Origin of the sequence: Pseudomonas sp. (genome assembly GCF_035554175.1) — a bacterium.
GTDB lineage: Bacteria > Pseudomonadota > Gammaproteobacteria > Pseudomonadales > Pseudomonadaceae > Aquipseudomonas.
In genome coordinates this window covers 113833-158769 of record NZ_DATMIV010000048.1, presented here as the reverse complement: position 1 = coordinate 158769, position 44937 = coordinate 113833, and the positions used below count along the sequence as shown (strand labels likewise).

Genomic DNA, 44937 nt, shown 5'->3' with positions numbered 1-44937 from the left:
AATTCCTTATCGGCGCTTTGGGTAGAAGGGGCGGGAGGAGAAGTCTCCCACGGTCTGTACTGGTCAGAGTCAGAATCGAGTCTGTAGTCCCGCCCACCCCTTCAAGTCTAAACATACAAGCGAGCCTGCTCGCGAAGGCGGTGGAGCAACCACCGCCTGTTTTCTGCTAACGACTTTTACGGAACACAAAAGCCAACCCGACAATGATCAGCAGCATCCCCAGCACACTCAACGCCGCCAGCCGATTACCAAAAATCAGGTAATCCATCACCGCCGTCACCGCCGGCACCAGATAGAACAGACTGGTGACATTCACCAGATTGCCCCCCGCGATCAGTCGATACAGCAACAGCGTCGCCAGCACTGACACCACCAAGCCCATCCATAACACCGGGACAATGAAGCCTGCGCTGTGCTCGAAGTGAAACGGCTGGAACGGTACGAAAACCGCACACAACAACAGCCCGGCCAGATACTGCACTGGCAGCGTGCCGAGTGGATTGTCGGTGATGCGTTTTTGCATGATCGAGCCTAGCGTCATGCTCGCCAGCGCCAGTAATCCGAACAGCATGCCGGCCCAGGACATCCCGGCCAGACCGATGCCCTGATAAACCACCATGATCAGCCCGGCCAGCCCCAGCGCCAGGCCGAACAGGCGGCTGGTCGAACGCTGGCGCTCCATCAGCACCACCGTGAGGATCGGTTGTACCCCCATCAGAGTCGCTATCACCCCCGGCGTGACTTTGCAGTCGAGCGCCAGCAGATAAAAGATCTGATAGGCCCCGAGCAACACCAACCCCGTGGTGATCGCAAACAGCATCGGCTTGCGGCCCTTGGGCCGCTTCAACTTGAGCAACGGCGCCAGCAGCAACAGCCCGCACAGGGCGATGGCGAAGCGAATCAATAGAAAGGCAAAGGGCGAAGCGTGGGCCAGGCCCCATTTGGAGAAAATCGCCCCGCTGCTCCACAGCAGAACGAACAGGCTCGTGGACGCCACCGCGAGCGCAGATTGTTTCGATAGGACAAACATGAATACCACCTGTAGTCAGGCAAGAAGCCAACTCAGCCGAAGCTGAAATTCAGTAGGTTTTTCCGGCGGGCGCAGGGGTCAGCAGAAACTGCCGATCAGCCCCGAACACCAACGCCCGGCGGCGATACAACTGCGCACACCGGCGTGCTACTGACAGGTGGAGGGTAATGACTGGTCTGCACAGGCTGCTGATTCCCGCACGGCACGACGCCAGCGTTGACCGCTGAATCGACTACCGCGTTGATGAGGGATGCAGGCATGGACGCAGATCTTTATTGGAGAAATGAAAGCGCGAGCCAGGCGGCTCGGGCGAGCTGACTATAACCAGCGCGGGACACAGATTGCAATGACTTGGGCAAAGGGCCGGTAGCGACAGTGCGGCGCCGGGTGATTAGGGTAAATGGCGGTGGCAATGGATTGTCAGGAGACATGGAATGCAAGAGAGCATATGCCAAGGGAACGGACGTATTTGCGGTATCAGGTTTATCGGTCGGAGGCTAGGAAGCGGGCCGCTTCGCACATTGCCGGCTTACAGGGCCAACTCAAGGCAACCGACGCTTCGATTATGGATTTATCTCTGATTCGGTTCGAACCGATAAACAGGCATGCGCTGAATGCTTTTGAAATATGGGAGGAACCCTGCTTTTTCTGGCATGAAGTCATCGCGTGGAAATCACGTGAACCACGCGCATTGGACATCTCTATCTGGTTCGACGGGCAGCTCTGCGGCCTGTGTTTTGCCAACCCGAACAATAGTCGACGAAGATTACGAGTTGTGAGATTAGAAGGGCGCCCTGGCGGAACACATCCTTTGAAAAACAGGATAGGACTGATAGCGATGATAATAATTGAACAATATGCGCAATTAATCGGCTGCGATGTTATCGAGATACAGGAGCCGTTGAGCGGTGCGATACCCGTTTATCAGAAGCTGGGGTTCAGCTTCGACATCGATGGCCGCCTTGTCAAAACCTTGGAGAATCCAGTACTGTGAAAACCAATCAATTATTGTTCAAAACGGGAGGCGACATGAAAAAAGCGAAACAAAGACCTCCCGAAGCATGGGTCAGATCGCTGAAAACCAAAAGATTGGCTGATCATGAATTGACCGCTAGTCAACGGCGTCTGTTACAACTTCTGATCACCGGCATCGAAGATGAGCCCTCAGTGCTTGCCGCTGGCCGATTGTGAAAAAACCGCTCCTGAGGAGCGGTTTTTTTATTTCTGACCCAACGTCAACCAAACAACCAATACCCCAGCAACGTCAGCACCAGCACCGCCAGTACCGGCCGCATGACGCGGTACGCCTTGGGATGACGGCGTTTCCATTGTTTGACCACGCCGCTGAAACGGTCGCTGAAGTTCTTGCTCCAGGCATAAGCCTGGTTGATACCGCCGACGCGTTCGTCGTCGAGGTTCTGCGGTGCGGTGGCGCGGCCGAGCCAGCCGCTGATGAAGCGGTTGATGCGGGTCATGAAACGGTTGCTCAACGGGCGCTCGATATCGCAGAACAGGATCACCCGAGTCTGTTCGGTCTCGTTCTTGACCCAGTGCACGTAGGTCTCATCGAACATCACATCCTCGCCGTCGCGCCAGGCATAGACCTGCCCGTCGACGAAGATCCGGCAATCGTCGGAATTGGGTGTCGACAGTCCCAGGTGATAACGCAATGAGCCGGCGAACGGATCACGGTGCGGGTTGAGGTGGCTACCTCCCGGCAGCAGCGCAAACATCGCGCCCTTGACGTTTGGTATGGCACTGACCAGCGCCACGGTTTTCGGGCACAGGGCTTCGGCCGATGGCAGCGGTTTGTCGTACCACTTGAGATAGAAACGCTTCCAGCCTTTCTTGAAGAACGAGCCGAAACCGGCGTCGTTGTTCTTCTCGGCGGCGCGAATATAGCCCTCGTCAAACAGATGCATGGCTTCGTCGCGGATGGTTTCCCAGTTGTCGCGCAGCACGTCCAGTTCCGGAAACTTGCTGCGGTCCAGATAGGGTCTGGAAGGCACCCCGGAAAACAGATACATCAAGGCGTTGTAAGGCGCGAACAGTGCCGAGTGGTTGACGAACTGGCGCAATACCGGCAAACGCGCCTTGCCGCGCAAATGCACATAGAGCGTGCTGCCCAGAAACAGCAACAGCACAAACGCCTTGGCGGCAAATGAAACGGTCATCAACGACTCCTTGAATAAAGACAACGCTGCGCAATGCCCTTTTCCCGGCATGGCAGCCGGCCATGATAAACACTCCCGGCTCCGGGAAAAACCCGCCTGACACAAGATTCAATGTTAAGCATTGCGCAACAAAGCCTTTATTAACATGCAGCACCTGAACACCGGCTGATCTGAATCAACAGGATTACTGCTGATTCTCCTGCTCGGTAAACAGGTCACTGAACAACATGCTCGACAAATAACGCTCCCCCGAATCCGGCAACACCACGACAATGGTTTTACCTTGCATCTCCGGGGTTTCCGCCAGACGCACCGCCACGGCCATGGCAGCGCCGCAAGAAATGCCGCACAAAATCCCCTCTTCCTGCATCAGACGCAAGGCCATGGCCTTGGACTCTTCGTCCGTGACCTGTTCGACGCGATCAACCATCGACAGATCAAGGTTCTTGGGCACGAACCCGGCACCAATGCCTTGAATCTTGTGCGGGCTGGGTTTGATCTCGTCACCGGCCAAAGCCTGGGTAATCACCGGCGAAGATGCGGGCTCGACCGCCACCGAAAGGATCGGTTTGCCGGCCGTGTTCTTGATATACCGCGAAACACCGGTGATGGTGCCGCCGGTGCCGACGCCAGCCACCAGTACATCCACGGCGCCGTCGGTGTCATTCCAGATTTCCGGACCGGTGGTCTTTTCGTGAATAGCCGGGTTGGCCGGGTTATCGAACTGCGCCGGCATGAAGTATTTGCCAGTATCGCTGGCCACGATTTCCGCGGCTTTCTCGATGGCGCCTTTCATGCCCTTGGCCGGCTCGGTCAGGACCAGTTCCGCGCCCAGGGCTTTAAGGACTTTACGACGCTCGATGCTCATCGACGCCGGCATGGTCAGCATCAATTTGTAACCCCTGGCGGCGGCAACGAAGGCCAGACCGATACCGGTGTTACCGGAGGTCGGCTCGACAATGGTCATGCCCGGCTTGAGTTTGCCGCTGCTTTCGGCGTCCCAGATCATATTGGCACCGATCCGGCATTTGACCGAATAACCCGGGTTGCGCCCCTCGATCTTGGCCAGAATGGTGACCCCGCGCGGCGCGATGCGGTTGATCTGGACCAGCGGCGTATTACCGATGGAATGGGCGTTGTCAGCGTAGATACGGCTCATGGCTGGATCCTTGTGCAGCGTTGAATTCAGCCTTTCAAGGTAAGCCTGTTGCCGATCACAGTCCAGTCGGGTCGAACGTCTGCGAACGCGCGGAGTCAATCGCTTTGAATCTCATGCAACCCTCGTCAAGGAACCCTCTGCAAGGAACATCGTCATGAAACGTCGTTACAGCTGGCCGCTCTGGACCCTGGCGGGTGTCGTGGTACTGCTGGTTGCCCTGCACTTCGCCCTGCCCTATCTGGTGCGCGACTACCTCAATGACAAGCTCGCGGACATGGGCGATTACCGGGGCCAGATTACCGATGTCGACCTGGCGCTGTGGCGCGGGGCGTACAAAATCAACGGTCTGAAAATCGTCAAGGTCGACGGCAAGGTGCCGGTTCCATTCGTCGATGCGCCGCTGATCGATCTGTCGGTGAGCTGGCATTCGCTGTGGTACGACCATGCCGTGGTCGCGCAGGTGCAATTCCTCAACCCGGAGATCAACTTTGTCGACGGCGGCGCCAACAAGCAGAACTCGCAGACCGGCCAGGGCACCGACTGGCGCGAGCAACTGGGCAAGTTGCTGCCGATCACCCTCGATGAAGTGCAGATCAACGACGGCCGCATCACCTTTCGCAACTTCAATTCCAAGCCGCCGGTGAACATGAATGCCAGCAACGTCAACGCCAGCATCTACAACCTGACCAATGTGGTCGACAAGGAAGGCAAGCGCGACGCGCGCTTCGAAGGCAAGGCCCTGTTGCTCGGCCACGCGCCGCTGGAAACCACCGCCACCTTCGATCCGCTGAGCAATTTCGAAAACTTCGAATTCCGCCTGCGCGCGCGCGACATCGAACTCAAACGCATGAACGACTTCGCCGCCGCCTACGGCAAATTCGACTTCAACGCCGGGCATGGCGATGTGGTCATCGAAGCCAAGGCAGACAACGCCCGTCTCACCGGCTATATCAAACCCCTGCTGCGCGATGTCGACGTGTTCAACTGGCAGCAAGACGTCGAAAACAAGAACAAGGGCCTGTTCCGCTCAATCTGGGAAGCGCTGGTCGGCGGCACCGAGACAGTGCTGAAAAACCAGAACAAAAACCAGTTCGCCACCCGCGTCGAACTCAGCGGCAATGTGCACCAGCAGAATGTCAACGCGTTCGAAGCGTTTTTGCAGATTTTGCGCAATGGATTCATTCAGGCATTCAACGCCCGGTATGAGCGGCCGAAGCCGGATGAGGGTTGAGTCAACATGTGACGGCTCATTCAGAGACTGAATAAGCCGTCTGCGTTCACAGTCCACCGGCGTGCGCGTTATAGTCGGGCATCCGATTATTTGCCCCCGCCCCGCCCGTAAGGCCGGCGTTACCGTTCGAGGATTTGCAGATGAAGTTCGAAGGCACCCAGGCCTACGTCGCCACCGATGACCTGAAGCTGGCAGTCAACGCCGCCATCACCCTGGAGCGGCCACTGCTGGTCAAGGGCGAGCCTGGCACCGGCAAGACCATGCTCGCCGAGCAACTGGCCGAGTCGTTTGGTGCCAAGCTGATCACCTGGCACATCAAGTCCACCACCAAGGCCCATCAGGGTCTTTACGAGTACGACGCGGTCAGCCGTTTGCGCGACTCGCAGTTGGGCAATGAAAAAGTCCACGACGTGCGCAATTACCTGAAGAAAGGCAAGCTCTGGGAGGCGTTCGAATCCGAGGAGCGGGTGATTCTGCTGATCGACGAAATCGACAAGGCCGACATCGAGTTCCCCAACGATCTGCTGCAAGAACTCGACAAGATGGAGTTCTACGTTTACGAGATCGACGAGACCATCAAGGCCAAGAAGCGCCCGATCATCATCATTACCTCCAACAACGAAAAAGAACTGCCGGACGCCTTCCTGCGCCGCTGCTTCTTCCACTACATCGCCTTCCCCGACCGCACCACCCTGCAAAAAATCGTCGATGTGCATTACCCGGACATCAAGAAGGATCTGGTCAGCGAAGCGCTGGACGTGTTCTTCGATGTGCGCAAAGTGCCAGGCCTGAAGAAGAAGCCGTCGACGTCGGAACTGGTCGACTGGCTGAAGTTGTTGATGGCCGACAACATCGGTGAGGCGGTGCTGCGCGAGCGCGATCCGACCAAAGCCATCCCGCCACTGGCAGGCGCACTGGTGAAGAACGAGCAGGACGTGCAACTGCTTGAGCGCTTGGCGTTCATGAGCCGTCGCGGCACCCGTTAAGAGGCTGCTGCCATGTTGCTCAACCTGTTCAATGAAATGCGCGCAGCCAAGGTGCCGGTGTCGGTGCGCGAGCTGCTCGACTTGATCAACGCGCTGAAACAGCGCGTGACCTTTGCCGACATGGACGAGTTCTATTACTTGTCGCGGGCGATTCTGGTGAAGGACGAGCGCCATTTCGACAAGTTCGATAGGGCCTTCGCCGCCTACTTCAACGGTCTGGAAAAGCTCGACGATCACTTGCAGGCGCTGATTCCCGAGGACTGGCTGCGCAAGGAATTCGAGCGCTCGCTGACCGACGAAGAACGCGCGCAGATCCAGTCCCTCGGCGGTCTGGACAAGCTGATCGAGGAGTTCAAGAAGCGCCTGGAAGAACAGAAGGAACGTCACGCCGGCGGCAACAAATGGATCGGCACCGGTGGCACCAGCCCGTTCGGCTCTGGCGGTTTCAACCCGGAAGGCATTCGCGTCGGCGACGCCGGCAAGCGTCAGGGCAAAGCGGTCAAGGTCTGGGATCAGCGCGAGTACAAGAATCTCGACGACTCGGTGGAATTGGGCACGCGCAACATCAAGGTTGCCCTGCGCCGATTACGCAAATTCGCCCGCCAGGGGGCGGCAGAAGAACTCGATATCGATGGCACGATCGACCACACCGCCAAGGATGCCGGCCTGCTCAATATCCAGATGCGCCCGGAACGCCGCAACACGGTGAAGCTGCTGCTGTTGTTCGACATCGGCGGTTCGATGGACGCCCACGTGAAGATCTGTGAGGAATTGTTCTCGGCCTGCAAGACCGAGTTCAAGCATCTGGAGTACTTCTACTTCCACAACTTCATTTATGAATCGGTGTGGAAGAACAACATGCGCCGCACCTCCGAGCGCACCTCGACCCAGGATCTGCTGCACAAGTACGGTGCCGACTACAAAGTGATCTTCATCGGCGACGCCGCCATGGCACCGTATGAAATCACCCAGGCCGGTGGCAGCGTCGAGCACTGGAACGAAGAGCCGGGTTACGTGTGGATGCAGCGCTTCATGGAGAAATACAAGAAGCTCATCTGGATCAACCCTTATCCAAAAGACACCTGGGGCTATACCTCATCGACCAACATCGTGCGCGATCTCATCGAGGATCAGATGTATCCGCTGACGCTGCGCGGGCTTGAGGAAGGGATGCGGTTTCTTTCCAAATAATCAAAAAGATCGCAGCCTTCGGCAGCTCCTACAGGGAAACGCGAATTCCTCTGTAGGAGCTGCCGAAGGCTGCGATCTTTTGACCTTCAAACGAAGCGCTGCAAATACTCGACATGCTCGCGATGCGCGACGTCCTGCACCACCGGCCTTAACGTCACCTGCGCCCCCGGCAAGCACTGCGCCAGTCGCGCCAGCGCCAGCGGCGTCAACGCGCCCAGGCGTGGATAGCCGCCAATGGTCTGCCGGTCATTGAGTAACACGATCGGCTGCCCGTCCGGCGGCACCTGCACCGCGCCCAAGGGAATCCCCTCGGAAATCATCGGTGCGCCCTGATACTGCAACGCCGTGCCCAGCAGGCGAATGCCCATGCGATCGGCGCGACTGTCCAGCGTCCACACGCTATTGAACACATCAAACAGACTCTGCCCGCTGAACTGGCCGATCTGTGCGCCCAGAACCAGATCCAGAGGTGCATTCGCTCGGAAATCCGCACGCATCGCCACAGGCACTTCACGTATAGCCAGCCCTTCCCCGCTGTAACCGAGCGCCGCGCCTTTGCCGAGCGGCAAGCCCATCCCGTCAAGACCGCCGAGTTCTTCGCGCACCACGGTGGCACTGCTGCCCAACACCCTCGGCGCAGCAAAGCCACCGGGAGCGGCCAGATAAGCACGGGCGCCAAGCAAAGGCTGAGTGAACCGCAACGTCTGCCCTTTGGCCATCTCGAAACTGCGCCACGGCGCCAGCGGCTGACCGTCAACCTGCGCGCCGAGATCCGCTCCGGCCAGCGCCAACCGGCAATCTGCTTCGGCCACCACGGCAAACCCGCCGAGGGTGATTTCAACCACCGCTGCGTCCAGCCGATTGCCAAGCAGCCAGTTGGCCCAGCTCATCGAACACCAATCCGCCGCGCCGCCCTGGGTCACGCCCAGATGTCGCACGCCGAACCGCCCGGCGTCCTGCAACAGGCACAGCGGTGTGCTGGCTTCGATCGTCAATCGACTCATGCCAGCGCCTCCAGTGGTGTGTCGTCGCCGCCCAGACGAATGAATTCGCCGTGCTCTACCGCTTCGAAGCGCACCGTGTCGCCGGGCTGCATCAGGCTGTAGCCATCGCGATGGCGATCGAACAGCTTCGCCGGGGTGCGCCCGATCAGGTTCCAGCCACCGGGCGATACCACCGGATACGCAGCCGTCTGCCGCTCGGCGATGCCGACGCTGCCGGCAGCGACTTTCTTGCGCGGCGTATTCAAGCGTGGCGCGGCGAGGACTTCTTCGACCAGCCCCATAAAGGCAAAACCCGGTGCAAAACCCAGGGCGAAGACCTGATATTCCCGCGCACTGTGCCGCCGAATCACCTCCGCCACCGCCAGCCCGCTGCGTTCGGCCAGCAGGCTCAGTTCCGGGCCGACACTCAGGTCGTACCAGACCGGCAACACGTGGCATTGCCCACCGCCGCGCGCGTTGGGCGCCAGGTCGATCAGCGCTTCGGCGATCAATTCGCGCGCCTGAGTCGGGGTCAAAACCGTCAGATCGTAATGCACCATCAGCGTTGTATAGGACGGCACCAGATCGTTAAGCCGAGCGCCGAACGCTGTGCGCAAGCGCTCGCTGGCGGCAAGCATCCACGGCATGTTGGCTTCGGCGATGTCATCGAACAGGCGCAGCATCAGGCAATCCACCGCCACCACTTCCACCCGTGGAGTCATGACGCACTCGACCGCTGCAAAGCCTGGCGAATGCGCTGCACGGCAGCCACCGAACTGGCATTGTCGCCGTGTACGCACAGGGTATTGGCGCGCAGAACCAAGGCACTGCCATCGCTGGCAGTCAGGTCACCCCCACGGGCAATGGTCAGCGCTTGCTCGATGATTGTTTCGGGGTCGTGATGCACCGCGCCCGGCAACTGCCGCGAGACCAGCCGGCCGGCGCTGTCGTAGGCGCGATCGGCAAAAGCTTCGAACCACAGCGTTACGCCGTATTCATCACCGATTTGTTGCGCCGCAGCGTTGTCTCGGGTCGCCATCAACATCAGCGGCAGACTGCGGTCATAAGCAGCTACGGCCCGCACCACCGCACGCAGTTGCACCGGGTTGGCCATCATGTCGTTGTACATGGCGCCGTGGGGTTTGACGTAGCTGACCCGCCCACCCTGCGCCTTGCAGATGCCGTCGAGGGCGCCGATCTGGTAATGCAGGATGTCCTGCAGTTCCTGCGCCGAATACGTCATGGAGCGTCGGCCGAATCCAACCAGATCCTGATACGCCGGATGCGCGCCAATCTGCACGCCGTGCTCGATGGCCAGCGCCACGGTTTTGCGCATGATGCTCGGGTCACCGGCATGGAAACCGCAGGCGACGTTGGCGCAATCGATGAAGGGCATGACCTCGGCGTCCAGACCCATGGTCCAGCTGCCGAAGCTCTCGCCAATGTCGCAATTCAATAGCAGGCGGCTCACGGTGAACACTCCTGTAGCTGCTGGTCTTTTTATGTAGGACATTGCCCGCAAGGTTATCAGTTACTGCGCTTCGAGTTGCTTGCCACGCGTCTCCGGCAGGCTTAGCGCCGCCAGAATCACTACCCCGTAGGACACCGCCGCGAAGGCACCGATACCCATGCTCAACGGTACTTTCTGGCTGAGCAGGCCGATCAACAGCGGGAACAACGCCGCCAGCGCGCGGCCGATGTTGTAGCAGAAACCCTGACCCGAGCCGCGAATCCGCGTGGGGAACAGCTCAGTCAGAAACGCGCCCATGCCGCTGAAAATCCCCGAGGCGAAGAAGCCCAGCGGAAAGCCCAGCCACAGCATCACGCCGTTGCTGACCGGCATCTGCGTGTAGAGCAGAACGATGGTGAACGAGCCGACCGCGAACAAAATGAAATTCTTCTTGCGTCCCAGCAGGTCGGTCAAATAAGCGCTGATCACATAACCGACGTAGGAACCGACGATCACCATCGCCAGATAACCACCGGTGCCGAGCACGCTCAAACCACGCTCGTTCTTGAGGAAGGTCGGCAGCCATGAAGTGATCGCGTAGTAACCGCCCAGCGCGCCGGTGGTCAGCAAGGAAGCGCGAAACGTGGTGAAGAGCATGCCGGGGGCAAAGATCTCGTAGAACCTGGCCGGGTTCTCCGGGGTTTGCGCGGCTTTGGCCTGGCGATAGATCTCTGGATCTTTCACCAGACGGCGGACGAAAATCACGAACACCGCAGGTACGATGCCAAGGATGAACAGCGCACGCCAGGCGTCTTCCGGTGGCAGCACCGAGAACAGCAGCGCGTACAGAATGGCCGTCAGCCCCCAGCCGAGCGCCCAACCGGATTGCACCATGCCCACCGCTTTGCCACGATCCTTGGCGCGGATCACTTCGCCGATCAGCACGGCACCAGCGGTCCATTCACCGCCGAAGCCGAAGCCCATCAACGTGCGCGCGATCAACAATTGTTCGTAGTTTTGCGCAAAGCCGCAGAGAAAGGTGAAGAAGGCGAACCACAGCACCGTCAGTTGCAGGGTGCGCACGCGACCGATGCGGTCGGAGAGAATGCCGGCGACCCAGCCGCCAATCGCCGAAGCAATCAAGGTGCTGGTGTGAATCAGCCCCGCTTCACCCGTGGTGATGCCCCACATCGCAATCAGCGTTGGTACGACGAAGCTGAGCATCTGCGTGTCCATGCCGTCCAGACCGTAGCCGATCTTGCAGCTCCAGAACGTGCGGCGCTCCTGCTGATTGATGTTGCGATACCAGTCGAACGGCCCCGGACGCGCCGCTGATCTGGATAAAGGAAGGGTGTCGGGAGCACTCATGGCAAATCTCCGCAGGGCTTTTATTGGTCTTGTTCGAAGTTCCGACGACGCCTATCGTGGGAACCGGATGGGCCGATTTTTCGCCGCCCCGCCCTGCGCCGTCCAACGAATAAAAACCCGCCTTAGGCATAAGAAAAATTTGTCAGCCGAGCCTTGCCCATGAATCTGAAGTTTCTCGAGACCTTTGTCTGGGTTGCGCGCCTGAAGAGTTTTCGCCTGACCGCCGACAAGCTGTTCACTACCCAGGCGTCGATTTCCAGCCGCATCGCGGTGCTGGAGGGCGAACTGGGAGTGAAGCTGTTTCTGCGCGATTCACGCGGCGTCAGCCTGACCCCGGAAGGCCTGAAAGTGCTCGATTATGCCGAGCAGATGCTCGACACCATGGCGGCGCTGAAACAGTCCATCGAAACCCGTTCGAGCAAGGTCGGTCGGGTGCGCATCGGCGTGATGGACACGGTGATCCACACCTGGCTCAGCCCCTTGGTGGCGCAGATGACCGATCTGTACCCACACGTCGAAATCGAGTTGGTGGCCGATACCGCGCTGAATCTCTGCGATCAGCTGCAAAAAGGCTTTCTCGACGTGGTGTTGCAAACTGATCTGATACGTCACGAAAGCGTGCGCAGCCTGGCGCTGGCCAGCCATCCGCTGGGCTGGATCGTGGCCAGCAATTCGATCTACAACCGCGACTACGCCGACCTTGCCGAACTGGCGCAGGAGCGGATCATCACCTACTCGAAAAACTCCCGGCCGCATCAGGACGTCGTGGCGTTGATGCAGGCCAACGGCATCATGGCGCCGCGCCTGAATTGCGTGAACTCGGTGTCGGCTATTACGCGGTTGTTGCGCGACGGCTTTGGGATCGGCGCGCTGCCACCGGTGCTGGTAGCCGAGGAACTGGCACGTGGAGAATTGACCTTGCTCGACATCCAACAGCGACCGGCGAATCTGCCGGTGGTGGTGTCCTGGCGCGTCGGAGTTGAGTGGGTCGAGGAGATGGTGACGCTGTGTCGGCAGGTGCTGGCGGGGTATGCGCGCAAAGTGGGTGGAACCTACATCGTGTTGTGTAACTGAAAAGCAAAAGATCGCAGCCTTCGGCAGCTCCTACAGGTGTTCACATTCCCCTGAGCCGCCGAAGGCTGCGATCTTTTGCTCTGGGGCCTTTAGAGGCCGCGCACGTCGCGATCCTCGATCGGCCGGCTCTGGCGCAGACGCCGCCCGCCAAGCACCACCCAGTCGATCAGGCGGAACAGGCACTCAATTCCGAACGACAGCAGCAACGCTCCGCTCATGCCCCAGATCATCGCTTCCGGCGTCAGCAGAATCTGATAGCTGTAACCGTTCCAGGTTTCCTTGCGGATATCCGGATCGGCGGCCAGCACCACCTGCAGGAAACGCACGTACCACGGGCCTTGCATCGCCTGGAATTGTTTATCCAGCGCAACCTGACGGGTGAGCAGCGTGTTCAGGCTGTCGGCATCGCTGCGAAATATCGGGTCTTCGCTGGCGCGGTAATGCGCGACCAACGCCTGCATATCGCCTTTGAAAAACTGATCGGCGGTGCCCTGAAAGCCACGCAGGCCCGTTTGCGCTTCGATCAGATGCGCCTCGACACGCTGGGCGTAATCGTTGATGAACCCCGGCACCTGGACACCGATCAACAGGCCCGCGGCAAACAACACCAGCCGTATATAACTGAGCAACATGGGTGCAAATCCTTATTCGGTCTTGCCCTGACTGACGCATTCACCGCGTCGCCACAGGCTCCATTGGCCCGGTTCGTAGCGGGTCCAGGTTTCGTTTTCGGTCAAAGGCTCGGTGGCGATCACGGTGACCACGTCGTTGGGCGTGGTTTCGGCCTGAAAGTCGACAATCACGTCGACATCCTTGAGCCGCGCCGGGCCGAACGGTGCGCGCCGGGTGATCTGTGCCAGTTTGGTCGAGCAATAACAGAACAGCCAGTCGCCGTCGCTGAGCAGGCAATTGAACACGCCTTTGCTGCGGTATTCGGCGCAGGCGGCGACCAGATCCGGCAGCAGCACTTCGATATCGACCGGCTCCGGAAACGCGGCCCGCACACGGTTGAGCAAATCGCAGAACGCCGCTTCGCTGTCGGTATCGCCGACCGGGCGGTAGAAACTCTTGATCGGGGTGAAGTCGGCGAGCTGGCCGTTGTGCGCGAAGCACCAGTTGCGCCCCCACAGTTCGCGGACGAACGGGTGGGTATTGGACAGGCAGACCTTGCCGACATTGGCCTGGCGGATATGGCCGATGACTACTTCGCTTTTGATCGGATAGCGCTGCACCAGATTGGCGACTTCCGATTCGCTGCTCGCCGCCGGGTCCTGAAACAGACGCAGGCCACGGCCTTCATAGAAGGCGATGCCCCAGCCGTCGCGGTGTGGGCCGGTGCGACCGCCGCGCTGCATCAGGCCGGTGAAGCTGAACACGATATCGGTCGGCACGTTGGCACTCATGCCCAGTAATTCACACATGTGCGGATTCTCGGGTTACAGACGCGGCTCTACCCGCATGCGCTGCGGATTGCTCGGGACTGGCGGGCGACCGTAGCGGTCATCACCAGCGCCGCCGAACGGCTGATCGTCATCGCGCTCATCGGCACGGGCGGCGGCTTTGGCGGCTTCGGCGCGTTCACGCCGTGCTGCCGAAGCACGTTCGATCGGCATGCGGATCAATACGAAAACCAGATACACGCCGAAAGCGATCAGGCCGTACATGAACAGATCGGAAACCGCGCGCCACGCGTTGTTGCCGACCTTGAACAGCATGTCCAGCGCAGTGATGGCGATGGCCGGCGCGACCTTGGCTTTGACCGGATCGACGATGGTCGGGCTGAACAGCAACACGGCCATCAGCACACGCAGCGGCTCGCGCAGCCAGCGCCACATCCAGGCAGTCAGGCGCATCCATACCAACAGGCAGCCTACGGCGGCGAAGGCGTAAAGGCCCCAGGCGATCAGATAGTCGTTCTCGGTCATGGTGTCCATGGCAAGGCAGGCAAAGAGGCGCTTATAGTAACGACTTTTCGCCCGTCCGGCTTGTCCCAATACCTGACGGCCACTGTTATCCCTGTGGGAGCGAGCCTGCTCGCGAATACGGACTGTCAGTTGAAACACCGTTGCCTGACACACCGCTTTCGCGAGCAGGCTCGCTCCCACAGGATCTGCAGCGTCAACACGACTCGCGAAACCTTTATTCCGAACATTGTCCGAGAGCTTTCCATGCCTGAATCCGCCCATGTCATCACTGCCCCGATTGCCCACCGGGCGCCCGGCGCCGACCCGTATGCCTGGCTGCAGGAGCGCGATACCGACGCGGTGCTCGACTACCTCAAGGCCGAAAACGCTTATCAGCAAGCGCAAACCGCCGATCAGGCCGAGCTGCGCGATAGGCTGTTCGAAGAGATCAAGGGGCGAATTCTGGAAACCGACCTGTCCCTGCCCTCGCCCTGGGGCCCGTATCTGTATTACACGCGCACCACCGCTGGCGACGAATACGCCCGGCACTACCGCTGCCCGCGTCCGGCGGACGACAGCCTGACCCTCGATGAAAGCCGTGAACAACTGCTGCTTGACCCGAACGCGCTGGCCAATGGCGGTTTCTTCTCCCTGGGCGCGTTCAGCATCAGCCCTGATCACCAGCGTCTGGCTTATAGCGTCGATGCCTCAGGCGATGAGATCTACACGCTGTTCGTCAAGGAACTGTCCAACGATAAAGTCAGCGAACTGGAATTCGAGGACTGCGATGGCAGCATGACCTGGGCCAACGACAGCCTGACCCTGTTCTTCGGCGTACTCGACGACACCCATCGCCCGCACAAGCTTTTCCGCTATCGCCTCGATGGCACTGCCGCCGAAGAAGTCTTCCACGAGGCGGACGGGCGTTTCTTCCTGCATTGCTACCGTGCCAGCTCCGAGCAACAGCTGCTGCTGTCGCTGGGCAGCAAGACCACCAGCGAAGTCTGGGCGCTGGACGCCAATCAACCGCACCTGCCGTTCACCTGTCTGGCGCGTCGGGTTGAAGATCACGAATATGACGTCGACCATGGTTTGCTCGATGGCGCCTGGACCTGGTTTATCCGCACCAACCGCGACGGCATCAACTTCGCTCTGTATCAGGCCCCGGACACCGGCGTACCGCCGAGCGAGGCCCAGTGGCAGAACCTGATCCCGCACAGCGATGAAGTGATGCTCGATGGCGTCAGCCTTAACGCCGAGGCGATGACCTTGAGCCTGCGCGAAGGTGGCCTGCCGATCATTGAGGTTCATCCGCAGGGCCTGGCGCCGTATCGCGTGCAATTGCCCGACGCGGCCTACAGCCTCCATGTGCAAAACAGCCTGGAATTCGAGAGCGACCGCATTCGCCTGCGCTACGAAGCGTTGAATCGCCCGGCCCAGGTCCGCCAGTTGATCTTCGCCAGCGGCGAACAGACCGTGCTCAAGGAAACCCCGGTACTCGGCCCGTTCGATGCCGATGCCTATGTCAGCCAGCGCCTGTGGGCCACCGCTCCGGACGGCACGCAGGTGCCGATCAGTCTGGTGATGAAACGCGAGATGGTTGGCAAACCGGTGCCGCTGTATCTGTACGGTTACGGCGCCTACGGTTCCAGCCTCGATCCGTGGTTTTCCCATGCACGCCTGAGTCTGCTCGATCGCGGCATGGCCTTTGCCATCGCCCATGTGCGCGGTGGCGGTGAGCTGGGGGAAGCCTGGTATCGCGCCGGCAAGCAGGAACACAAGCACAACACCTTCAGTGACTTCATCGCCTGCGCCGAATTCCTGATTCTCAACGGCATCACCACCGCGGAAAAACTGGCGATCAGTGGCGGCAGCGCCGGGGGTCTGCTGATCGGCGCGGTGCTCAATCAGCGCCCGGACCTGTTCGGCGTGGCGATTGCCGAGGTGCCGTTCGTCGACGTGCTCAACACCATGCTCGACCCGGAACTGCCGCTGACCGTCACCGAATACGACGAATGGGGCAACCCGGAAGAACCGGACGTCTATGATCGGATCAAGGCTTACGCACCGTACGAAAACGTTACCGCGCAGGCGTATCCGCCGCTGCTGGTGATCGCCGGCTACAACGACAGCCGCGTGCAATATTGGGAGGCGGCCAAGTGGGTGGCAAAATTGCGCGCAACCAAGACTGACGACAACCTGCTGCTGCTCAAGACCGAACTGGGCGCCGGACATGGCGGCATGAGCGGGCGCTATCAGGGATTACGTGACGTAGCGCTCGAATATGCGTTTGTGTTCAAGGTTTTGGGGATTGCCTGAGGAACTCTGTGGGTGGCTTGGGTCTTAACAGCAGACCCAAGACCCTGTAGGAGCTGCCGAACGCTGCGATCTTTTGATCTTGCCGTTAAAAATCAAAAGATCGCAGCCTTCGGCAGCTCCTGCACGGGGTCCGTGTGAAGCCTGAAATCCGAGAAAACAAAAAGACCGCATCGACATGTCAGAACCAACCTTCCTGAACAACGAAATCCGCGACTGGCTGATGGACTGTGGCCTGTTCGATCAATTGCAGCTGGCCGATTTCGCGGCCGCTTCCGGTTACTTCAGCATCAGCACCGTGGCTGAAGGCGAAGCGATCTTTCGCGAGGGCGATGCCGGCAGTTTCATGTGCATCATCCACACCGGCCAGGTCGCGGTGCAGAAAACCGGCGTCGATGGCCAGGTCATCACCATGGCCACCCTGCGTAGCGGTCGCGCGTTCGGTGAAATGGCCGTGCTCGACGGTGAGCGCCGTTCAGCCACCTGCATCGCGGCGAGCAATTGTCAGTTGCTGAATCTGGGCAAGGACTCGCTGGAAAAGATGCTCAACGACGCGCCGAAGATCGCCGCAAAGATCATCCGCGCCCTCGCCGTCTCGTTGTCCAAACGTCTGCGCATGGCCGACGGCCAACTCGCTGCGCAACAGGTTTAACCGCCCGGGGATTTGCCCTTGGTGCCGTTCGGCTCGATGCCCGGCACCGGTTGATCCTTGCTCGGCGGACTGGGCATTTCGATCGGCACCAGCGGCGGACTGCCACTGCCGGCACCCGACTTGGGCAGGGTGATCGGTGTGATCTGCGGATAAGGTGTCGGCGTCGCGGTACCCGGCGAGCCGGGTTGCGGCGTCGGGCTGACCGGAATGCTCTGCTGGGCCTGCGCCGCAGTTATCGCGAGCGCGGCCAGGGTAATGACCGTTAGAATGGTGCGCTTCATCAAGGGCTCCGTTTGGCCTTTAGTCTGTGCTCAGGCTACTCCCAACGCGCCTGCTTGCCTTCCCCCCTGTAGAGATTTCCATGAAACGTTTCGTTCTGCTCGACACCACCCCGATCCCCGAAAACGGCGGTGCCCTGTGCCTGTTCGAGTATGGCGAGGACTTCGTCATCAAGATCCAGGGCGGCGATGGCGGGCAACTGATGAATACGCGCATGCACGGCTCTGAAGACGCACTGGCGGAAATTCCCTGCCGCAAAGTCGCCGGGCGGCCGGATTCGCGCGTGTTGATTGGTGGCTTGGGCATGGGCTTCACCCTCGCTTCTGCGCTCAAGCATCTGGGCAAGTCCGCCGAAGTAGTGGTGGCTGAGCTGGTGCCCGGCGTGGTCGAGTGGAATCGCGGCCCGCTCGGGGAAAAGTCCGGTCGGCCGTTGCTCGATCCGCGCACGGTGATCCGCATGGAAGACGTGGCCAAGGTTCTGCAAAGCGAACCGAACGGTTTCGACGCCATCATGCTCGACGTCGACAACGGCCCCGAAGGCCTGACCCAGAAAGCCAACAGCTGGCTGTACTCCGCCGCCGGTCTGAATGCCTGTGCCAAAGCCCTGCGCCCCAAGGGTGTGCTCGCCGTGTGGTCGGCCAGCGCCGACCGGCAGTTTTCCGACAAATTGAAGAAGGCCGGTTTCAAGGCCGAAGAGGTTCAGGTGTTCGCCCACGGCAACAAGGGCACCCGCCATACGATCTGGATTGCCGAGAAGCTCAAGGGCTGAGCTAAACTCTGCGCATAACCGTCATCAGTCTTTCTGCAAAGGTGAACCCATGAGTTCGTCCACCCCCACCAACACGTCGAAGCTGGATCGTATCCTCGCCGACAATCAGCGCGACAAGGAAATGGGCTACCGCGACAAGGCTCTGAAGATGTATCCGCATGTCTGCGGCCGCTGCGCCCGTGAGTTTTCCGGCAAGCGCCTGAGCGAACTGACCGTGCACCACCGTGACCACAACCACGACAACAACCCGCAGGACGGCTCGAACTGGGAGCTGTTGTGCCTGTATTGCCACGACAACGAACACTCCCGCTACACCGACCAGCAATATTTCGGCGACGGCTCGCTGAGCACGCCGAAGATCGCCAAGGCCACGCATAACCCGTTTGCCGCCCTCGCTGGCCTGATGAAAAAAGAAGATTAAACGCAAAAGATCGCAGCCTTCGGCAGCTCCTACACGGTGTACGCCATTCAACTGTACGAGCCGCCGAAGACTGCGATCTTTTGATCTTATCCCCGTATAATCGCGCTCTTTTTCCCGAAGGCACCCCGCTCGTGGCAGATAAACGGTACAGCTGCATTGGTTTGTATAACCCCAAATCACCGGAGAACGTCGGTTCGGTGATGCGCGCCGCAGGCTGTTATGGCGTGGCGTCGGTGTTCTACACCGGCAAGCGTTATGAACGCGCCGCCGATTTCGTCACCGACACCAAACGCGTGCACTACGACATCCCGTTGATCGGCATCGACGACCTGAAAAAAATCCTCCCGCTCAACTGCGTGCCGGTGGCCGTGGAATTGGTCGAAGGCGCCCGCCCGCTGCCGGAATACACCCACCCCGACCGCGCGCTGTACATCTTCGGCCCGGAGGACGGCTCGCTGGATAAAGAAATCCGCGACTGGTGCGAAGACGTCGTCTACATCCCGACCACCGGCTGCATGAACCTCGCCGCCACGGTCAACGTCGTGCTCTATGACCGCATGGCCAAGGGTCTGAATACTCGTTCCGGGCCGAAATTCCGCTGAAGCGTTGCACATTCGATGGAACAAGCTGAGAGCCGCGGCAGTCAGCTTAACTATCAATCGCATCCTGCCTGGAGATAGATCATGAGCGAGCTCAAACACGTAGAACGCATCGAATCCACCCCCTTTCAATCGCCTTCGCACCAGAACGTACATGGTTGGGAACGCTTCGGCTCGCTGACCGGCGGTGTCCTGATGGTAGGCAAAGGCTTGCGCCGTGGCGGCGTGTTCGGCCTGATTCAAGTGGCGCTCGGCGGCATGGCAGTGGCACGCGGCATCACCGGTCATTGCTCGGCGAAAAGCCTGCTGGAAAAACGCCGTCAGGACATGAACAACGTGCGGGCCAAGATCGAACGTGCCGGGGAAGAACTGAGCAGGCTGAAAACCAATGCCGAAGTGGCCACCGAAACGGCGACCGTCACCGGCAATGATTCGCTGAGCTCACCGAAAGCCGGCGTCTGAGGCTTTAAAGCAAAAGATCGCAGCCTGCGGCAGCTCCTACACGGAATCATGTTTTCCATTGTAGGAGCTGCCGAAGGCTGCGATCTTTTGATCTTTACGGGTTCAACAACCCACCACCTCATCAGCCCGCGCGAAAAATCAGGTGATCTTCCCAGTCATCCTCCGGCACGCTGCCCTCGGCGAGCATCCGCCCTGACTGGGAAATCCGCTCATGGTGTACTGCGTCGCGGTCGCCACACACCAGGTGATGCCAGAGCGGCAAGTCCTTACCCTCGCTGACCAGACGATAGCCGCAAGTCGGCGGCAGCCATTTGAATGCTTCCGCCTGGCCCGGGGTGAGCTGGATGCAATCCGGGACAAACTGGATGCGGTTCGGGTAGTCGCTGCACTGGCAGGTCTTCAGATCCAGCAGTTTGCAGGCGATGCGCGTGTAATAGACGCTGTTGTCTTCTTCATCCTCGAGCTTTTGCAGGCAGCACAGCCCGCAGCCGTCGCACAGCGATTCCCATTCCTCGTGATCGAGTTGATCGAGGGTTTTGCGTTTCCAGAACGGTTCGACTTTGGCGGCCATGGCTCAAGCATCAACATCACGATGGTGAAAAGGCCGCCAGTCTAGTGCCAGCGGGCGTGAGGGCCAAGCGCTGGCGACTGTCGGTAAATCCGCTTGTCAGCCTCAGCACCGCCCAGCAGGGTTTTGCCCCGCGCCGCCAGTTAAGCAAACGGGTGGCCGAGGGCGATTTCACCCTCTAAAAAGCAAAAGATCGCGGCCTTCGGCAGCTCCTACAGGGAAATGCATTCCAAATGCAGGAGCTGCCGAAGGCTGCGATCTGTTGATGACACCTCAATATCCGCGATTGAAATCGACTTCCCCGCGCAACGCTTCGCCTGCCTCATACGCTTTCAGGTTTTCGACAAACAAATCCACCATCAGCGCCGGCGAGGTCGGCGCCGAGCTGTGCCCGGTCAGCAGCAAGCCCCACGCGGTCCAGAATGGATGGCGTTGCGGCAGCGGCTCCTGACGGCAGACGTCGATCACCGCGCCGGCCAGGTGCCCTTCCTTCAAGGCTTCGACCAGATCGGCGTCGACCACCGCAACACCGCGTCCGGCGTTGATGAACAAACCGGTCGGTTTGAATTGCTTGAACAACGCCGCATCGTAGATATCGTGAGTGTATTCGGTGTTCGGCAGCAGATTGACTACGTAGTCCACCTCGCCCACCAATCGTGGCAGATCGGCCAGCGCACCGACTTCGACAAACGGCGCCTGCTCACGGGCGCTGCTGGCGATGCCGTACAACTCGACGCCGAACGGCAGCAGGAACTGCGCAACACTCTGGCCGATATCACCAGTGCCGACGATCAGCACCTTGCGCCCGACCAGACTCTGGCCGCTGCGGTTGTCCCACTTGCGCTCGACCTGGCTGACCAGCCGCGCCAGCACTTCGCGTTCGTGGCCGAGGATGTAGGTCAGCACGTATTCAGCCATGACCTGGCCGAAAATCCCCACCGCGCGGGTCAGGCGATAATCGCGGCGCAAGCCGTCGGCGAGCAGCGGTGTGATGCCGGCCCAGGTCGATTGCAGCCATTGTGGTTGATGGCCTTGGCGCAACAGGGTCGCCAGCAGATCCGGCTGGCCCAGCCACACCGGACAATCGGCGGCCTGACGCGCCAGTTCAGCGGAGTCGCCGCTGGTCAGGACTTCAAGTTGCGGGGCTGCCTGACGCAGCAGCCGGGCGTATATCGCGTGGTCGTGTTCGGCAATCAGAACGCGCATCTTCAAACCTTTCGCAAACCGTGCAGACGGCCGCCGGGTTCGGGCCGGCCATCGCGGTAAAAACAGTTCCAGGGTTAACCGGGGCCCAGGACAGGGCCTGGTGGATCAGACCGGGTCGTTGCGTCGCAGCAACTCTTCGGGCAGGTGCTCGATGTACTCGTCCTCGGCCGGCGGCATTTGCAGGTGATAGCCCTGCTTGTCGAGGTTTTCCAGGACCACGGTGATGTCTTCGCTGGCCAGTTTGCGCTCAGGCGAAAGTACCAGATCGAAGGAATGTTTCGGCTTGCCGAACGCCAGCATCAGCGCTTGCGGCACACGCTCGAGCGCATCGCTTTTGAGCACATACAGATACATGCCACTGCGCTTGGAGCTCTGGTAGATGGAGCAAATACGTTTCAAGGCTGTTCTCCGGCGGTGGCCAGGCTGTCGAGCAGCTTCTGACCGAGCAATTCGCGGCGCCAGCCACGCAACGAATCGGGCAATTGGTAAGGCCCCTCGGGGTAGCCGCTTTTGACCAGGGCTTCGAGGGTTTTCTTGCGCAGCATCAGTTCCGGCGCGATGCCCAGGCGTTCAGCCTCGGCCTGACCCAGCGCGCGCAGTTGTTTGATCAACGCCGCGGCTTCGATCGGCAACGGCTCCGGCACCGCCGGCGGCCATTGATCAGGCCCCACACTGCCAGAGCGCTTGATCAGATCAAGCAGAAACTGACCGTCCTGACGCACGGTACGCGGGTGCATGTCTTCGATCTTGCCCAGCGCCGCAAGGTTATCCGGCTGCGTGCGGGCCAGGGGCCACAGCGAGTGCTCACGGACAATGCGGTTGCGCGGCAGGTCGCGGGCGCGGGCTTCGCGCTCACGCCAGGCGCACAGCTCACGCAGCACGGCCAGCTGTGCGCGGGACAGCTTCCACGCCAGTTTCGCCTCGCGATAGACCTCGTAAGGATCGGTTTCGCGGCGCAAGTTGGCGACCAGTTCGGCGCCATCTTCCACTACCCAGGCGAACTTGTCGTCGGACAGCTTCGGCCGCAACTCGACGAACACTTCGGCCAGATGCACGGCGTCTTCAGCGGCATAGCTGATCTGGGTTTCGGACAGCGGGCGTTGCAACCAGTCGGAACGGGTTTCGCCCTTGGGCAGGTCAATGCCAAGCACTTCCTGCACCAGCCGCGAATAGCCCATCGAGAAACCGAGATTGAGGTAAGCAGCGGCCAGTTGCGTGTCGAACAGCGGCGCCGGCAGGCTGCCGGTCAGGCGCAGCAGCACTTCAAGATCTTCGCTGCAGGCGTGCAGGACTTTCAGCACCGCCGGGTTTTCCAGCAATGCGGCCAAAGGTTGCCAGGCATTGATGGTCAGCGGATCGATCAGGTAGGCGCGTTTGCCGTCGCCGATCTGCAACAGGCCGGCAATCGGGTAGAAGGTGTCGACCCGCATGAATTCGGTGTCGAGGGCAACGAACGGCAGTTGCTGCCACTCGGCGCAAAACTGCGCGAGGCTTTCGTTGTCGCGAATCCAGTGAATATCGATAGCCACACGGCTCTCCCTTGAAGAATGGCGCGCAGTATATATCGCCACCGGCGATTTACGCGCCTGTGAAGGGCAAGAGCTGTAAGGAAATGTCTTGCCTGCCAGAAAGAATAGTCTGACAGAGGAAACAGAAAGGCCCGCGCGCCAGCGATCCGGGCAGGAAACACCTCACTGCTTGGCCAACACGCCATCGATCACCGCGCCGCGGCAGCCGGCAAACATGTCCAGCGCAGGTTGATACACCTTGCTGCGCACTTCCAGCAGGCCGAGCATCGAGTGAAACAGGTTGTCCTGACTCAGCGGCTTGTCACGACTCATTTGCAGGCAGTGGGTATCTACCGAGTAGGCCTTCTGATAGCTGTCGGAGAACCACGCCAGCATCGCTACATGCTTCTGTTGCTCGGGGGCCAGCATGTAAGGCGTGCCGTGCAGAAACAGGTTGTACTCGCCCAGCGACTCACCGTGATCGGACAGATAGAGCATGGCGGTATCGACTTTGTCCTGATTGTTGCGCAGCACATCGATCAGGCTCGACAGCACATGATCGGTATATACCAGCGTGTTGTCGTAGCCGTTGACGATGCTTTCCCGGCTGCAATTGTTCAGCGCGTTACTTTCACAGACCGGGGTGAAATGTTCGTACTCCTTCGGATAACGTTTGAAGTAATCCGGGCCATGACTGCCCATCTGGTGCAGAACCAGCACGGTGTCCTTGTCCAGGTGATCGATGAAATCTTGCAGACCCTGCAGCAGGATCTCATCGCGGCATTCGCTGTTGGCGCATAACGCCGGGTCCTGCAACTTGCTGACATCCTGCACCGTGACCCGATCGCAAGTGCCTTTGCAGCCGGACTGGTTGTCGCGCCAGATCACATCGATGCCGGCGCGTTGGAGCACATCGAGCAAGCCTTCTTCATTCTTTGCCTTGCTGGCGTTGTAATCCTTGCGGCCCATGTTCGAGAACATGCACGGCACCGAGACCGCCGTTTCCGTGCCGCAGGAATGCACATCGGTGAAGGCGATCAAGCCTGCTTCCTTGTCCAGTTGCGGCGTGGTGTCTCGGTCATAACCGAGGATGCCGAAGTTTTGCGCCCGCGCACTTTCCCCCACCACCAGCACGGTCAGGGATTTGCGCGGCTGCAACTTCAAGTCGGGATTGCGCTGGGCGTCTTCGCCGATTTTGACGAACGGTTGCTGCGCCGAGACCACTTGCTCCTGCAAGTAACCCAGGGATGCACCGATGTAATTGCTCGGCACCAGCATCAGGCGAATTTCGTGGTGATTGCGAAACAGTGAAGACAAGCCTTGATAGTTGGCCAGTGCCACACCGCCTATAACCGCCGCAGAGGCGACACTGACAATAACTTTGCTGAACAGCTCACGGTGCCAGCGCCGATAATTGACTTTAACTTTCCATAACAACAAGCACGGCAAGATGCCCAGCAAGACAATATAGGCAAACAACTTCAAGGAGAGCAGATCACGTACTTCCGTCACGTTGGTTTCAGCAAAGTTGCGAAACATGCCGGCATCGATCATCACACCATATTGGCTCATGAAATAAGCCACACCGGCGCTGATCAGAAACATCAGGCTCAATAGCGGTTTAAGCAGTGGCCGGAACGCGAATAACGTCAGGACGATGTTGAATGCAGCCAGGATCATTACGCCGAACGCCACGCGCATGGCGATGCCCTTGCCATCGGCGGCAGTGATTTCGAACAGGTGTTGCCAGAGCACCAGGTTGAAACCGATCAACAAAAAGGCGCTGGCACACAACGTCACCCATTCCGGGCGCACGGCTTTTAACTTCAACATGATGAGTGGCTGTTCCTGAAATAAGCGCCTCTTCAGTTGTGAAAAATTCATTCACCGAGGCATGACAAACTCTAGGCAGCGACGGATCAATTTTTCGTGAAAAAGATGCTAATGATTAGTTGCCTCGGAGTACAAACGTGAAAGTTTGCGAGTATTTGAGAATGGTTCAGGTTTTGTTCAGTTCAAGACCCTTCACATTCCCACTGTGGGAGCGAGCCTGCTCGCGAAATCGGAGTGTCAACAAATGATTGTTTGCCTGAAAGAACGCATTCGCGAGCAGGCTCGCTCCCACATGGGGAGAGGGGGTGTAATCGAGTTTTTAGATTTGGCCCGTGATTTTCTGATTTGCCGATGCGCGCGACGCGACGCCTAATCATCAGCCTCCGCAATTGAAGGCCTGTTGATGAATCACCCCCGCCCCACCGCTTGGTTAATACTCGCGATCATCCTTGCCGCCCTTAATCTGCGCCCATCAATGGCCGCCGTGGGACCGTTGCTGTCAGCGATCCGTGGCGACATCCCGTTGAGCTTCAGCGCTGCGTCCCTGCTGACGATGTTGCCGGTCATGGCCATGGGGTTGGCGATGTTTTTCGGCCTCAGCATCAGCCAACGCCTGGGCGAACAGCGCACGGTTCTGCTGTCGTTGCTGATCATCGGAGTGGCGACGCTGTCACGGTTGTTTATCGACTCGGCCCTCGAGCTGATCCTCAGCGCTGTAGTGGCCGGCATCGGCATCGCCATGATTCAGGCATTGATGCCCGCGCTGATCAAGTCGCGCTTTTCCGACAAGGTGGCTTTGTGCATGGGCGTCTACGTAACGTCGATCATGGGCGGCGCCGCCATTACCGCGTCGTTGGCGCCCCGGGTGATGGTCCAAGCCGGCAGCTGGCGCGTGGGGCTGGCGATGTGGGCGGGCCTGGCGCTGCTCGCATGGCTGGTCTGGTGTTTACAGCCTGCGCAAGCCACCTCAACTGAGACCAAGAGAGAGTCTTTCATCATGCGCCGTCGCGCCTGGTTGCTGGCGACTTTCTTTGGCCTCGGCACAGCGTCCTACACCTGCGTCCTCGCCTGGCTCGCGCCCTGGTATGTGGAAAAAGGCTGGAGCGAACAAAACGCCGGGCTGCTGTTAGGTTTTCTTACAGCGATGGAGGTTATTTCCGGCCTGGCAGCGCCGGCCATCGCCAATCGCTGCCGTGATCGACGCGCAATATTGGCGGCTCTGCTGTTACTGATCATCGCTGGTTTCTGCGGGCTGATTCTCGCCCCGGCGTATCTGGCACTGCTTTGGCCGTGTCTGTTGGGGCTGGGGATTGGCGGTCTGTTTCCGATGAGCCTGATCGTCGCACTCGATCACTGCGACGACCCGCAGCGCGCCGGTGGCCTGGCTGCATTTGTGCAGGGGATCGGTTATCTGATCGCAAGTCTCTCACCGCTGTTGGCAGGGATGATTCGCGATCGACTTGGCAGTTTTGAAGGCGCGTGGTGGGCGCTTACTGCAGCGATGGTGACCATGCTGCTGATAGTCGTGCACTTCAGCCCTCGCGACTACACGCGTCACTTGCCCTGCCCGGGCTAGAGGCCTCTGGCCATCTTTTGCTTACGAGATTGGCAACGTCGTGTTGCTAAAAGTTTCTGTCCCACATGTGTCCGTGAAACGTCCTACGAGGGTTTCTCCTGGCACCATCGTTCCGTTAGGATCGTACGCACACGTTTGCGCGAATTCGGCGCAGGGGCACAGCGAGACGGAACTCATGCTGAACAGTAATTTGCTTCGCAAGCTCGACATGCAGGATCTGATGGTATTCGTCGCAGTGTATGAGCAGAGCAGCGTCACCGATGTTTCGGAAACATTGTTCGTCAGCCAGTCCACAGTCAGTTACTGCCTGAAGAAACTGCGCACCAGTTTCGAAGACGAGCTGTTCATCAACACGCGCACCGGCATGCGCCCGACGTACAAGGCCTGCAGCATGTACGGCCATGTGCAGAAGATCCTTGAAAGCATCAACCTCTGCCACGCCGGCGCCCCGGCCTTCGACCCGAGCCTGCAAGCGGTCACCTTCAACATTTGCGCCCCGGAATATTTCGAGCAATTGATCCTGCCGCGTCTGTTGAAGCGCTTCGATTTCGACGACTTGCCCGTAGCGGTAAACATGCACAAGTTCGAAACCGACGTACCCGCCGATGAATTGCGCGACGGCAGCCTCGATCTGGTGATCAGTTTCGGCCCACACTTTCACCGCCAGCACGCAGACCTGAAGTCGCGGATGTTACTGGAGGACGACCTGGTCTGCGTCTTCGACAAACGCGCCACGCCACTGGAACCGCGTCTGAGTCTGCAAGCGTTTACAGAGCGTCGGCATGTGTTTCCGACGCCGTGGACTTCGAGCACGAACATGGTCGATGGCTGGCTGGCGCGACAGGCGCAGAAACGTCAGATCGTTGCGCGATCGAACAGCTACAGCGCCGCATTGAAAATGATCACCGGCACCGACTTCATTCTTACACTGCCCCGGCGCATCCAGCGTCTGTTGACCAATGATGCGGTGTTCAAACACTGCGAGGCGCCCAACGGTTTGCCCGGCTTTACTCTCGACATGCAGTGGAGCCAGAAGGCCGATCAGGATAGCGCCAACGTCTGGCTGCGCGAGCAGGTGATTCAGGTGTGCAGTGAGCTGGAGAACGCCTGAAACTCAGACGCCAATCGCTACTTTGCTGTAGGACTCGCGATCGATGTCGAGCAATTCCACGCACAGTTGCACTTCAAGCCCGGCCGGCCATTCGCAGAGCTCCTGCAATACTGCCAGCAGGTTTTGCGACAGCTGTTTCTTGACCTCCGCCGAGCGCCCGCTGAGCAAAGCCAGCTTCACATGAACGAACGCGCGCTCGCCCAGGGCCGTGCCGACCTTGAAGGTCTCGACTTTGATCGCACGGCTCTTGATATCGAATTCCGCGCCGAACTGACCGGAACCGACCAGGATGTTGTTGAGCCGGATCAGGGCGATGTCGGCATTCAACTGCGTCAGGTTGGCGGTGTATTCCATGTGCAGGTGTGGCATGGCGGATCTCCAGTCGGGGGGTGCGGGGGCGTACGTATACCACAGTCGGCTGAACGGACTTTCGGTAGGAGCTGTCGAGTGAAACGAGGCTGCGATCTTTTGATCCGGCATTTGAAGATCAAAATCAGAAGATCGCGGCGTGCCGCTGCTTCTACAAGGGATCGTGGTGCTCCGTTGGCCGTTCGCTCATGAACGCTTCCAGCCGCGAGCGCAGCCAGCGCTCGGCCGGGTCGCTGTCGACGTGGCTGAGCCAGACCATCGACAGGTCCAGGGTCGGCGTTTTGAACGGAAACGGCTCCTTGAACAGCAACCCGGAGGCAGCCATCGCCGCTGCGGCGTAATCCGGCAGGCTGGCAATCAGGTCGGTACCCGCCAGCAGTGCAGGCAGCGCGCTGTACTGCGGTACCGACAACACCACCTGGCGGGTGCGGCCCAGTTCCGCCAGCCACTCATCGGCGAAGCCGCTGACATTGGCCGTGTGCGACACCAGCACATGCGGGCGAGCGCAATACTCATCCAGGGTCAGGAGCGTATCGCTGGCATCGGCGCGCAGTATGCTTGGCTGGATGTGCCGCAACAGCTTGCGTTTGGCATTGGCCGGCAAGCCACGCGTCTGGCTGATACCGACAGTGATATCGCCGGCAGCCAACAGGTCGGGAATACGCCAGTAATCGACATGCTGCACGACGAACACCACGTTCGGTGCTTCCTGACGCAGCGCGCGCAACAGCGGCGGCAGCAGGCCGAATTCAACGTCATCGGACAGGCCGATGCGGAAGGTCATGGTGCTCGTGGCCGGGTCGAAGTCGCGGGTCAGGCTCAGCGCCACCGACAGCGAATCCAGTGCCGGTTTGAGATGGCGAAAAATATCCTCGGCGCGTGCCGTCGGCTCCATGCGATGGCCGACGCGGATGAACAGCGGATCGTTGAGCATTGTGCGCAAACGGTTGAGCGCCGAGCTGATGGTCGGCTGGCCGAGAAACAGCTTCTCCGCTGCCCGGGTCACGTTGCGTTCGAGCATCAGCGTCTCGAACACCACCATCAGGTTGATGTCGGCCTTGCGTAGTTCATTGCGGTTCATCCTTTGCCCCCTGCTCCCCGGAATAGCGGCAGTGTAGAAAGCCGTCGGACGCGGCGTCCATAAACGTTTGCGCGACTGCTCTCGCGGAAACATTCGCGAACGATTGGAAACAAATCCTCGATAGCCAAAAAAAACCTCTGCGCTAGGCTTGCGTCGATGCGCCACACAGGCTGGCGTGCACATTTATCGCAGGGAGCGAACCGTATGTATTTCGAAATCTACCGACAAACCCGAGGCACCCCGAGCACCGGCAAAGGCCAATGGCGCTGGCGTCTGCGCGCGCGCAACCACGAAACCGTCGCCAGTGGCGAATCGTATGTGAACAAGGCGGATTGTCTGCACGTGATCAACCTGATCAAAGCCGTACAGGGTGAGACGCCGGTCAAGGAAATCTGAGCGGGAGCAGGTTCAGTCCCCTTTCCCGATGGGAGAGGGGCGCCGCTGCACGCTGATTCACGATGGCGACATACATCTATCGCCCTACCGCTACGCCATTGCCGGGCACCGTCGGGCGCGTTCGTGGTCGCAAGTGAAACGGCATGCCCAAAGTGCGCCTGAATCAACCTGCAATGGAGAACCCTCGTGGATTTGTTGTTTCTTGGCACGTCTGCCGGCGTGCCGACCCGCCAGCGCAATGTCAGTGCCACGGCTTTGATCGGGTCTGCCGGCAAAGGCTGGTATCTGATCGATTGTGGTGAAGGCACCCAGCATCAGGTGCTACGTACTCCGCTGTCGCTGAGCGAGTTGCGTGCGATCTTCATCACCCACGTCCACGCTGATCACTGCCTCGGCCTGCCAGGATTGCTGGCAAGCACCGGGATGTCCGGACGCACCCGACCGCTGGATATCATCCTGCCGACAGCGCTGCATTCATGGCTGCAACTGAGCCTGTCGGTGACCCAGTCGCATCTGCCTTTCGAGATCAATCTGCACGCCGTGGAGACGCTCACCGACTGGCGCAACTTCAACGTTCGGGTAGAAACCGTCGAGCTGTCACACCGGGTGCCGTGTCACGGTTATGTGTTCACCGAATCCGACCCGCAGCCGCGTCTGGACATACAACGCCTGGAAGCCGAGCGCATCGAGCGTGGCCCGCTCTGGGGTCAGTTGGCCCATGGTCAGGACGTGCAGCACAACGGAAGGTTACTCCCCGCAGAGGATTACTTGCTCGGCTCACGACCTGATCGACGCATCATTGTCTGCGGCGATAACGACCAGCCGGCATTGCTGGCTGAAGTCGCGCATGAGGCGGATGTACTCGTGCACGAAGCGACATTCGTGCAAGCGGCCATCGACCGCACACGCGCCAGTTATGGCCACAGCAGCGCCGCTGCGGTGGCCGGTCTTGCAGAATCTGCTGGCGTGCGCAATCTCGTGCTGACCCATTTCAGCGCGCGCTACCAGGCCAACCCGGCACTCAGCCCGTCGATTGAAGATGTGCGCAGCGAGGCGGCAGCGCTCTTTCACGGCCAATTGATTCTGGCGCGGGATCTGCAGCGTTACCATCTCGACCGCTCCGGTCATTTGCAGCCTGTGACGATCGAGCGCAAACCGCAGGAGGTAGCACCGTAATGCGGTACCGCGTCCGCCCTGCTGCCGGACGGACGTCGGTGAGCAGCGTTACTTCTTGGCTTCCTTGTCCGGATCCGCGGAGCGTTCGAGAAACGCTTCGGTCAACTGCGGCAAGTGCTTGAGCAGCCAGTCAGCCATGGCGACTTCCTGCGGCAGAATCTTTTCGCAGGCTTTCTGTGTCTGCGTATCACCCGCCGTTTTCGCCGCTGCGATCAGTACGGTATAGCTGGCGATTTCCATGTTCTCGAAAACGTAGCCAGCCATGGCGCCCTTGATCACTTCATCGCTCATCAGGGATCCGCCGACAGCCTGACCGAACGCCATCAACTTGCCGCCCAGATCCTTGAGGGTCGACGAGTCTCCGCCCAAGCGTTGCAGGCATTCGTCTATCAGCTTCTGCTGACCGAGCGTTTCTTCGATGTGCTGATCGATGCGCGCCTTGAGTTCTGGGTAATGCTCCAGACGCTTGGACTGCGCCTTGAGCATCTGCTCGGCCTGTTGCTCCATGGCATGAGCGTCACGGAGCCAGTCGAGCAGGTTTTCCTGTGGAGTAGCCATTGTCGAATCCTCTTCTTGATGATTTCACAGTGATCAACCGGGTCGCGCCGCCGAATGACCGGCGCGCCCGCTCCTGCATCACAGCCCTGGGGTGGTCTGTGCGCCGGCGCCCAGATCCGCACCGGTGACCGGCTCGCTGTTGGGGTCGGACATGGTGCGCATTTTCATGTTTTCCAGCAGCGCTTCGTCGGCGCTGTCCAGCTGCACAGTGGCCAGACCATCGCCGCCGTCGACGGCTGGGGTCGGATCTTCGACGAACTCCCAATCGTCGCCCTGATTCCACGGGCCGCGCATGCTCTCGGTGCCCTGGGACATGTTGAAGTAAACGTTGGTGAACTCAGGCATGCCGGGCAATTTGCCTTGCGGGAAGTTCGGCTGAATCGAGTGCAGGGCTTTTTCGAAGGACAACTGGTGCGCGATCTCGCGGGTCATCAGAAAGCCCAGCGCCTCTTTCACCCCGGGATCGTCGGTCACGTTCATCAAGCGCTCATAGACGATCTTGGCCCGCGCTTCGGCAGCGATGTTGGAACGCATGTCGGCGGTGGGCTCGCCGATGGTATCGACGTACGCCGCCGTCCATGGCACACCGGCCGAGTTGGTCAGCGGCGAACCGGCGCCGTACAGCAGGCTGGTGATATGCGAGTCATTACCGGCGCCATTGATCGAGCGATACAACTCGCCCTCCTGCTCGACACCTTCGGCCATCCGACCTTTTGCGCCCTTGTTGAGCATGACGATGATCGAGCCAATGATCTCAAGGTGACTGAGCTCTTCAGTGGCAATGTCCATCAGCAGGTCTTTGCGTCCCGGGTCCTCTTCGGCCAGAGCCTGGGTGAAATAGCGCGAGGCCGCCGCCAGTTCACCTTGTGCGCCGCCAAATTGCTCGAGCAACAGATTGGCCAGGCCAGGATTGGGCTCGGCGACACGAACGGTGTATTGAAGTCGCTTGTTATGTAAGAACATGACAAATCTCCTCAGTCGGATAAGCGTGGCAAGTCTGGGTTAAAAGCCTGCCTACCCTCTTGTGAAGCATTGTCGTCGTGCAAATTTCAAAAATTTTCAAGCAACAGGACAAATGGTTCGAACTGCCTCCACACCAAAGGCGCTTTAGTGCATGTGACTTTTCAAACAACGTTGTCGGCGGACGAATCGCCGTGTACGCATACTCGATGCAGGTGTGTCCGTTAACGCAGCAAATGCACCATCAACCCGATCAGGGCACATCCGGACAATACCTGGATCACTCCGCGCTTGAAGCGGAACAGCGCAATGGCTGCCGCAATGGCAATCACCGCCGAGGGCCAGTCAAGCTCACCCGCAAAACCCTGCGGCCAGAGCACGTGATAACCGAAAAAACACGCCAGGTTGAGAATTACGCCGACCACGGCGGCGGTGATGGCGGTCAGCGGCGCGGTGAACTTGAGTTCATCATGCGTCGACTCCACCAGCGGGCCGCCAGCGAGAATGAACAGAAACGAAGGCAGAAAGGTGAACCATGTCACCAGCGCGGCGGCGACCGCTCCGGCGAGAAACATCTGATCGGCGCCGAACACTTGCGAGACGTAAGCCCCGACAAAACCGACAAACGCCACCACCATGATCAACGGCCCGGGCGTGGTTTCGCCCAGCGCCAGCCCGTCGATCATCTGCGTCGGCGTGAGCCAGCCGTAGTGACCGACCGCGCCTTGGTAGACATAGGGCAACACCGCGTAGGCGCCGCCGAAAGTGAGCAGCGCTGCCTTGGTGAAGAACCAGCTCATCTGGGTCAGCGTGCCCTGCCAGCCAAACAGCGCAGTCAACAAACCCATCGGCAATGCCCACAGCGCGGCGCCGATGACCGCGAGCATGGCCAGTTTCATCCAGCTGAAGCGGGCATGCGCCGGTGATGGCGTGTCGTCGTCGATCAACGCCGGGCCGAAAGACCTTTTCGCTGCGCTATGCCCGCCAGCCCTGAATTTCTCAGGCGCCAGGCGTCCACCGAAATAGCCAATCACCGCCGCACCCAACACGATCAGTGGAAACGGCACATTGAATGCAAAAATCGCGGTAAACGACGCTGCAGCAATCGCCCACAGCCAATTGTTCTTCAACGCCCGCGAGCCGATGCGATGGGCCGCCTGCACGACGATCGCCGTCACAGCAGGTTTGATCCCGTAAAACAGCCCGGCGACCACTGGCACTTCACCGAAGGCGATGTACAGCCACGACAGGAAAATCAGAATGAACAGCGAAGGCAGCACAAACAACGCACCAGCGACCACCCCACCCCAGCTCCGGTGCATCAGCCAGCCAATATAGGTCGCCAACTGCTGCGCCTCAGGCCCGGGCAGCAGCATGCAGTAGTTCAGCGCATGCAGAAAACGCCGCTCGGAAATCCAGCGGCGCCGCTCGACCAGTTCCTGATGCATGATCGAAATCTGCCCGGCCGGCCCGCCGAAGCTGATAAAGCCCAGCTTCAACCAGAACCAGAACGCCTCGCGCAAACTGACGGCTTGCGGCTTCACGTCGTCATGACCCACCAACGGCTGAACTTCACTCATTGAGCTGATCCCTTTATGCAGTCGGCAGGTTGTACCCGAAATGCCTTAAGAACAAAACGCCAGAAACGAAAAAGCCCCCGTAATCATCAATGATTACGGGGGCTTAGTCTTGTTCAATAATGGCGGTGGGATAGGGATCGACCGCCTTATGGAGTCTTTGCACGCCGCTTTAGCCCACCAAAAAAGGCGCTTTCGCCCTTTGCCGTTGGCGTCCAGCGGGCCCAAGCGGCCTTACATATAGTCTGACTTTGCTCTAATCAGGCACTGCAGCTTTCGGCCAATAGTGGCCAGGTCAACACGAAAGCATTTGGGCAGCTACAGCGCTCTCTGAATTCCCGATTTCTCTTATCGGAGGTTGTAAACCAACCACAAGGCTGGGAGGCTAGCGCGACGCTTACCATAAGGACATGCCGAAATGAGCTCAGGAAAAATCCTCGTCACAGGCGCAGCCGGAAAGATCGGCAAGGCTTTTTGGGAAGAGCGCGACGATAAATCCGATTTGCGTTTAGCCGATTTAGACGTAACACAACTTCCGGACTCGGCGCAGCGTTTCGCTCTCGACGTCAGGGATCAAGCCAGTTGCCTTCGAGCTTGCGAGGGTATACATACCGTCATCCATCTTGCTGCTGACCCTAACCCAGACGCGGATTTCATGGCCTCACTGCTTCCAGTGAACATCGTGGGCACTTACAACATGCTTTCCGCCGCAAAGGCAAAAGGCTGCAAGCGCTTCATATTTGCGAGCAGCGCCCAAGTGATCGAAGGATATCCAACGGATGTTCAGATACAGGAATGCATGGCACCCAAACCAGGCAATCTCTACGGAGTCAGCAAGGCGTTTGGAGAAGCCTTGGTTTCGATGTATGCAAACGATGGACAGATGACGACCATCGCAGTCCGTATTGCCAACGTAGCCAAATTTCAACAAGGGGAAACCCACAGTCCCAGAGACGTCGCTGCCTTCATCAGTTTTAGAGATGTTGTCGCACTTCTCAATAATTGCGTTGACGCCGAGCTGCAGGGTTTTCACGTTATCCATGGGGTCTCAGATAATCGATATAAGCGTCTCTCTATTGATCAGAGCAGAAAAGTTGTTGGGTATGCTCCCGTTGATGACGGGTTTGAGATTTTGGAAGGAGGAGCTCACTTTGATTAACGGCAAATTACCTCCTGATCCGTTAGAAGTGATCCACTGTTCCGGCGGAAATGAGGCGTTTTTGCTCGGAGCCGTTTCGATATTTTTCGAATGACCGCTTTGGCCGAAAGCTGTCGTACGCGAATGGCTGCTATCGACCCTAAGCGGACCTTCGGCAGCACATCTGGCAATATGCCTTTCTGACAAGCCTGTCCTGAATCCATGGCAAAACTGAATTGGCGAGTGCTGTTACCCCATGAACAAAGGTCTAAGTGATTACAACCTTGATTACGTACTTACGGTCATTGAAAAGGCCCCAAACACGGAATTGAGTGTGATGTGTGAGCACCTACAGATCGACAGTCGCGATTTTTTGAATCAGTTGGCGATCTCAGTTGCAAGATTGTTTATTACAGGCACCCGCGATTTTCATTACTGTGATGAGGTGATGAATACTGTCATCAGCGATATCATCAACTTGTCCATGCACGCGGACATGCCCCAGCCGGCATTCTCTATCTATCAGGCATTTGACGCAGGCGAGTATTGGCACACCGGTGATGACCGGGATGTATTTCCTTGGGAGAAGTGGTCGCGACCTGAGCTCGAGCGGATTTTGTGTGAGATCGACCACGGCGCAAACGAGCTTTCGAAGTAGGTGCGACTTGAGCCTCCAAAGGGCTGCATTTGGCCGATTTCTGCCTGTCACGACTCACCGACATCGCCCCAAAGCTGCCGGTCAGTGAAAATGAAAAAGGCGCAAAATTAACCTCGAAGCTTTTTTACCTTCAGCCTCGTAGATTTTGCGCAATGAATCTTGATCGTGGAGTTTGTGTAGATTGAAGTGATTATAGAAGGCTTGCCCCAACCGCTGATGCTTGAAGCTTCCTTGGCTCCACAGCCGGATGAACTCGTTATAGGCTGTGCGCTCGATCTGCAGCGACAAATTAGCTTCCATCTTGGGTAGTCATCAATGAAGGTTCTCAAGCTTACGAACCGACCACGAATCCCTCAACCCCCTCCGTCGCGCACTGGAGGCGTTTTCGGCCAATAGCATTCATTCATGGACGACTCGATAGACCCGGAGCTGCCTCTCGGAGAGCTAAAACTGAGATTGTCACTCGTCAAACAGAGTCCAACCATGGCAAATGCCGTCAAAGTCTTTTGCCGTAAAAAATAATACAAGTTCCTCTGGGTCAAATTTTGTGTACAGCCAGTGCCCAGGAACAGGACCTCTCGTTATCACGTATTCCAAGCGGTACTTTTGAACAACTGCAGAACTGAGAGAAGCTGAATTCAACTCAAATCTGTCACCTTGATTGAGCGCCCATAGCTTCCCAACAAGGCTATCATCAAGTACCACCTCTTCAGCTGTCTCCATCAGATGCCGTGTATGCAGTTTTTTTTGAAGCCTAACGCTTCTGGCCATGGATCAACCTACCTATAAACAGTACGAAGGGCGGCATAATAATACTGGAACGCGGAGATGACCGCTTTGTGGCTACTTCAGCCGATTCCGACAGGCAGCTACTGGCCGAAAGCAGCCGCTGGCTGGCCTCGATTAAGGAATGGATGGACTAATCGCCGCGCCCGCCGAACTGCTTGCTTAGCGCCGCTTTCTTCGTCTCCCTGTAGCAAGATTGAGCAACGGCAGATTGACGTCTTGCCTTAATATTTTCCCACATACGAAAAAGCCCCCGTAATCATCAATGATTACGGGGGCTTAGTCTTGTTCAATAATGGCGGAGAGATAGGGATTCGAACCCTAGGTACCGGTGAAGGTACAACGGATTTCGAATCCGTCCCATTCGGCCACTCTGGCATCTCTCCAACGGCGCGCATCATAACAACACTTTCGTGGGTTGCGAACCCCCCAAACGAAATTTTTTCCGTGCTATCAGATGCTTGCGTCGATTAAAGCGGCACGCCCAGACGAGCGGCGACTTCTTCGTAGGCTTCGATGACGTCACCGAGGCCCTGGCGGAAGCGGTCCTTGTCCATCTTCTTCTTGGTGTCCTTGTCCCACAGACGGCAGCCGTCCGGGCTGAACTCGTCGCCGAGGACGATGGAGCCGTCGCTGAATACGCCGAATTCAAGCTTGAAGTCGACCAGCAGCAGGCCGGCGTCGTCAAACAGTTTGCTCAGGACTTCGTTGACCTTGAGCGACAGCTCTTTCATCCGCGCCAGTTGCTCGGCGGTGCCCCAGCCGAATGCCACGACGTGGGATTCATTGATGAACGGGTCGCCCTTGGCGTCGTCCTTGAGGAACAGTTCGAAGGTGTACGGGTTGAGCTTCATCCCCTCCTCGACACCCAGACGCTTGACCAGGCTGCCGGCAGCGTAGTTACGCACGACACATTCGACCGGGATCATGTCGAGTTTCTTCACCAGGCATTCGTTGTCGCCCAGCAGTCGGTCGAACTGGGTCGGCACGCCGGCCGCTTCGAGTTTCTGCATGATGAAGGCGTTGAACTTGTTGTTCACCATGCCTTTGCGATCAAGCTGTTCGATGCGCTTGCCGTCGAACGCCGAGGTGTCGTTGCGAAACAGCAGGATCAAGCGGTCAGCGTCGTCGGTCTTGTAAACCGATTTGGCTTTGCCGCGGTAGAGTTCTTCACGTTTTTCCATGATGGGCTCCGCTTGCTAAGTAGGTGGGCTAGGCGATATGGCGCCAGTCGAGCCCTGAATCTTGATCGGCCAGTTGCAGCCAGTCCGGGTCGCACCCGAGGGTGTCGACAAAACATTGCCGGGCCAGCTGCGGCAGGTTGTTCTTGCTGCTCAGATGGGCCAGGACCAGGTGTTGCAAGCCCTGCCAGCCCAACTCGGCCACCAGGAATGCCGCCTGATGGTTGTTCAAATGTCCGCGTTCGCCGCCCACCCGCTGCTTGAGAAAGTACGGGTAGTGACCACGGGCGAGCATGTCGCGGCAGTGGTTGGACTCGATCATCAAGGCATCGAGATCCCGGTAACCATCCAGCACCCGCTCGCAGAACGATCCCAGATCGGTGAGCAGGCCGAAGCGCCGCTGTTCCTGATCGCTGAAGACGTACTGGGTCGGTTCCTGCGCGTCATGGGCCACGGCAATGACCCCGACGTTCAGTGCACCGATCTGCAGTTGCTCGCCGCCGGCCAGAAAGCCAGCTGCTTCAATCGGTTTGCGCATCCCGCGCAGTGTGCCGCGACTGAGGTAGACCGGCAGATTGTAGCGCCGAGACAGCAAACCCACGCCATGCACGTGGTCGGCATGCTCGTGGGTCACGAGTATCGCGCTCAGTTGCGCCGGATGAATACCCAGGCGCAACAGGCGCTTTTCGGTCTCCCGCAGGGAAAAACCACAATCCACCAGCACGTATGTATCAGCACTGGCGACCAGCGTGCCGTTCCCTTGGCTACCGCTGCCGAGAACGGCAAAACGCATATCGGGTCAGCCCAGGTTGTCCTGAATCACGCTCAACACTTTACGCGCGACATCGGCCGGCGCGACGGTGTTGATGTTCTTTTCGACGGTGACCTGGATGTTCTCGCCCACCTTGCTCAGGCGAACCTGATAACGTTCGGCTCGGGCTTCGACTTCTTCCTTGCTCGGCGCACTGCCGAACAGACCGCTGAAGAAGCCAGGCTTGTCGTCTTTCTTCTCGGCTTTTTCGGCCAGGTTGATGTAGTACAGGCCCAGGCTGCGGTTGATGTCTTCAACGCGCCATTCGCCCTGCTCCAGCGCACGGCCGACGCTCGACCAGGCGCGGTCCAGATCGGTACCGACGTTCAACACCGGGTTGCCACTGCCGTCCTCGCTGAGGCTGACGCGGCTCGGCGCGTCGAAATCACGCGACGCCAGCATCGACACCGAACCGCCCTTCTCGGACGTACGGCTCATGCTTGCGAGCATGTCGTCAACCAGCGCAGCGTCCAGGCCAGTGTTGACCGAACGGTTGGTGAAGGCCACGTCGGCAGTGCTGCCGGCAGGACGCTCGGCACTGACCACGTAGATTTCACTGGTGTTGCGCTGCACACCAGGCTCGATGCGCACGCGCACGCGGGTTTCGCTGTCGCTGGCGATACCGGCCGCACTCAGGCGCTTGGCCATCGAAGCGGACAGCTCGTCGGAGTGCTGCCAGGTGGTGGTGAATTCACCGGTCTGCGGACGCTGTTCATCCAGACGGAAACCGTTGTCCTGGAAGAACTGCAGTGCCACTGGCCAGACTTCGGCCGGTGGGTGCTGGGCCACGACCCAACGCGAATCACCGCTCTTTTGCAGCGAGTAATCAGTGGCATCGGCTACAGTCGACAACGGCTGAGGACGCGGAACTACGTATTCGCCCGTGGCGGTGTCGTCAGCCACATTGCGCGGGATCGGCAACAGTGGATCGAGACGTTTGGAGGTGTTCACATCCGGTGGCAATTGCATCGGCGCAGTCTGTTGCGCCTGCAGGTAATCGCTTCCACGGTCGCGGAAATAACCTTCCGGCCCCCAGACCCATCCGCAGCCACTGGTGCTGGAGATAATCAAGGCAAGTGCGGAAAGTCCGGCCATTCGCTTCATGCGTTGTACTTCCTCAATTAAACCAGGACGCTGCACTGGCGCAGGGCCGTACGCAGCGTTTCATGACAAGGGGTGCTCAGCCACGTCAGTGGCAGGCGGATGCCTTCGTGCATCAGGCCCATTTCGACCAGAGCCCACTTCACCGGAATCGGGTTGGCTTCGATGAACAGGTCTTTGTGCAGCGGCATCAGTTTTTCGTTGATTGCCCGTGCGGTGTCGGCGTCGCCCTTGAGCGCGGCCTCGCACAGGTCGGCCATTTCGCGCGGAGCGACGTTGGCCGTGACCGAAATGTTGCCTTTGCCACCCAGCAGGATCAGCTCGACAGCGGTCGGATCATCGCCGGACAGCACGATGAAATCCTTGCTCACGCCATCGATAATCGCTTTGGCTCGCTGCAGATCGCCGGTGGCTTCCTTGATGCCGATGATGTTCGGCACGCTGGACAGGCGAATCACCGTCTCGGCCTGCATGTCGCAGGAGGTGCGGCCGGGAACGTTGTAGAGAATCTGCGGAATGTCGACCGCTTCAGCAATGTGCTTGAAGTGCTGGTACAGACCTTCCTGCGTCGGCTTGTTGTAATAAGGAACCACCAGCAGGCAGGCATCGGCGCCGGCAGCCTTGGCGTTGCGGGTCAGCTCGACGGCTTCGCGGGTCGAGTTGGCGCCGGTACCGGCGATGACGGGAATGCGCCCGGCGACCTGTTTGACAACGGCTTTGATGACGGCAATGTGCTCTTCTACATCAAGGGTGGCCGACTCGCCGGTGGTACCGACGGCGACGATGGCATGGGTGCCGTTCTTGAGGTGGAAGTCCACGAGTTTGCTGAGGCTGTCCCAGTCAAGACGCCCTTGTGCATCCATGGGAGTGACCAGTGCCACCATACTGCCCGCAATCATGAAACCGCTCCTGCCGGAAAAAGAGAGCGGTAATGGTACTGGCGCCAAGATGCTTGCACAAGCGAAGTACTGCGCCGCCGCCATTCCCCTTGGCGCCGCTTTTCGCTACCCTTCAGACTTTGATCGGTACAGATCGCTTGTACGCCGGGTTCCAGCCTCCCTTTTCGGCCTCCCAGGCCCCGTTCCTGCGTCGCATGACGCGCTCCCGCACCGTGGAGCGAGCCGCGAGCGCCGGCCGGGTCTCTTCATACGGATCGCCAAACAGGCACGCCCCCGGCCGCCAACGCCCGTCAACCTACCGACCGCTCATCGCTTTAGGAATGCTGCATGTCCACCCCCACAGTTCGCGAACAATTCCTTGTCATCAGTGCCCTCGGCGCCAACCCCATGGAGCTGACCAACGTCCTGTGCCGCGCCAGCCATGAAAACCGCTGCGCCGTCGTCACCTCCCGCCTGACCCGCCACGGCGAGTGCAGCGCTCTGGTGCTGGAAGTTTCCGGTAGCTGGGACGCCCTGGCCCGCCTCGAAGGCAGCCTGCCGCTGCTGGCCAAGCGTCACGCATTCACCGTCAACGTGGTGCGCAGCGCCGCCCTGGAAAACCGCCCGCAGGCCCTGCCTTACGTGGCCTACGTCAGCTCGGCCTATCGTCCGGACATCATCAATGAGCTGTGTCAGTTCTTCATGGATCACAACGTCGAGCTGGAAAACCTCACCTGCGACACCTATCAGGCGCCACAGACCGGCGGCACCATGCTCAACGCCACGTTCACCGTGACGCTGCCGGCCGGCACCCAGATCAGCTGGCTGCGCGATCAGTTCCTCGACTTCGCCGATGCGATGAACCTGGATGCCCTGATCGAGCCTTGGCGCCCACAAAACCCAATGTAAGGAAGCTTTCATGGCCGTTGTCATCGACCAACCGGTAGCGGATTTCACCGCGCCTGCGACCAGCGGGCAGACCGTCAGCCTGTCCGAACTCAAGGGCAAGCAAGTGGTGATCTATTTCTACCCGAAGGACAGCACCCCGGGCTGCACCACTCAAGGCCAGGGCTTTCGTGATCAATATGCGGCTTTCAAGGCTGCCAACACCGAAGTCTTCGGCATTTCCCGCGATAGTTTGAAGTCGCACGAGAACTTCAAAGGCAAACAGGAATTCCCCTTCGAGCTGATCAGCGACAAGGACGAGGCGGTTTGCCAGTTATTCGACGTGATCAAGCTGAAGAAGCTGTATGGCAAGGAATACCTGGGCGTGGATCGCAGCACGTTTCTGATTGATAAGGACGGCGTGCTGCGTCAGGAATGGCGCGGCGTGAAGGTGCCGGGTCATGTTGATGCCGTGCTGGCGGCGGCTGAGGCTCTGAATAAAGCCTAAGATCAAAAGATCGCAGCCTTCGGCAGCTCCTACACTTGGAATGCATTTCCCCTGTAGGAGCTGCCGAAGGCTGCGATCTTTGCTTTTAAAGCAACGGCGCCACCACCGGTTCCTTGCGTGGCCACGCGTCCAGCACAGCTTTGAACAGCGTCGCCAGCGGGATCGCAAAGAACACGCCCCAGAATCCCCACAACCCGCCAAACAACAACACCGCGCAGATGATGGCCACCGGATGCAGATTCACCGCTTCCGAGAACAACAGTGGCACCAACACATTGCCGTCGAGGGTCTGAATGATCCCGTAAACCGCCATCAGATAGATGAACTGATCGCTCCAGCCCCACTGGAACAGCGCGATCAGCAGCACCGGCACGGTCACCACCACTGCGCCGACATACGGCACCACCACCGATAACCCGACCAGCAACGCCAACAACGCCGCATAGTTCAGGCCCAAAGCGATGAACGCGATGTAGGTCACGCCACCGCAAATCACGATTTCGATACCTTTGCCGCGGATGTAATTGGCGATCTGCCGGTTCATTTCCTGGGCGACGCGGGTAATCAGCGCGCGCTCACGAGGCAGATAACCACGCACCCATTCGCCGATCATGGCCCGATCCTTGAGGAAAAAGAACACCAGAATCGGCACCAGCACCAGGTAGATCATGATGTTCACCAGCAACGGCAAACTCGACAGCGAAAAGGTCAGCGCCCATTGGCCGAACTTGCCAATCTCGCCCCGAGCCGCTTCGATCGCTTGCAGCACTTGCTCGTCTGACACCAGGTGCGGGTAACGCTCCGGCAATAGAAGCAGCAGCGATTGCCACTTGGCGAGCATGCCCGGCAATTCATTGAACAGCGTAATCAACTGGTGCCAGAGCAGCGGCAGCACCACGACGATAAACAGCATCAGCGCGCCCATGAACAAGGCAAACACCAACCCCACCGCCACGCCGCCGGGCACACGCAAACGTTCGAGCGTGACCACCAGACCCTGCATCAGATAAGCCAGCACCATGCCCGCCAATACCGGCGCCAGCATGCCGCCGAGGGTGAGCACGGCGGTGAAGGCGAGAAACAGCAGCACCGCCAGCACCACGGCTTCTTCATCGGAGAAGTAGCGCTGAATCCAGTCGCGTAACACTTTGAACATCAATAATCCCTTCGATTTTTAACGCCGTCGTTTCAGGCTTTTTTCAACCAGTAACGGTAGACGCCGGCCTCGTCCTCTTCACGCAGCAGTGCGTGTCCGGCCAGTTTGGCAAAGGTACGGAAGTCGCGTTGCGAACCTGCGTCCGTGGCGATCACTTTGAGCACGGCGCCGCTGTGCAGCTTATTGAGTTCCATTTTTGCCTTGAGCAACGGCAACGGGCAGTTCAAGCCACTGGCGTCCAGTTCCACGTCGTGGGCTACAGCGTCGGTCATTGCGTCACTCCGGTTCGGGTTGTCGAGCTGCCTAGAATATCTGGTCGCGGCTTCGGTGTCCGGCTACAGTAAGGTCTTTGTCTTCTAAGGCTTTGTGCATGACTTTTCTGCGCCCTACCCTGCTGACGCTCGCTTGCCTGCTAGCCTCGCCAGGCTTTGCCGACGATCTGCCGTCACTCGGCGACGCCAGTTCTGCCATTGTCTCACCGCAACAGGAATACCAGCTCGGGCGTGCCTGGCTGGCCATGCTGCGCAGTCAGGTTTCCCAGCTCAACGATCCACAGCTCAAGGACTACGTCGAATCCAGCGTGTATAAGCTGGTGGAAACCAGTCAGGTCTCCGACCGACGCCTCGAATTCATTCTGATCAACAGCCCGCAGCTCAACGCTTTCGCAGCACCGGGCGGTGTGGTCGGGGTCAACGGCGGCCTGTTCCTCAACGCCCAGACCGAAGGTGAATACGCCTCGGTGCTCGCGCACGAATTGGCGCACTTGTCGCAACGCCACTTTGCCCGTGGCGTCGAAGCCTCACAAAGAATGCAGGTGCCGATGATGGCCGCGCTGCTGGCAGGCATCGTCATCGCGGCGGCAGGTGGCGGCGATGCCGGCATCGCTACCATCGCCGGCACCCAGGCAGCGGCGTTGCAGGAACAACGACGCTTTTCGCGCCAGAACGAACAGGAAGCCGATCGCATCGGCATCCTCAATCTGGAAAAGGCCGGCTACGACCCACGTTCGATGCCGACCATGTTCGAACGCCTGATGCGCCAGTACCGGTTCGACGCCAAGCCACCGGAATTCCTCCTGACTCACCCGGTCACCGAATCGCGTATTGCCGACACCCGCAACCGCGCCGAGCAGGCGAAACCGGGCGGCATCGAAGACAGCATGCGCTATCAACTGATCCGCGCGCGCGTGCAGTTGATTTATGAAGAAACCCCGGGATTGGGCGCCAAGCGTTTCCGCGCTTTGCTGGATGAGAACCCGAAAAATGATGTGGCGCGCTATGGTCTGGCCATTGCCCAAATCAAGGGCGGCCAGTTGAACGACGCGCGCGAGAACCTCAAGCAGTTGCTGGCCAAGTCACCCAACGAGATCATCTACAACCTTGCTCAGGTCGATCTGGACATCACCAACAATCGCCTGCCCGATGCCCAGTCGCGGGTCGACCGCATGCTCACGCAGTTTCCTGGCAACTATCCGCTGAATCAGGTGCGCGTCGATCTGCTGCTGAAACAGAATCGCGCCGCCGATGCCGAGAAGGCGCTCGACAGTTTGCTCAAGTCGCGCCCGGATGATCCGGACGTCTGGTATCAGGTCGCCGAAACCCGGGGCTTGTCAGGCAACATCATCGGCCTGCATCAAGCACGCGCCGAATACTTTGCCCTGGTGGGAGATTACCGTCAGGCCATCCAGCAACTGGACTTCGCCAAGCGCAAGGCCGGCAGCAACTTCCCGCTGTCCTCGCGCATCGATGCCCGCCAGCGCGAGTTGATGGAACAGGAACGCATGGTCAAGGACATGATGGGCTGAGTCTTTTCCAGCAAGACAAAAGCTTCACGCACAAAAAAACCGCCTCTTTCGAGGCGGTTTTTTT

General features: G+C 59.1%; 50 protein-coding genes and 1 tRNA gene. 21 read left to right on the top strand and 30 right to left on the bottom strand.

Going from position 1 to position 44937, the window contains the following annotated elements; translation table 11 throughout:
- Nucleotides 1-166 precede the first annotated feature (166 nt).
- A complete protein-coding gene (locus tag VNV36_RS21440) occupies nucleotides 167-1030 on the bottom strand; it encodes a DMT family transporter (RefSeq protein ID WP_325720287.1) in 864 nt (287 codons plus the stop codon).
- Between the two features lie 400 nt (nucleotides 1031-1430).
- Here VNV36_RS21440 and VNV36_RS21435 point away from each other — a divergent pair, with 400 nt between their 5' ends.
- Both VNV36_RS21435 and VNV36_RS21430 read left to right on the top strand, forming a co-directional pair.
- Nucleotides 1431-2024 carry a hypothetical protein gene (locus tag VNV36_RS21435; RefSeq protein ID WP_325720285.1) on the top strand — a complete coding sequence of 198 codons (594 nt, stop codon included), beginning with the start codon at nucleotides 1431-1433 and terminating at the stop codon, nucleotides 2022-2024.
- Nucleotides 2021-2221 (top strand): hypothetical protein, encoded by a 201-nt coding sequence (locus tag VNV36_RS21430; RefSeq protein WP_325720283.1) that lies wholly within the window; start codon nucleotides 2021-2023, stop codon nucleotides 2219-2221. The genes VNV36_RS21435 and VNV36_RS21430 overlap by 4 nt, the downstream gene beginning before the upstream one ends.
- 44 nt (nucleotides 2222-2265) lie before the next feature.
- Here VNV36_RS21430 and VNV36_RS21425 read toward each other — a convergent pair whose 3' ends face one another.
- Both VNV36_RS21425 and cysK read right to left on the bottom strand, forming a co-directional pair.
- Entirely contained in the window at nucleotides 2266-3204 is a 939-nt protein-coding gene (locus VNV36_RS21425) for an aspartyl/asparaginyl beta-hydroxylase domain-containing protein (protein WP_325720281.1), read from the bottom strand.
- A 184-nt stretch (nucleotides 3205-3388) separates the two neighbouring features.
- Complete coding sequence (gene cysK / locus VNV36_RS21420) at nucleotides 3389-4363, bottom strand: cysteine synthase A (protein WP_325720279.1); 975 nt, start codon at nucleotides 4361-4363, stop codon at nucleotides 3389-3391.
- A 154-nt stretch (nucleotides 4364-4517) separates the two neighbouring features.
- On the opposite strand from cysK, the gene VNV36_RS21415 reads away from it, so the two are divergent.
- The 3 genes from VNV36_RS21415 (at nucleotide 4518) to VNV36_RS21405 (ending at nucleotide 7771) form a co-directional block, all read left to right on the top strand.
- On the top strand, nucleotides 4518-5594 hold the full coding sequence (locus VNV36_RS21415) for a DUF748 domain-containing protein (RefSeq protein ID WP_325720277.1): 1077 nt from the start codon (nucleotides 4518-4520) through the stop codon (nucleotides 5592-5594).
- 140 nt (nucleotides 5595-5734) lie between these two features.
- A complete protein-coding gene (locus tag VNV36_RS21410) occupies nucleotides 5735-6580 on the top strand; it encodes an AAA family ATPase (RefSeq protein WP_007911294.1) in 846 nt (281 codons plus the stop codon).
- Nucleotides 6581-6592: 12 nt separating this feature from the next.
- Nucleotides 6593-7771: a vWA domain-containing protein gene (locus VNV36_RS21405; RefSeq protein WP_325720274.1), complete on the top strand. Its 1179-nt coding sequence runs from the start codon at nucleotides 6593-6595 to the stop codon at nucleotides 7769-7771.
- A gap of 86 nt (nucleotides 7772-7857) precedes the next feature.
- Here VNV36_RS21405 and VNV36_RS21400 read toward each other — a convergent pair whose 3' ends face one another.
- Genes VNV36_RS21400 through VNV36_RS21385 form a run of 4 tightly spaced genes read right to left on the bottom strand, consistent with a single transcriptional unit; the run spans nucleotide 7858 to nucleotide 11572 of the window.
- A complete protein-coding gene (locus tag VNV36_RS21400; protein WP_325720272.1) occupies nucleotides 7858-8775 on the bottom strand; it encodes a 5-oxoprolinase subunit C family protein in 918 nt (305 codons plus the stop codon).
- Nucleotides 8772-9476, bottom strand: coding sequence for a 5-oxoprolinase subunit B family protein (locus tag VNV36_RS21395; protein WP_325720270.1), 705 nt, complete (start codon nucleotides 9474-9476; stop codon nucleotides 8772-8774). Before VNV36_RS21395 ends, VNV36_RS21400 begins: the two co-directional genes overlap by 4 nt.
- Nucleotides 9473-10225 carry a 5-oxoprolinase subunit PxpA gene (locus tag VNV36_RS21390; RefSeq protein ID WP_325720268.1) on the bottom strand — a complete coding sequence of 251 codons (753 nt, stop codon included), beginning with the start codon at nucleotides 10223-10225 and terminating at the stop codon, nucleotides 9473-9475. Before VNV36_RS21390 ends, VNV36_RS21395 begins: the two co-directional genes overlap by 4 nt.
- Nucleotides 10226-10285: 60 nt before the next feature.
- Nucleotides 10286-11572, bottom strand: a complete 1287-nt coding sequence (locus tag VNV36_RS21385; RefSeq protein ID WP_325720266.1) for an MFS transporter — start codon at nucleotides 11570-11572, stop codon at nucleotides 10286-10288.
- Nucleotides 11573-11731: 159 nt separating this feature from the next.
- Between VNV36_RS21385 and VNV36_RS21380 the strand changes: the two genes are divergently transcribed.
- On the top strand, nucleotides 11732-12646 hold the full coding sequence (locus VNV36_RS21380; protein WP_325720264.1) for a LysR family transcriptional regulator: 915 nt from the start codon (nucleotides 11732-11734) through the stop codon (nucleotides 12644-12646).
- 89 nt (nucleotides 12647-12735) lie between these two features.
- On the opposite strand, the gene VNV36_RS21375 is transcribed toward VNV36_RS21380, so the two are convergent.
- From VNV36_RS21375 to VNV36_RS21365, 3 genes are read right to left on the bottom strand one after another with little or no spacing between them, the layout of a single operon-like run.
- Complete coding sequence (locus tag VNV36_RS21375) at nucleotides 12736-13278, bottom strand: DUF2937 family protein (RefSeq protein ID WP_325720262.1); 543 nt, start codon at nucleotides 13276-13278, stop codon at nucleotides 12736-12738.
- A gap of 12 nt (nucleotides 13279-13290) precedes the next feature.
- A complete protein-coding gene (locus VNV36_RS21370; RefSeq protein WP_024012022.1) occupies nucleotides 13291-14067 on the bottom strand; it encodes a class II glutamine amidotransferase in 777 nt (258 codons plus the stop codon).
- A gap of 15 nt (nucleotides 14068-14082) precedes the next feature.
- On the bottom strand, nucleotides 14083-14580 hold the full coding sequence (locus VNV36_RS21365) for an MFS transporter (RefSeq protein WP_325720260.1): 498 nt from the start codon (nucleotides 14578-14580) through the stop codon (nucleotides 14083-14085).
- 234 nt (nucleotides 14581-14814) lie between these two features.
- On the opposite strand from VNV36_RS21365, the gene VNV36_RS21360 reads away from it, so the two are divergent.
- Together VNV36_RS21360 and VNV36_RS21355 are read left to right on the top strand one after the other, a co-directional pair.
- Nucleotides 14815-16869 carry a S9 family peptidase gene (locus VNV36_RS21360; protein ID WP_325720258.1) on the top strand — a complete coding sequence of 685 codons (2055 nt, stop codon included), beginning with the start codon at nucleotides 14815-14817 and terminating at the stop codon, nucleotides 16867-16869.
- A 175-nt stretch (nucleotides 16870-17044) separates the two neighbouring features.
- Complete coding sequence (locus VNV36_RS21355) at nucleotides 17045-17518, top strand: cyclic nucleotide-binding domain-containing protein (RefSeq protein WP_042607432.1); 474 nt, start codon at nucleotides 17045-17047, stop codon at nucleotides 17516-17518.
- Here VNV36_RS21355 and VNV36_RS21350 read toward each other — a convergent pair.
- Nucleotides 17515-17799 (bottom strand): hypothetical protein, encoded by a 285-nt coding sequence (locus VNV36_RS21350; protein WP_325720255.1) that lies wholly within the window; start codon nucleotides 17797-17799, stop codon nucleotides 17515-17517. The genes VNV36_RS21355 and VNV36_RS21350 overlap by 4 nt on opposite strands.
- Nucleotides 17800-17879: 80 nt before the next feature.
- Between VNV36_RS21350 and VNV36_RS21345 the strand changes: the two genes are divergently transcribed.
- From VNV36_RS21345 to VNV36_RS21330, 4 genes are all read left to right on the top strand, one after another.
- The gene (locus VNV36_RS21345) at nucleotides 17880-18566 is read left to right on the top strand and encodes a spermidine synthase (protein ID WP_325720253.1); all 687 of its coding nucleotides are present in this window, start codon (nucleotides 17880-17882) and stop codon (nucleotides 18564-18566) included.
- A 49-nt stretch (nucleotides 18567-18615) separates the two neighbouring features.
- Entirely contained in the window at nucleotides 18616-18987 is a 372-nt protein-coding gene (locus tag VNV36_RS21340; protein WP_003222612.1) for a YajD family HNH nuclease, read from the top strand.
- Between the two features lie 131 nt (nucleotides 18988-19118).
- The gene (locus tag VNV36_RS21335) at nucleotides 19119-19589 is read left to right on the top strand and encodes an RNA methyltransferase (protein ID WP_007911337.1); all 471 of its coding nucleotides are present in this window, start codon (nucleotides 19119-19121) and stop codon (nucleotides 19587-19589) included.
- Between the two features lie 81 nt (nucleotides 19590-19670).
- On the top strand, nucleotides 19671-20048 hold the full coding sequence (locus VNV36_RS21330) for a YgaP family membrane protein (protein WP_325720250.1): 378 nt from the start codon (nucleotides 19671-19673) through the stop codon (nucleotides 20046-20048).
- Nucleotides 20049-20169: 121 nt separating this feature from the next.
- Here the strand turns inward: VNV36_RS21330 and VNV36_RS21325 are convergent, their stop codons facing one another.
- The 5 genes from VNV36_RS21325 to VNV36_RS21305 all read right to left on the bottom strand — a co-directional run bounded on the left by VNV36_RS21325 (nucleotide 20170) and on the right by VNV36_RS21305 (nucleotide 25163).
- Nucleotides 20170-20619, bottom strand: coding sequence for a YcgN family cysteine cluster protein (locus VNV36_RS21325; protein WP_325720248.1), 450 nt, complete (start codon nucleotides 20617-20619; stop codon nucleotides 20170-20172).
- A gap of 270 nt (nucleotides 20620-20889) precedes the next feature.
- The gene (locus VNV36_RS21320; RefSeq protein WP_325720246.1) at nucleotides 20890-21822 is read right to left on the bottom strand and encodes a D-2-hydroxyacid dehydrogenase; all 933 of its coding nucleotides are present in this window, start codon (nucleotides 21820-21822) and stop codon (nucleotides 20890-20892) included.
- A gap of 105 nt (nucleotides 21823-21927) precedes the next feature.
- Complete coding sequence (locus VNV36_RS21315; RefSeq protein WP_325720244.1) at nucleotides 21928-22221, bottom strand: YcgL domain-containing protein; 294 nt, start codon at nucleotides 22219-22221, stop codon at nucleotides 21928-21930.
- Entirely contained in the window at nucleotides 22218-23351 is a 1134-nt protein-coding gene (gene rnd, locus VNV36_RS21310; protein WP_325720242.1) for a ribonuclease D, read from the bottom strand. The genes VNV36_RS21315 and rnd overlap by 4 nt, the downstream gene beginning before the upstream one ends.
- Nucleotides 23352-23513: 162 nt before the next feature.
- On the bottom strand, nucleotides 23514-25163 hold the full coding sequence (locus VNV36_RS21305; RefSeq protein ID WP_325720240.1) for a phosphoethanolamine transferase: 1650 nt from the start codon (nucleotides 25161-25163) through the stop codon (nucleotides 23514-23516).
- Nucleotides 25164-25566: 403 nt separating this feature from the next.
- Here VNV36_RS21305 and VNV36_RS21300 point away from each other — a divergent pair, with 403 nt between their 5' ends.
- Together VNV36_RS21300 and VNV36_RS21295 are read left to right on the top strand one after the other, a co-directional pair.
- The gene (locus VNV36_RS21300; protein WP_325720238.1) at nucleotides 25567-26739 is read left to right on the top strand and encodes a cyanate transporter; all 1173 of its coding nucleotides are present in this window, start codon (nucleotides 25567-25569) and stop codon (nucleotides 26737-26739) included.
- Nucleotides 26740-26914: 175 nt separating this feature from the next.
- The gene (locus tag VNV36_RS21295; protein WP_325720236.1) at nucleotides 26915-27850 is read left to right on the top strand and encodes a LysR family transcriptional regulator; all 936 of its coding nucleotides are present in this window, start codon (nucleotides 26915-26917) and stop codon (nucleotides 27848-27850) included.
- A gap of 3 nt (nucleotides 27851-27853) precedes the next feature.
- Here VNV36_RS21295 and VNV36_RS21290 read toward each other — a convergent pair whose 3' ends face one another.
- Together VNV36_RS21290 and VNV36_RS21285 are read right to left on the bottom strand one after the other, a co-directional pair.
- The gene (locus VNV36_RS21290; protein ID WP_325720234.1) at nucleotides 27854-28219 is read right to left on the bottom strand and encodes a 5-carboxymethyl-2-hydroxymuconate Delta-isomerase; all 366 of its coding nucleotides are present in this window, start codon (nucleotides 28217-28219) and stop codon (nucleotides 27854-27856) included.
- 151 nt (nucleotides 28220-28370) lie between these two features.
- A complete protein-coding gene (locus VNV36_RS21285) occupies nucleotides 28371-29300 on the bottom strand; it encodes a LysR substrate-binding domain-containing protein (RefSeq protein ID WP_325720232.1) in 930 nt (309 codons plus the stop codon).
- Nucleotides 29301-29504: 204 nt separating this feature from the next.
- Between VNV36_RS21285 and VNV36_RS21280 the strand changes: the two genes are divergently transcribed.
- Both VNV36_RS21280 and VNV36_RS21275 read left to right on the top strand, forming a co-directional pair.
- Nucleotides 29505-29696 (top strand): YegP family protein, encoded by a 192-nt coding sequence (locus VNV36_RS21280; RefSeq protein WP_253500124.1) that lies wholly within the window; start codon nucleotides 29505-29507, stop codon nucleotides 29694-29696.
- 186 nt (nucleotides 29697-29882) lie between these two features.
- A complete protein-coding gene (locus tag VNV36_RS21275) occupies nucleotides 29883-30872 on the top strand; it encodes a ribonuclease Z (protein ID WP_325720230.1) in 990 nt (329 codons plus the stop codon).
- A 48-nt stretch (nucleotides 30873-30920) separates the two neighbouring features.
- Here the strand turns inward: VNV36_RS21275 and VNV36_RS21270 are convergent, their stop codons facing one another.
- The 3 genes from VNV36_RS21270 to chrA form a co-directional block, all read right to left on the bottom strand.
- Nucleotides 30921-31430, bottom strand: coding sequence for a ferritin-like domain-containing protein (locus VNV36_RS21270; protein WP_325720229.1), 510 nt, complete (start codon nucleotides 31428-31430; stop codon nucleotides 30921-30923).
- Nucleotides 31431-31508: 78 nt separating this feature from the next.
- Nucleotides 31509-32393, bottom strand: coding sequence for a manganese catalase family protein (locus tag VNV36_RS21265; RefSeq protein ID WP_325720227.1), 885 nt, complete (start codon nucleotides 32391-32393; stop codon nucleotides 31509-31511).
- Nucleotides 32394-32614: 221 nt separating this feature from the next.
- Entirely contained in the window at nucleotides 32615-33970 is a 1356-nt protein-coding gene (chrA, locus tag VNV36_RS21260) for a chromate efflux transporter (protein ID WP_325720225.1), read from the bottom strand.
- 415 nt (nucleotides 33971-34385) lie between these two features.
- On the opposite strand from chrA, the gene VNV36_RS21255 reads away from it, so the two are divergent.
- Together VNV36_RS21255 and VNV36_RS21250 are read left to right on the top strand one after the other, a co-directional pair.
- Complete coding sequence (locus VNV36_RS21255) at nucleotides 34386-35126, top strand: NAD-dependent epimerase/dehydratase family protein (RefSeq protein ID WP_325720223.1); 741 nt, start codon at nucleotides 34386-34388, stop codon at nucleotides 35124-35126.
- Nucleotides 35127-35361: 235 nt separating this feature from the next.
- Complete coding sequence (locus VNV36_RS21250; RefSeq protein ID WP_325720221.1) at nucleotides 35362-35763, top strand: hypothetical protein; 402 nt, start codon at nucleotides 35362-35364, stop codon at nucleotides 35761-35763.
- 81 nt (nucleotides 35764-35844) lie between these two features.
- Here VNV36_RS21250 and VNV36_RS21245 read toward each other — a convergent pair whose 3' ends face one another.
- The 7 genes from VNV36_RS21245 to dapA all read right to left on the bottom strand — a co-directional run bounded on the left by VNV36_RS21245 (nucleotide 35845) and on the right by dapA (nucleotide 40541).
- Nucleotides 35845-36063 carry a hypothetical protein gene (locus VNV36_RS21245; protein ID WP_325720219.1) on the bottom strand — a complete coding sequence of 73 codons (219 nt, stop codon included), beginning with the start codon at nucleotides 36061-36063 and terminating at the stop codon, nucleotides 35845-35847.
- Nucleotides 36064-36222: 159 nt separating this feature from the next.
- Complete coding sequence (locus VNV36_RS21240) at nucleotides 36223-36534, bottom strand: hypothetical protein (RefSeq protein ID WP_128591920.1); 312 nt, start codon at nucleotides 36532-36534, stop codon at nucleotides 36223-36225.
- Nucleotides 36535-36845: 311 nt separating this feature from the next.
- A tRNA-Ser gene (locus VNV36_RS21235) sits at nucleotides 36846-36935 on the bottom strand.
- Nucleotides 36936-37019: 84 nt separating this feature from the next.
- Nucleotides 37020-37733, bottom strand: a complete 714-nt coding sequence (purC, locus tag VNV36_RS21230; RefSeq protein WP_325720216.1) for a phosphoribosylaminoimidazolesuccinocarboxamide synthase — start codon at nucleotides 37731-37733, stop codon at nucleotides 37020-37022.
- 28 nt (nucleotides 37734-37761) lie between these two features.
- On the bottom strand, nucleotides 37762-38523 hold the full coding sequence (locus VNV36_RS21225; protein ID WP_325720214.1) for an MBL fold metallo-hydrolase: 762 nt from the start codon (nucleotides 38521-38523) through the stop codon (nucleotides 37762-37764).
- Between the two features lie 6 nt (nucleotides 38524-38529).
- Complete coding sequence (bamC, locus tag VNV36_RS21220) at nucleotides 38530-39645, bottom strand: NlpB/DapX family lipoprotein (RefSeq protein ID WP_325720212.1); 1116 nt, start codon at nucleotides 39643-39645, stop codon at nucleotides 38530-38532.
- A 17-nt stretch (nucleotides 39646-39662) separates the two neighbouring features.
- A complete protein-coding gene (gene dapA / locus VNV36_RS21215; RefSeq protein WP_325720210.1) occupies nucleotides 39663-40541 on the bottom strand; it encodes a 4-hydroxy-tetrahydrodipicolinate synthase in 879 nt (292 codons plus the stop codon).
- A 327-nt stretch (nucleotides 40542-40868) separates the two neighbouring features.
- On the opposite strand from dapA, the gene VNV36_RS21210 reads away from it, so the two are divergent.
- Nucleotides 40869-41429, top strand: coding sequence for a glycine cleavage system transcriptional repressor (locus tag VNV36_RS21210; protein ID WP_042607411.1), 561 nt, complete (start codon nucleotides 40869-40871; stop codon nucleotides 41427-41429).
- Nucleotides 41430-41439: 10 nt separating this feature from the next.
- Nucleotides 41440-41913: a peroxiredoxin gene (locus VNV36_RS21205; protein WP_041478861.1), complete on the top strand. Its 474-nt coding sequence runs from the start codon at nucleotides 41440-41442 to the stop codon at nucleotides 41911-41913.
- An 85-nt stretch (nucleotides 41914-41998) separates the two neighbouring features.
- Here VNV36_RS21205 and VNV36_RS21200 read toward each other — a convergent pair whose 3' ends face one another.
- Together VNV36_RS21200 and VNV36_RS21195 are read right to left on the bottom strand one after the other, a co-directional pair.
- Entirely contained in the window at nucleotides 41999-43069 is a 1071-nt protein-coding gene (locus tag VNV36_RS21200) for an AI-2E family transporter (RefSeq protein ID WP_016771268.1), read from the bottom strand.
- Nucleotides 43070-43101: 32 nt separating this feature from the next.
- Nucleotides 43102-43341 carry a sulfurtransferase TusA family protein gene (locus VNV36_RS21195; protein WP_041478863.1) on the bottom strand — a complete coding sequence of 80 codons (240 nt, stop codon included), beginning with the start codon at nucleotides 43339-43341 and terminating at the stop codon, nucleotides 43102-43104.
- 98 nt (nucleotides 43342-43439) lie between these two features.
- On the opposite strand from VNV36_RS21195, the gene VNV36_RS21190 reads away from it, so the two are divergent.
- Nucleotides 43440-44873, top strand: coding sequence for a M48 family metalloprotease (locus tag VNV36_RS21190; protein ID WP_325720205.1), 1434 nt, complete (start codon nucleotides 43440-43442; stop codon nucleotides 44871-44873).
- The last annotated feature ends 64 nt before the right edge of the window (nucleotides 44874-44937 follow it).

Bases quoted from the DNA above. Each gene is read 5' to 3' on its own strand.
- VNV36_RS21225 (WP_325720214.1), bottom strand. From the start codon at position 38,523: ATGCGTTTTGCCGTTCTCGGCAGCGGTAGCCAAGGGAACGGCACGCTG.
- bamC (WP_325720212.1), bottom strand. From the start codon at position 39,645: ATGAAGCGAATGGCCGGACTTTCCGCACTTGCCTTGATTATCTCCAGC.
- VNV36_RS21415 (WP_325720277.1), top strand. From the start codon at position 4,518: ATGAAACGTCGTTACAGCTGGCCGCTCTGGACCCTGGCGGGTGTCGTG.
- VNV36_RS21400 (WP_325720272.1), bottom strand. From the start codon at position 8,775: ATGAGTCGATTGACGATCGAAGCCAGCACACCGCTGTGCCTGTTGCAG.
- VNV36_RS21370 (WP_024012022.1), bottom strand. From the start codon at position 14,067: ATGTGTGAATTACTGGGCATGAGTGCCAACGTGCCGACCGATATCGTG.
- VNV36_RS21365 (WP_325720260.1), bottom strand. From the start codon at position 14,580: ATGGACACCATGACCGAGAACGACTATCTGATCGCCTGGGGCCTTTAC.
- VNV36_RS21350 (WP_325720255.1), bottom strand. From the start codon at position 17,799: ATGAAGCGCACCATTCTAACGGTCATTACCCTGGCCGCGCTCGCGATA.
- VNV36_RS21255 (WP_325720223.1), top strand. From the start codon at position 34,386: ATGAGCTCAGGAAAAATCCTCGTCACAGGCGCAGCCGGAAAGATCGGC.
- purC (WP_325720216.1), bottom strand. From the start codon at position 37,733: ATGGAAAAACGTGAAGAACTCTACCGCGGCAAAGCCAAATCGGTTTAC.
- VNV36_RS21245 (WP_325720219.1), bottom strand. From the start codon at position 36,063: ATGGAAGCTAATTTGTCGCTGCAGATCGAGCGCACAGCCTATAACGAG.
- VNV36_RS21210 (WP_042607411.1), top strand. From the start codon at position 40,869: ATGTCCACCCCCACAGTTCGCGAACAATTCCTTGTCATCAGTGCCCTC.
- chrA (WP_325720225.1), bottom strand. From the start codon at position 33,970: ATGAGTGAAGTTCAGCCGTTGGTGGGTCATGACGACGTGAAGCCGCAA.
- VNV36_RS21425 (WP_325720281.1), bottom strand. From the start codon at position 3,204: ATGACCGTTTCATTTGCCGCCAAGGCGTTTGTGCTGTTGCTGTTTCTG.
- VNV36_RS21250 (WP_325720221.1), top strand. From the start codon at position 35,362: ATGAACAAAGGTCTAAGTGATTACAACCTTGATTACGTACTTACGGTC.
- VNV36_RS21360 (WP_325720258.1), top strand. From the start codon at position 14,815: ATGCCTGAATCCGCCCATGTCATCACTGCCCCGATTGCCCACCGGGCG.
- VNV36_RS21295 (WP_325720236.1), top strand. From the start codon at position 26,915: ATGCTGAACAGTAATTTGCTTCGCAAGCTCGACATGCAGGATCTGATG.
- VNV36_RS21270 (WP_325720229.1), bottom strand. From the start codon at position 31,430: ATGGCTACTCCACAGGAAAACCTGCTCGACTGGCTCCGTGACGCTCAT.
- VNV36_RS21190 (WP_325720205.1), top strand. From the start codon at position 43,440: ATGACTTTTCTGCGCCCTACCCTGCTGACGCTCGCTTGCCTGCTAGCC.
- VNV36_RS21290 (WP_325720234.1), bottom strand. From the start codon at position 28,219: ATGCCACACCTGCACATGGAATACACCGCCAACCTGACGCAGTTGAAT.
- VNV36_RS21285 (WP_325720232.1), bottom strand. From the start codon at position 29,300: ATGAACCGCAATGAACTACGCAAGGCCGACATCAACCTGATGGTGGTG.
- VNV36_RS21300 (WP_325720238.1), top strand. From the start codon at position 25,567: ATGAATCACCCCCGCCCCACCGCTTGGTTAATACTCGCGATCATCCTT.
- VNV36_RS21440 (WP_325720287.1), bottom strand. From the start codon at position 1,030: ATGTTTGTCCTATCGAAACAATCTGCGCTCGCGGTGGCGTCCACGAGC.
- VNV36_RS21205 (WP_041478861.1), top strand. From the start codon at position 41,440: ATGGCCGTTGTCATCGACCAACCGGTAGCGGATTTCACCGCGCCTGCG.
- VNV36_RS21330 (WP_325720250.1), top strand. From the start codon at position 19,671: ATGAGCGAGCTCAAACACGTAGAACGCATCGAATCCACCCCCTTTCAA.
- VNV36_RS21395 (WP_325720270.1), bottom strand. From the start codon at position 9,476: ATGACTCCACGGGTGGAAGTGGTGGCGGTGGATTGCCTGATGCTGCGC.
- VNV36_RS21240 (WP_128591920.1), bottom strand. From the start codon at position 36,534: ATGGCCAGAAGCGTTAGGCTTCAAAAAAAACTGCATACACGGCATCTG.
- VNV36_RS21200 (WP_016771268.1), bottom strand. From the start codon at position 43,069: ATGTTCAAAGTGTTACGCGACTGGATTCAGCGCTACTTCTCCGATGAA.
- VNV36_RS21435 (WP_325720285.1), top strand. From the start codon at position 1,431: ATGGCGGTGGCAATGGATTGTCAGGAGACATGGAATGCAAGAGAGCAT.
- VNV36_RS21320 (WP_325720246.1), bottom strand. From the start codon at position 21,822: ATGCGCGTTCTGATTGCCGAACACGACCACGCGATATACGCCCGGCTG.
- VNV36_RS21325 (WP_325720248.1), bottom strand. From the start codon at position 20,619: ATGGCCGCCAAAGTCGAACCGTTCTGGAAACGCAAAACCCTCGATCAA.
- VNV36_RS21385 (WP_325720266.1), bottom strand. From the start codon at position 11,572: ATGAGTGCTCCCGACACCCTTCCTTTATCCAGATCAGCGGCGCGTCCG.
- VNV36_RS21380 (WP_325720264.1), top strand. From the start codon at position 11,732: ATGAATCTGAAGTTTCTCGAGACCTTTGTCTGGGTTGCGCGCCTGAAG.
- VNV36_RS21280 (WP_253500124.1), top strand. From the start codon at position 29,505: ATGTATTTCGAAATCTACCGACAAACCCGAGGCACCCCGAGCACCGGC.
- VNV36_RS21355 (WP_042607432.1), top strand. From the start codon at position 17,045: ATGTCAGAACCAACCTTCCTGAACAACGAAATCCGCGACTGGCTGATG.
- VNV36_RS21405 (WP_325720274.1), top strand. From the start codon at position 6,593: ATGTTGCTCAACCTGTTCAATGAAATGCGCGCAGCCAAGGTGCCGGTG.
- VNV36_RS21305 (WP_325720240.1), bottom strand. From the start codon at position 25,163: ATGTTGAAGTTAAAAGCCGTGCGCCCGGAATGGGTGACGTTGTGTGCC.
- cysK (WP_325720279.1), bottom strand. From the start codon at position 4,363: ATGAGCCGTATCTACGCTGACAACGCCCATTCCATCGGTAATACGCCG.
- VNV36_RS21340 (WP_003222612.1), top strand. From the start codon at position 18,616: ATGAGTTCGTCCACCCCCACCAACACGTCGAAGCTGGATCGTATCCTC.
- VNV36_RS21410 (WP_007911294.1), top strand. From the start codon at position 5,735: ATGAAGTTCGAAGGCACCCAGGCCTACGTCGCCACCGATGACCTGAAG.
- VNV36_RS21265 (WP_325720227.1), bottom strand. From the start codon at position 32,393: ATGTTCTTACATAACAAGCGACTTCAATACACCGTTCGTGTCGCCGAG.
- dapA (WP_325720210.1), bottom strand. From the start codon at position 40,541: ATGATTGCGGGCAGTATGGTGGCACTGGTCACTCCCATGGATGCACAA.
- VNV36_RS21375 (WP_325720262.1), bottom strand. From the start codon at position 13,278: ATGTTGCTCAGTTATATACGGCTGGTGTTGTTTGCCGCGGGCCTGTTG.
- VNV36_RS21195 (WP_041478863.1), bottom strand. From the start codon at position 43,341: ATGACCGACGCTGTAGCCCACGACGTGGAACTGGACGCCAGTGGCTTG.
- VNV36_RS21345 (WP_325720253.1), top strand. From the start codon at position 17,880: ATGAAACGTTTCGTTCTGCTCGACACCACCCCGATCCCCGAAAACGGC.